The sequence below is a fragment of the Anaerovibrio lipolyticus LB2005 genome (assembly GCF_000621545.1).
Classification (GTDB): domain Bacteria; phylum Bacillota; class Negativicutes; order Selenomonadales; family Selenomonadaceae; genus Anaerovibrio; species Anaerovibrio lipolyticus_A.
The window spans coordinates 57,672-115,342 of record NZ_JHYA01000012.1 but is presented as its reverse complement, the minus strand read 5'-3'; the positions used below and the strand labels follow the sequence as shown (position 1 = coordinate 115,342).

50 protein-coding genes (1 of these 50 only partly in view) are annotated in these 57,671 nt (G+C 45.1%); 49 read left to right on the top strand and 1 reads right to left on the bottom strand.

Features of this window, described 5'->3' with window-relative positions; translation table 11 throughout:
* The first annotated feature begins 258 nt into the window (after positions 1 to 258).
* From rfbA to rfbC, 4 genes are all read left to right on the top strand, one after another.
* Positions 259 to 1,158 (top strand): glucose-1-phosphate thymidylyltransferase RfbA, encoded by a 900-nt coding sequence (gene rfbA, locus T355_RS0110275; RefSeq protein WP_027397685.1) that lies wholly within the window; start codon positions 259 to 261, stop codon positions 1,156 to 1,158.
* A gap of 2 nt (positions 1,159 to 1,160) precedes the next feature.
* Positions 1,161 to 2,141, top strand: a complete 981-nt coding sequence (rfbB, locus tag T355_RS14210) for a dTDP-glucose 4,6-dehydratase (protein WP_051555534.1) — start codon at positions 1,161 to 1,163, stop codon at positions 2,139 to 2,141.
* 97 nt (positions 2,142 to 2,238) lie between these two features.
* Entirely contained in the window at positions 2,239 to 3,114 is an 876-nt protein-coding gene (gene rfbD, locus T355_RS0110265) for a dTDP-4-dehydrorhamnose reductase (RefSeq protein WP_027397684.1), read from the top strand.
* A 204-nt stretch (positions 3,115 to 3,318) separates the two neighbouring features.
* On the top strand, positions 3,319 to 3,873 hold the full coding sequence (gene rfbC, locus T355_RS0110260; RefSeq protein ID WP_027397683.1) for a dTDP-4-dehydrorhamnose 3,5-epimerase: 555 nt from the start codon (positions 3,319 to 3,321) through the stop codon (positions 3,871 to 3,873).
* Positions 3,874 to 3,941: 68 nt separating this feature from the next.
* Here rfbC and T355_RS0110255 read toward each other — a convergent pair whose 3' ends face one another.
* Positions 3,942 to 4,733, bottom strand: coding sequence for a carbon-nitrogen family hydrolase (locus T355_RS0110255; protein ID WP_027397682.1), 792 nt, complete (start codon positions 4,731 to 4,733; stop codon positions 3,942 to 3,944).
* Positions 4,734 to 4,805: 72 nt separating this feature from the next.
* On the opposite strand from T355_RS0110255, the gene T355_RS0110250 reads away from it, so the two are divergent.
* The 45 genes from T355_RS0110250 to T355_RS0110025 form a co-directional block, all read left to right on the top strand.
* Positions 4,806 to 4,988 (top strand): DUF951 domain-containing protein, encoded by a 183-nt coding sequence (locus T355_RS0110250; protein WP_027397681.1) that lies wholly within the window; start codon positions 4,806 to 4,808, stop codon positions 4,986 to 4,988.
* Positions 4,989 to 5,066: 78 nt separating this feature from the next.
* On the top strand, positions 5,067 to 6,245 hold the full coding sequence (locus T355_RS0110245) for a hypothetical protein (protein WP_027397680.1): 1,179 nt from the start codon (positions 5,067 to 5,069) through the stop codon (positions 6,243 to 6,245).
* Positions 6,229 to 6,765 (top strand): hypothetical protein, encoded by a 537-nt coding sequence (locus T355_RS0110240; RefSeq protein ID WP_155851712.1) that lies wholly within the window; start codon positions 6,229 to 6,231, stop codon positions 6,763 to 6,765. The genes T355_RS0110245 and T355_RS0110240 overlap by 17 nt, the downstream gene beginning before the upstream one ends.
* Positions 6,766 to 6,988: 223 nt before the next feature.
* Positions 6,989 to 8,311 carry an S-layer homology domain-containing protein gene (locus T355_RS0110235; protein WP_027397678.1) on the top strand — a complete coding sequence of 441 codons (1,323 nt, stop codon included), beginning with the start codon at positions 6,989 to 6,991 and terminating at the stop codon, positions 8,309 to 8,311.
* 154 nt (positions 8,312 to 8,465) lie between these two features.
* Entirely contained in the window at positions 8,466 to 10,160 is a 1,695-nt protein-coding gene (locus tag T355_RS0110230; protein WP_027397677.1) for a putative bifunctional diguanylate cyclase/phosphodiesterase, read from the top strand.
* Between the two features lie 169 nt (positions 10,161 to 10,329).
* On the top strand, positions 10,330 to 11,529 hold the full coding sequence (gene sucC / locus T355_RS0110225; protein ID WP_027397676.1) for an ADP-forming succinate--CoA ligase subunit beta: 1,200 nt from the start codon (positions 10,330 to 10,332) through the stop codon (positions 11,527 to 11,529).
* Between the two features lie 14 nt (positions 11,530 to 11,543).
* The gene (gene sucD, locus T355_RS0110220) at positions 11,544 to 12,446 is read left to right on the top strand and encodes a succinate--CoA ligase subunit alpha (RefSeq protein ID WP_027397675.1); all 903 of its coding nucleotides are present in this window, start codon (positions 11,544 to 11,546) and stop codon (positions 12,444 to 12,446) included.
* A 103-nt stretch (positions 12,447 to 12,549) separates the two neighbouring features.
* Positions 12,550 to 13,761, top strand: a complete 1,212-nt coding sequence (locus tag T355_RS0110215) for an O-antigen ligase family protein (RefSeq protein ID WP_027397674.1) — start codon at positions 12,550 to 12,552, stop codon at positions 13,759 to 13,761.
* A 118-nt stretch (positions 13,762 to 13,879) separates the two neighbouring features.
* Entirely contained in the window at positions 13,880 to 14,902 is a 1,023-nt protein-coding gene (locus tag T355_RS0110210; protein WP_027397673.1) for a rod shape-determining protein, read from the top strand.
* 25 nt (positions 14,903 to 14,927) lie between these two features.
* The gene (flgF, locus tag T355_RS0110205) at positions 14,928 to 15,737 is read left to right on the top strand and encodes a flagellar basal-body rod protein FlgF (RefSeq protein WP_027397672.1); all 810 of its coding nucleotides are present in this window, start codon (positions 14,928 to 14,930) and stop codon (positions 15,735 to 15,737) included.
* A 118-nt stretch (positions 15,738 to 15,855) separates the two neighbouring features.
* Positions 15,856 to 16,647, top strand: coding sequence for a flagellar basal-body rod protein FlgG (gene flgG / locus T355_RS0110200; protein WP_027397671.1), 792 nt, complete (start codon positions 15,856 to 15,858; stop codon positions 16,645 to 16,647).
* Positions 16,647 to 17,393 (top strand): flagellar basal body P-ring formation chaperone FlgA, encoded by a 747-nt coding sequence (flgA, locus tag T355_RS0110195; RefSeq protein ID WP_027397670.1) that lies wholly within the window; start codon positions 16,647 to 16,649, stop codon positions 17,391 to 17,393. The genes flgG and flgA overlap by 1 nt, the downstream gene beginning before the upstream one ends.
* Before the next feature lie 39 nt (positions 17,394 to 17,432).
* On the top strand, positions 17,433 to 18,023 hold the full coding sequence (locus tag T355_RS0110190; RefSeq protein WP_051555533.1) for a flagellar basal body L-ring protein FlgH: 591 nt from the start codon (positions 17,433 to 17,435) through the stop codon (positions 18,021 to 18,023).
* Between the two features lie 26 nt (positions 18,024 to 18,049).
* Entirely contained in the window at positions 18,050 to 19,165 is a 1,116-nt protein-coding gene (locus tag T355_RS0110185) for a flagellar basal body P-ring protein FlgI (RefSeq protein ID WP_027397668.1), read from the top strand.
* A 12-nt stretch (positions 19,166 to 19,177) separates the two neighbouring features.
* Entirely contained in the window at positions 19,178 to 19,654 is a 477-nt protein-coding gene (locus tag T355_RS14205; RefSeq protein WP_051555532.1) for a rod-binding protein, read from the top strand.
* Positions 19,655 to 19,738: 84 nt separating this feature from the next.
* Complete coding sequence (locus tag T355_RS14200) at positions 19,739 to 21,244, top strand: phosphodiester glycosidase family protein (protein ID WP_051555531.1); 1,506 nt, start codon at positions 19,739 to 19,741, stop codon at positions 21,242 to 21,244.
* A gap of 116 nt (positions 21,245 to 21,360) precedes the next feature.
* The gene (locus T355_RS14195) at positions 21,361 to 23,367 is read left to right on the top strand and encodes a SpoIVB peptidase S55 domain-containing protein (RefSeq protein WP_051555530.1); all 2,007 of its coding nucleotides are present in this window, start codon (positions 21,361 to 21,363) and stop codon (positions 23,365 to 23,367) included.
* Positions 23,368 to 23,631: 264 nt separating this feature from the next.
* Positions 23,632 to 24,402, top strand: a complete 771-nt coding sequence (locus T355_RS0110165) for an MlaE family ABC transporter permease (RefSeq protein WP_027397667.1) — start codon at positions 23,632 to 23,634, stop codon at positions 24,400 to 24,402.
* Between the two features lie 19 nt (positions 24,403 to 24,421).
* Positions 24,422 to 25,162: an ABC transporter ATP-binding protein gene (locus tag T355_RS0110160; RefSeq protein ID WP_027397666.1), complete on the top strand. Its 741-nt coding sequence runs from the start codon at positions 24,422 to 24,424 to the stop codon at positions 25,160 to 25,162.
* 2 nt (positions 25,163 to 25,164) lie between these two features.
* Complete coding sequence (locus tag T355_RS0110155) at positions 25,165 to 26,442, top strand: MlaD family protein (protein ID WP_027397665.1); 1,278 nt, start codon at positions 25,165 to 25,167, stop codon at positions 26,440 to 26,442.
* A 79-nt stretch (positions 26,443 to 26,521) separates the two neighbouring features.
* Positions 26,522 to 27,877, top strand: coding sequence for a TolC family protein (locus tag T355_RS0110150; protein ID WP_027397664.1), 1,356 nt, complete (start codon positions 26,522 to 26,524; stop codon positions 27,875 to 27,877).
* Positions 27,878 to 28,009: 132 nt separating this feature from the next.
* Positions 28,010 to 32,458: a translocation/assembly module TamB domain-containing protein gene (locus tag T355_RS0110145; RefSeq protein ID WP_027397663.1), complete on the top strand. Its 4,449-nt coding sequence runs from the start codon at positions 28,010 to 28,012 to the stop codon at positions 32,456 to 32,458.
* Positions 32,459 to 32,478: 20 nt separating this feature from the next.
* A complete protein-coding gene (locus tag T355_RS0110140; protein ID WP_027397662.1) occupies positions 32,479 to 33,111 on the top strand; it encodes a sigma-70 family RNA polymerase sigma factor in 633 nt (210 codons plus the stop codon).
* Between the two features lie 136 nt (positions 33,112 to 33,247).
* Entirely contained in the window at positions 33,248 to 33,811 is a 564-nt protein-coding gene (locus T355_RS14840; protein WP_051555529.1) for a hypothetical protein, read from the top strand.
* Positions 33,812 to 33,846: 35 nt separating this feature from the next.
* On the top strand, positions 33,847 to 35,835 hold the full coding sequence (locus tag T355_RS0110125) for a BamA/OMP85 family outer membrane protein (RefSeq protein WP_027397661.1): 1,989 nt from the start codon (positions 33,847 to 33,849) through the stop codon (positions 35,833 to 35,835).
* Positions 35,835 to 37,163, top strand: a complete 1,329-nt coding sequence (locus T355_RS0110120; RefSeq protein ID WP_051555528.1) for a hypothetical protein — start codon at positions 35,835 to 35,837, stop codon at positions 37,161 to 37,163. The genes T355_RS0110125 and T355_RS0110120 overlap by 1 nt, the downstream gene beginning before the upstream one ends.
* 115 nt (positions 37,164 to 37,278) lie before the next feature.
* The gene (locus T355_RS0110115; protein WP_027397659.1) at positions 37,279 to 37,743 is read left to right on the top strand and encodes an OmpH family outer membrane protein; all 465 of its coding nucleotides are present in this window, start codon (positions 37,279 to 37,281) and stop codon (positions 37,741 to 37,743) included.
* Positions 37,744 to 37,822: 79 nt separating this feature from the next.
* Positions 37,823 to 38,887 (top strand): hypothetical protein, encoded by a 1,065-nt coding sequence (locus tag T355_RS0110110; RefSeq protein WP_027397658.1) that lies wholly within the window; start codon positions 37,823 to 37,825, stop codon positions 38,885 to 38,887.
* Positions 38,888 to 38,926: 39 nt separating this feature from the next.
* On the top strand, positions 38,927 to 39,376 hold the full coding sequence (locus tag T355_RS0110105) for an OmpH family outer membrane protein (protein WP_051555527.1): 450 nt from the start codon (positions 38,927 to 38,929) through the stop codon (positions 39,374 to 39,376).
* 28 nt (positions 39,377 to 39,404) lie between these two features.
* Positions 39,405 to 40,424, top strand: a complete 1,020-nt coding sequence (gene lpxD / locus T355_RS0110100) for a UDP-3-O-(3-hydroxymyristoyl)glucosamine N-acyltransferase (RefSeq protein ID WP_027397656.1) — start codon at positions 39,405 to 39,407, stop codon at positions 40,422 to 40,424.
* 418 nt (positions 40,425 to 40,842) lie between these two features.
* On the top strand, positions 40,843 to 41,985 hold the full coding sequence (locus tag T355_RS0110095) for a glycerophosphodiester phosphodiesterase (RefSeq protein ID WP_027397655.1): 1,143 nt from the start codon (positions 40,843 to 40,845) through the stop codon (positions 41,983 to 41,985).
* 163 nt (positions 41,986 to 42,148) lie between these two features.
* Positions 42,149 to 44,173, top strand: a complete 2,025-nt coding sequence (locus T355_RS0110090) for an LTA synthase family protein (RefSeq protein ID WP_331279592.1) — start codon at positions 42,149 to 42,151, stop codon at positions 44,171 to 44,173.
* Between the two features lie 24 nt (positions 44,174 to 44,197).
* Entirely contained in the window at positions 44,198 to 45,079 is an 882-nt protein-coding gene (locus tag T355_RS0110085) for a lysophospholipid acyltransferase family protein (RefSeq protein ID WP_027397653.1), read from the top strand.
* Between the two features lie 68 nt (positions 45,080 to 45,147).
* Complete coding sequence (gene lpxC, locus T355_RS0110080) at positions 45,148 to 45,975, top strand: UDP-3-O-acyl-N-acetylglucosamine deacetylase (RefSeq protein ID WP_027397652.1); 828 nt, start codon at positions 45,148 to 45,150, stop codon at positions 45,973 to 45,975.
* A 52-nt stretch (positions 45,976 to 46,027) separates the two neighbouring features.
* Complete coding sequence (fabZ, locus tag T355_RS0110075) at positions 46,028 to 46,468, top strand: 3-hydroxyacyl-ACP dehydratase FabZ (protein ID WP_027397651.1); 441 nt, start codon at positions 46,028 to 46,030, stop codon at positions 46,466 to 46,468.
* A 174-nt stretch (positions 46,469 to 46,642) separates the two neighbouring features.
* On the top strand, positions 46,643 to 47,482 hold the full coding sequence (lpxA, locus tag T355_RS0110070) for an acyl-ACP--UDP-N-acetylglucosamine O-acyltransferase (protein WP_027397650.1): 840 nt from the start codon (positions 46,643 to 46,645) through the stop codon (positions 47,480 to 47,482).
* A 15-nt stretch (positions 47,483 to 47,497) separates the two neighbouring features.
* The gene (locus T355_RS0110065; RefSeq protein WP_027397649.1) at positions 47,498 to 48,307 is read left to right on the top strand and encodes an LpxI family protein; all 810 of its coding nucleotides are present in this window, start codon (positions 47,498 to 47,500) and stop codon (positions 48,305 to 48,307) included.
* A gap of 213 nt (positions 48,308 to 48,520) precedes the next feature.
* Positions 48,521 to 49,678 (top strand): lipid-A-disaccharide synthase, encoded by a 1,158-nt coding sequence (lpxB, locus tag T355_RS0110060; protein WP_027397648.1) that lies wholly within the window; start codon positions 48,521 to 48,523, stop codon positions 49,676 to 49,678.
* Between the two features lie 3 nt (positions 49,679 to 49,681).
* Complete coding sequence (gene msbA / locus T355_RS0110055; RefSeq protein WP_027397647.1) at positions 49,682 to 51,412, top strand: lipid A export permease/ATP-binding protein MsbA; 1,731 nt, start codon at positions 49,682 to 49,684, stop codon at positions 51,410 to 51,412.
* A gap of 31 nt (positions 51,413 to 51,443) precedes the next feature.
* Positions 51,444 to 53,939, top strand: coding sequence for a tetraacyldisaccharide 4'-kinase (gene lpxK / locus T355_RS0110050; protein WP_027397646.1), 2,496 nt, complete (start codon positions 51,444 to 51,446; stop codon positions 53,937 to 53,939).
* A 21-nt stretch (positions 53,940 to 53,960) separates the two neighbouring features.
* On the top strand, positions 53,961 to 54,707 hold the full coding sequence (kdsB, locus tag T355_RS0110045) for a 3-deoxy-manno-octulosonate cytidylyltransferase (protein WP_027397645.1): 747 nt from the start codon (positions 53,961 to 53,963) through the stop codon (positions 54,705 to 54,707).
* 20 nt (positions 54,708 to 54,727) lie between these two features.
* The gene (gene kdsA / locus T355_RS0110040) at positions 54,728 to 55,552 is read left to right on the top strand and encodes a 3-deoxy-8-phosphooctulonate synthase (RefSeq protein ID WP_027397644.1); all 825 of its coding nucleotides are present in this window, start codon (positions 54,728 to 54,730) and stop codon (positions 55,550 to 55,552) included.
* A gap of 20 nt (positions 55,553 to 55,572) precedes the next feature.
* A complete protein-coding gene (locus tag T355_RS0110035) occupies positions 55,573 to 56,541 on the top strand; it encodes a KpsF/GutQ family sugar-phosphate isomerase (RefSeq protein ID WP_027397643.1) in 969 nt (322 codons plus the stop codon).
* 1 nt (position 56,542) lies between these two features.
* Positions 56,543 to 57,103, top strand: a complete 561-nt coding sequence (locus T355_RS0110030; RefSeq protein ID WP_027397642.1) for a KdsC family phosphatase — start codon at positions 56,543 to 56,545, stop codon at positions 57,101 to 57,103.
* 43 nt (positions 57,104 to 57,146) lie between these two features.
* A protein-coding gene (locus T355_RS0110025) for a lysophospholipid acyltransferase family protein (protein WP_027397641.1) crosses the window boundary here: on the top strand, positions 57,147 to 57,671 show its 5' portion. It continues 390 nt past the right edge of the window; 525 of the gene's 915 nt are visible here — the first part of the coding sequence; the start codon lies at positions 57,147 to 57,149; its stop codon lies off the right edge, out of view.

The window sequence follows — 57,671 nt, the reverse complement described above, 5'->3', positions numbered from 1 at the left end:
TACACTGTACGTGGCAGTACGAAAAGCGGGCAGGTGGTTACTGTGTGAAGCATTAGGGCGATGGACGTTAATAAACTGGCTTTTGCACTCCTGCATTAGCTGAAAAAATCAATTGTTTGAACGAGCCCTGAAAGGCGAAGTGAGTTTTGATTTTTTTTGCTATTTCAATAATGCAAAAACAGTTTTAGTCCTGAGACCCGAGCTGAATACAGTAGCTACTTGCCCGCTGGTGATAAATTGACATTTAAGGAGATTAATATGAAGGGTATAATACTTGCAGGAGGTTCTGGCACGCGCCTGTACCCACTTACAATGGTAACCTCCAAGCAGCTGTTACCAGTCTACGACAAACCAATGATTTACTACCCTATGTCCGTTCTCATGCGAGCTGGGATTCGTGATATTCTTATTATCTCCACCCCCCAGGACACCCCACGCTTCAAGGAACTTTTAGGTGATGGAAAACAGTTTGGCGTTCATCTTTCCTATGCCGTTCAGCCAAGTCCTGGCGGTTTGGCCCAGGCCTTTATTATTGGTGAGGAATTCATCGGCAAGGACAGCGTTGCCATGATTCTTGGCGATAATATTTTTGCAGGCCATGGCATGACCAAACGCCTGAAAGCTGCTGTAAAACACGCTGAAACAGGAAAAGGTGCCACCGTTTTCGGATATTATGTAGATGATCCGGAGAGATTTGGTATTGTTGAGTTCGATGATAATGGCAAGGCAATATCCATTGAGGAGAAGCCGGAAAAACCTAAGAGCAACTATTGTGTAACAGGCCTTTATTTCTACGATAATCGTGTAATAGAGTATGCCAAGGGCTTGAAACCAAGCGGCCGCGGGGAGCTGGAGATTACCGATTTAAACCGTATCTATCTGGAGCAGGGTGAGCTAAGTGTGGAGCTTCTGGGACAGGGCTTTACTTGGCTGGACACGGGAACCCATGAGTCTTTGGTGGATGCCACTAATTTTGTTAAGACCATTGAAACCCATCAGCACCGCAAGATTGCTTGCCTTGAGGAAATCGCCTATTTGAATGGCTGGATTTCCAAGGAGGATGTGCTGAAGGTTTACGAAGTACTGAAGAAAAACCAGTATGGCCAGTATTTGAAGGACGTATTGGACGGAAAATATATAGATGTTACGGGAGTATAAAGATGACTATTATTGTTACTGGCGGTGCCGGGTTTATTGGCAGTAATTTTATTTTTCATATGTTGAAGGCCCATCCGGACTATAGAATTATTTGTCTGGACAAGCTAACCTATGCGGGTAATCTTTCCACTTTGGAGCCGGCTATGGAAAACCAGAAGTTCTTGTTCGTAAAGGCTGATATTTGTGACCGCAAAGCTGTAAACGAACTGTTTGAACTTGAGAAGCCAGATATGGTGGTAAATTTCGCTGCTGAAAGTCATGTGGACCGCTCCATCGAAAATCCGGATATTTTTCTGGAAACCAATATCAAGGGCACTGCTGTGTTGATGGATGCTTGCCGCAAGTATGGAATTAAACGCTATCATCAAGTGTCTACTGATGAGGTTTATGGTGATTTGCCTTTGGATAGGCTGGATCTTTTCTTCACTGAGGAAACTCCACTACATACCAGCTCTCCATATAGCAGCTCCAAGGCTGGGGCGGATTTGCTGGTTATGGCTTATCATCGCACCTATGGGCTTCCTGTAACCATCAGCCGTTGCAGTAACAACTATGGTCCATATCATTTCCCTGAGAAGCTGATTCCTTTCATGATTACTAATGCCTTGGCAGACAAGCCTTTGCCAGTTTACGGTGAGGGTATCAATGTGCGGGACTGGCTCTATGTGGAGGATCATTGCAAGGCTATTGATTTGATTATCCACAAGGGTACCGTGGGGGAGGTTTACAATATCGGCGGCCATAATGAAATGCGCAACATTGATATTGTGAAGCTCATCTGCAAGGAACTGAACAAGCCGGAAAGTCTCATTACCTATGTAGCTGACCGCAAGGGCCATGATATGCGTTATGCCATTGATCCAACCAAGATTCATAACGAGCTTGGTTGGTTGCCGGAAACCAAGTTTGCAGATGGTATCAAGAAAACCATCAAGTGGTATCTGGAAAATGAAAAATGGTGGAAGCCACTTTTGAAAGAATAATATCATTTATAAGTGCGGGTGTTGTTGATTGAAGCATTAGTGCCGAGACCCGAGCTGAAAGCAACTGCACCCGCACGGATAAAAGAGGTCGATCATTATGAAGGTATTCGTTACTGGTGTGGCGGGGCAGCTGGGCCATGATGTTGTAAATGAACTGCGTAAGCGGGGGCACGAAGCTGTGGGCTCCGACCTTGCCTTATCCAATGAATATGTTCAACTGGATATCACGGAGAAGGAAGCAGTATCCAAGGTTATTAAAGATATTCGCCCTGATGCTGTGGTTCATTGTGCTGCCTGGACTGCTGTGGATGCCGCAGAAGATGAGGCCAACAAGGATAAAGTTTGGGCTGTTAATGTCACCGGAACAGAAAATATAGCTGAGGCCTGCAAAGACATTAACTGTAAAATGCTCTATCTCAGCACGGACTATGTTTTTGACGGCGAAGGTACTGAGCCGTGGCAGCCTGACTGTAAGGAATACAAGCCACTTAATGTATATGGTGAATCCAAGTTGGCTGGGGAGCAGGCAGTAAGCCGTATACTGGATAAGTTTTTTATTGTGCGTATAGCCTGGGTATTTGGCAAAAACGGCAATAATTTTATTAAAACTATGCTGAAGCTGGGACAGACTCATCCGGAACTGCGGGTGGTCAGGGACCAGATAGGGACTCCGACATATACCTATGATTTGGCAAGGCTGTTGGTGGATATGTGTGAAACTGAAAAGCATGGCTACTATCACGCCACCAATGAGGGGGGCTATATTAGCTGGTACGAGTTTGCTTGCGAGATTTTTAAGCAGGCCAAGATGGATGTAAAGGTTGCTCCAGTTACCACTGCAGAATACGGCCTCAGCAAGGCAAAGCGGCCTTTCAATAGCCGTCTGGACAAAAGCAAGCTCGCAGAAGTAGGCTTTAAGCCATTACCAACATGGCAGGATGCATTGAGTAGATACCTAAAAGAGCTTTTATAGGCGGTCAGGTACAGTGGCTTTCACACGGTCATATTGCTAAAACTTTTCCTTGCCATTAACAATAGCGAAAAAGGATATGGCAAGTAAAAGGTTTCTTAACGCAACATGACCTATTGTTCAAGCCACTTGTCCCTGCCCGCATTTAGCACTCGATTATGAAGTGCTGAATTCAACAGTATCAGTACACATATAGTAGGAGATAAAATGGGACAGATAAAAGTTACTAAGGCCCCTATTGATGGCCTCTACATAATTGAACCAACTGTTCATGGCGATAGCCGCGGTTATTTCATGGAAACCTATAATCAAAAGGATATGGAAGAAGCAGGCCTTACCATGACCTTTGTTCAGGACAACGAAAGCATGAGCAGTAAAGGTGTCCTTCGTGGCCTTCACTATCAGAAGCAGTACCCACAGGGAAAGCTTGTACGGGTTATTGAAGGTGAAGTATTTGATGTGGCTGTGGACCTGCGCAAGGACAGCCCTACCTTTGGCCAGTGGTATGGAGAAATTTTGAGTGCTGAAAATAAAAAACAGTTTTATATTTCTCCTGGCTTTGCCCATGGTTTTTTAGTGCTTTCTGATGTGGCCAGATTCTGCTATAAATGTACTGATTTTTACCACCCTGGCGATGAAGGCGGACTGGCTTGGAATGATCCGGAAATTGGCATTCAGTGGCCAAAGCTGGAAGGGGTTGAGCTTAATCTCAGTGACAAGGACAAAAACTGGTTGGGGTTAAAGGACGCGTTTATGTTTTAATTAAAAAATGGGGACTACTAGATTTAGCAGTGGGACGGTGCTAAATCTAGTAGTTCCCATTTATTTTTTTAATATAAATCCGATCTTCTGTCCTTAAAGACATCGATGGTTTCGTGTATTTTATACTGCATGGCAATGCGGAGGTTGGCCTGTATGGCCTCACCTTCCAGCTTATTTGTGGAGGCTTGGGCCAGAATTTCTCCCCACGGATCGATAATGGCGGAGCTGCCTCCAAGGTGGAAGTCATTGTCATCCGGGTCGGAAATGCCATTTACTGCCACCACAAACATCTGGTTTTCAATGGCACGAGCTCTTACCAAGGTATCCCAGTGAAGGATCCGTTCAATTGGCCAGGCGGCAGGAATAAATAACACACTGATTTCTTCCAGTGCAAGTTTTCTTATAAACTCCGGAAAACGCAAATCGTAACAGATAGCTAAACCGCATTTTATGCCATCCAGCATAAAGGTAACTGCCTTGTTTCCAGCCGTAAAGTCCTTTGCTTCTCCGGAGGGTGAGAAAAGATGCACCTTGTCGTAGGTGGTCACCAAGTTTCCCGAACGGTTAAACACATAAGATGTATTGTATATTTTACCTTCACGGTTCACTGGTACGGAGCCTGCAACAATATTTACCATGTATTTTTCCGCCAGTCGGGACATATTTTTTAAAATACTGTCTCCGTCCAGATCGGAAAATCGTTGGATAGGCCGGGGGTAAAATCCCGTAGACCAAAGCTCCGGCAGTACGATTACATCCGGCCGCATTGAGGCAACCTCGTTTACCATGCGTTCCATTACGGTCACATTATGCAGCCTGTTTCCTAAAAGAATTGGAAGCTGAATAGCAGATACCTTCATAAAATTATCTTACTCCTTTATGGGTTATTGCCATCAGATTAAAAAATCTGTAAAATGTTAATAGGTGATTTTATGGAAAAAATCCAAATTGAAATTGGCGATGTGGTTCGCATGAAGAAGCCTCATCCCTGCGGCAGCCACGAATGGGAAATAACCCGGGTGGGTATGGATATTGGCCTTATATGTAAAGGCTGTGGCCATTTCGTAATGATGCCCAGGGTGAAGTTCAACCGCATGGTCCGTGAAAAATTGTAATATCAGTATAACACAATTGTTCGTAAAATTCTATTATACTAGGACAAAGGTACCCGTATAAAAGGGGGGCCAAGGTTTATGATACAGGGAAAATCAATAAAAAATATATGGCTAAATAAATGGCTGGTTTCCTCCGTTGTATTTTTGTTGGTGGCGGTGGCTGTTTATATTGGCCTTATGGGGATGTACCAATACATTCACAAGACCAATATGGAGGATACTCAGAAGGTGGCAGACCAGTATGGTGCCAGCCTTCAGTACGTCACCAGGGATTTTGCCGCCAATACCATTTATTTGGCAGATGTGGCTCAAAAACAGCGGGCCAATGATGCCTGGTTTATTCCCGCTGCCCAGTCTGCCATACAGAGCGACACTCATGTGGCGGGAGTGCAGTATACCCCTGTGGGTCGTGCTCCAATGTCATATCCTGCGGGCTTTAGCTTTGCCGGTGACCAGAAGCTGGCGGCGGTCTTTGCCAAGATGCAGGATATGGTTATGTCTGGAGATGGGGAATCTCTGGCAGTGGGGCCGGTAACCAGACAGGATGGTGGCATGGTGGTTATTGCCATGTCTCCGGTATTGGCATATAACGCTCGTACTGCAAAATTTGATTACATCGGCAATGTGGCGGAAATTCTGAAAATGCCTGATGCTATTGAGGATGACTCCTATCACGCATTGATTAATTCCGGCTATGACTACGCCCTTTATGGCAACAACAAGGATATGGATCATGATGGTCTTATCGGCCGTTCCGAGGGAGATATTGGTGATAGCTTCGCCTCATCCTCAGCCAGAGTGCCGGGAGGCTATTGGCAGATCAAACTGGCACCACAGGATAGCTGGACCCAGCAGGGAAACCCTCTTAGCCTTGGAGTAGGAATTGTTATGGGACTCCTTCTTGGTGCCATTACCTTCTTGGTCTTGAAGTCAAGGGAGCCAAAGCAGCCACTGATGGCCCATGCCAATCGTGAGCTGGACGGTGATATTCTAAATGAGGAAATTCCTATTGATGATGTGCCGGAGGAGGAGCTGGATGATATGGAAAGGGCCTTGCTGAAGCGCCGTCGTTTCCATCAGCAGTTCAGACAATCCCAAGCAGAGGGCTCTGTGGTGGAGTACGAGCTGTCATCCTCAGTCGTGGAAAACAATGCTAATAGTACTGAAGAACAGGAAATTATTGCTGATAGCGAAGCTAAAACAGATAGTGAAGCTAAAACAGATACAGAAGGTAATGAAAGTGATGGAAAAAAATAGAACCATAAAACTTATTGAGAATGTAAAGAATATGATACATAAAAATATCATTAAAGGCGTTAAAGGAGCTGTGGCCCTAGTGGCCATAGCTCTCAGTTTCGTGGTGTGTCTTGGGGGTAGTGTCGACAATGCAGAGGCGGCTCAAAGGGTGGATCGCCATTTTGTGGACAGCCTTGATGGCACCGGCTACTATGTGGATGTTAAAACCATTAATGTTCAGGATAATGCCGTCACGGCAGATGTATATATGGTTAAATCTCTGTACAACACCATGTATTGTTACGGGGTGGTATATAATCTGGCGGAGCAGTCCTATCAGTACACATATACCAAAATATATCAGTATGACACCAGAAAACTCACCTCATATAGTGAGGTGCCTTCTATGGTGTATGGATATACTAACGTTGCCTTTGGAAATAATATGATTATGGAAGAGGTACTAAGGTTCTGTCAGGAGTATCGTCCAGATGGCATGAATATTAAAAATAATACAGATGTAGGGGAGTGGCTGGAGTAAACCTCATCCGCCATTAAATTAAAACAAGATTAAATTTGCCTAAGTAATAAATTAATTTATTGAAAATAGTTGCAATATTAAATTGATTATGTTACACTACCAGTGTATCAGGGTCGGAAGATGGCTCCAATCGCTGAGGGAACATGGATACTCGCGGAAGAGAGCTTCAGAGGACACTGATAGCCGAATAATAATTTATTTATTTCAAAGGAGGAGTTCTCAAATGAAGAAGACTCTCGTATCCGCATTGACTACCGCTTTGGTAGTAGGCGCTGCTTCCACTACTTTTGCAGCTGCTAATCCTTTCGCTGATGTTCCTGCTGACCACTGGGCTTATGATGCAGTTTCCGAGCTGCAGGCTAAGGGTGTAGTGAACGGCTATGCTGTTGACAACACTTTCCGTGGCAACCAGAACATGACCCGTTATGAGATGGCTCAGATCGTAGCTAAGGCTATGGCTAAGGTTGAGACTGGCGACGCTGCTACCAAGGCTATGGTAGACAAGCTTGCTGCTGAGTTCCGTGATGAGCTCGCTAACCTCGGCGTTCGCATGGACGACCTCGAGGCTCGTATGGACAATGTAAAGCACAGCGGTTTCATTCGTTATCGTTATGACAGAAAGACTGGCGATGATGGCTTCCATAATCCAAATCAGTTCGTTAAGTTCCGTCTGAATAGCGCAGTAAAGATCAACGATCATGTTGATGGTTATGCTCGTGTTGAGTGGTCTCATGATGTTAATACTGATGTTTCCAATAGAGATGGTGGTGAGGTTGCTCAGTTGTGGGTACATGGCAAGGTTGGTACCACTGACATCTATGCTGGTAGAATGAATCCTAACGACTATGCTTCCTTCCTTCATGGTCTCGTACTTGATACCGAGTACACCGGTGGTCAGGTAACCTTCAACAAGGCTGCTGGCAATGGTAACATTTCTTGGACCATCGATGCTGGTAAGACTTCTGGAAGCTCAGCTCTTGCCGAGGATGTTAATTGGGCAATTGTTGGTGGTGAGCTTAAGGCTGTAACTCGCTCTCAGGCTCGTGTAATCGGTACTCATGTAGATTATAACAACGGTAAGTTCGATGCTGGTCTTGGTTACTATAACTTCAGCAATGGCCTTAATCAAGTGAAGCTGACTAATAATAAGTCTAGCTTTGGCGTTTGGGGTATTGGCCTCGGCTACAACTTTGGTGATGTATATCTGACTGGTGACTACGCTCGTGCAAGCGAGACTGTTGCTGTTGCTGGTCGTGAGGGCGACAAGGATTCCTACAACATCCAGGTTAACTACAAGGGTGCTAAGGCTTCCCAGCCTAAGTCTTGGGGTGCTTATGTAGGTTATCAGAAGCTCAGCTACACTGCTTCTCCATTCCCTACCTATGATGTTAAGTATGAAGGCGCTAAGGGCTGGAAGGTAGGCGTTGACTATGCCTTCATGAAGAACATCGTTGGTACTCTCCAGTATTTCGATGGCAAGCTGATGAACAGAAATGGCAATGACAAGGTTCGTCGCATCTTCGGTCAGGTAACCTTCTCCTTCTAATCTAAATTAGAAAGAAATAGTTACTAACTAAACAAATAGACCTGCTGACAGGTAAAGCTGTCAGCAGGTTTTTTGTTTGTTGTTACTTTTTTTATTGGTTAAAAGGAATATGGAGGGATTTGTGGAATATCTACAGTGGAACGGGGTGGATATTATGAATGATAGATCCGTAATGCTTATAGTAGATGATGTGGAAATAAATAGGGCCATACTTTCCCAGTTTTTCCAAAACGAATATGAAATATTGGAGGCCCCCAATGGCAAAGAGGCACTGGATATTCTGGAGACCCGTAATGTGGATATTATACTCTTGGATTTAATCATGCCGGTAATGGGGGGGATGGAGCTTTTGGCTGTGCTTCATAAGCACCCAAGATTCCAGCATATTCCTGTGGTGGTGACTACCTCCCAAGGATTACTGAACAGCGAAATTCAGGCCTTGGAAAACGGGGCAGCTGATTTTATTACTAAACCATATAATCCTATTGTGGTGCAGTGCCGGGTACGGAATGTAATGGCACGGCAGGAAAACGAATGGCGCAAAGAACGCCAGCGCCTTCAGGCGGAAAAAATCAGTGCCATGCAGACCCTTATAGAAACAGACCAGCTCACTGGCCTTTACAACCACCATACCATGCTGGCAAAAACTGCGGAGATGATACAGGAAAACAGGGCAACCCAGTATTGCATAGTGTATCTTGATATCAGCTGCTTTAAGGTAATAAACGAGCTCTTTAATATGGAAACGGGAGATATGATATTAAAGACAGCAGCGGCCTACTTTAAGACTGTTGTGGGTAATCGTGGGTTGGCGGCTAGACTTTCTGCTGACCATTTTGCTATCTGTATGCCGGAAAATGCCTTGGATATGGAGCTGGTTATTCAGGGGCTGGATGCAGTTATGCGTTCCTTGGCTGTATATAGAAGCATTATGTTTTATGCCGGCGTATTCACCGTAGATAATGTTTATCTAACGGTAAACAAGATGCTGGACAGGGCCCACATGGCCATGAATACAGTAAAGGGAAATTACAACAGAAGGTTTGCCTATTACGACGAGCAGCTTAGAACCGCCCTTATGGAGGAGCAGATGCTGGTGCGGGATATGGAAGGTGCCCTGGATAACAATAACTTCTGTATTTTCCTTCAGCCTATTTATGATTCCGCTACGAATAAAATTAAATCAGCAGAGGCACTTATCCGTTGGAATCATCCCCAGCGTGGCATGATAAGCCCAGGAGTGTTTATTCCTGTCTTTGAGAAGAACGGCTTTGTAACCAGGCTGGATCGTTTTGCCTGGGAGTCGGCCTGTCGCTTCCTCAGCCGTCAGCGGGATAATGGCTTGGATGTGGTGCCAGTTTCGGTTAATGTGTCCAGAGTGAATATGTACGACCATAATTTTGTGGATTATATGACCTCCCTTTTGGGGAAATATGATTTGGAGCCGTGGATGCTGCGAATTGAAATGACAGAATCAGCTTATGTGGACAATCCAGGTCAGATGCTGAAGATTTTACGGCGACTAAAAAATGCGGGACTTACGGTGCTAATGGATGACTTCGGCAGTGGCTATTCATCCCTTAATATGCTGAAAAATATTACAGCGGATGTATTAAAGCTGGATATGAAGTTCGTGCAGGATATTGAAACCTCCCAACGGGCAGCTACCATTATGAAGAGCGTGGTGAACATGGCCCATGATTTGGGGATGCAGGTAATAGCCGAGGGAGTGGAAACTGAGCCTCAGGTGAGCTTTTTGAGGGACATTGGCTGTAGACTGATACAGGGCTATTACTACGCCAGACCTATGGCAGCAGATGAATTTATGGATAAGCTGATAGCAGAATAATATTGGAGAAGTTGGGTGAGAGTTTGTCAAACGAATTACCCAACTTTTTCCTATTTTTAGAAGAAAAACAGATAAAAGTAGACATTTTCCCCAAAAAGTTATATGATGTATTTGTTAGCAAGGGTATATTGTTATACATTACGGGGTAAAATAGAGGAGGACAGAAAAGATGAACATTCATGAGTATCAGAGCAAAGAGGTCCTGAGACAATTTGGTGTTAATGTGCCAAATGGCAAGCCAGCCTTCACTGTTGATGAGGCAGTAGCGGCTGCCAAGGAGCTGGGCTCTAAGGTAACTGTTGTTAAGGCACAGATTCATGCTGGTGGTCGTGGAAAGGCCGGTGGCGTTAAGATTGCCAAGAATCTGGATGAGGTTAAGGCTTATGCTACCGAGCTTTTGGGCAAGATTCTGGTTACCCACCAGACTGGTCCGGACGGTAAGAAGGTTAATCGTCTTCTCATTGAGGAAGGCTCCAATATAGCAAAAGAGTATTACCTAAGCTTTGTTAATGACCGTTCTACTGCCAAGATCGTTATGATCGGTTCCGAAGAGGGCGGTATGGAAATCGAGAAGGTGGCTGCTGAGTCCCCTGAAAAGATTATTAAGGAGTACATTGACCCAGCTATTGGTCTTGCTCCATTCCAGGCAACCCGCATGGCTTACAAGATGCACTTTAAGCCAGAGGCTATCAAAAAGGCTTCTGCTACCATGATTAAGCTGTACAACGCATTTATTGGCAAGGATTGCAGCCAGGTTGAGATTAACCCATTGGTTGTTACCGCTGAGGACGATGTTATTTGCCTTGATGCCAAGCTGAACTTTGATGACAGCGGACTTTTCCGTCATCCTGATATTGTGGAGCTTCGTGATGAGACCGAAGAGGATCCTAAGGAGCTGTGGGCTTCCAATGAGGGCCTGAACTATGTTAACCTTGGTGGCGACGTGGCCTGCATGGTTAACGGTGCTGGTCTTGCTATGGCAACTGTAGATATTTTGAAGTATTATGGCGGTGAGCCAGCAAACTTCCTGGATGTAGGAGGTAGCTCCACCCCAGAAAAGATTGCCACCGCATTTGAGATTATGCTTGATGGTGGCCAGGCCAAGGGTATTTTCGTAAATATCTTTGGTGGTATCAACAAGTGCGATGTTATCGCTGAAGGCATCCAGAAGGCTGCTCAGATTATTGCTGAGAAGACCGGTCAGGATGGCATCCCAGTTCCAGTAGTTGTTCGACTCGAAGGTACCAATGTTGAGCGCGGTCGTCAGATTCTCACCGAGAAGCCTGTTAAGAACGTATTCATGGCTCCTACCATGGAGGGCGGTGCTCAGGATATCGTTAAGCGCGTTGAAGAAGCTAAGAAGAACTAAGGAGGTCTGCTGAAATGGGTGTTTTGATTAATAAGGATACAAAGGTAATTGTACAGGGTATAACTGGTAAAACTGCAGCCTTCCATACCAAGCAGATGCTGGAATATGGTACCAACATTGTGGCTGGAGTTACTCCAGGCAAGGCTGGTCAGACTGTAGAGGGAGTTCCTGTATTTGATACAGTAGAGGATGCAGTAAAGGCAACTGGTGCCACTGCTTCTGTAATTTTCGTTCCTGCCCGCTTCGCTGCTGATTCCATTATGGAAGGTGTTGAGGCTGAGCTGGATTTGGTGGTATGTATCACCGAGCATGTTCCTGTTCAGGATATGATTAAGGTTCGTCGCTACATGGAGGGCAAGAAGACCCGTCTTATCGGTCCAAACTGTCCTGGTATTCTCACCGTTGATGAGGCCAAGATGGGTATTATCCCTGGCTACATCCATAAGAAGGGCCATGTAGGTGTTATCTCCCGCTCCGGTACCCTGACTTACGAGGCTACCTTCCAGCTTTCCAACGCTGGTATCGGCCAGACTACAGCCATCGGTATTGGTGGTGACCCTATTAAGGGTACTGACTTCATCGATGCTCTGAAGCTCTTTAATGAGGATGACGAAACCAAGGCTATTATGATGATTGGTGAAATCGGCGGTACTGCAGAGGAAGAGGCTGCCCAGTGGATCAAGGAGAACATGAAGAAGCCTGTTATTGCCTTCATCTCTGGTGTTCAGGCGCCTCCAGGAAAACGTATGGGCCATGCTGGTGCAATTATCGCTGGTGGCAAGGGTACTGCAGCTGACAAGATTAAGGCTTTGAATGCTGTTGGTATTCCAGTAGCTGAGACCGTAGCTACCATGGGTGAGACTGTGGTTAAGAAGCTGAAGGAAGCCGGCATCTATGATGAGTGCCACACTTGCTAATATCATCTAAATGATGTAGAATTTAATAGCAAATTCAAATTTAGGTCCGTTACCGGCCTTTGGGCTGGTAGCGGATTTTAATGTTAAACAATGAGGTGTATTAATGGACACAACAGCAAAAATAGAAAAATGGATATTCTATTTCTTGGGAGGGTATGCTTTGCTGTCCAATGTGACTATTGCTGGTAGTAATGTTTTTTTGGGATTGGCTGTGGCGGCAGCGGTGGTCCGTTTGGCGAAAAAACATGATGATTGGCGGGAACGGTTAAAGGTGGATAAGGATCTGGGAAAGCCATTTTTTCTTTTTGTTGGTGTAATGGTTATCACAAGCCTTTTCTCTTTAGATATACTAACGAGTTATGATGAGTTATTTAATCACTATGTAAATAGAATTGTCCCTTTTTTGTTAGTATTGATGTTTGTGCGGGACAAGACTAGATTGATAAAATTGGGCATGCTGGTTGGGGGATCTATAATTATTAATGCTATAATGTGTATTTTACAAACTTACGGGGTGGTTGATGATGAAGGATCTCGTGGACGGGCTCCCGGGCTAATTGGTATTATGATGACTGCTGGTATGATGTCTATGTGGATACCGGTACTGACTTTGCTGGTAATGGAGTGTAAGAAAAGATATAGATTGTGGTTGATAATAGCCTTGTTCATATCTGTTTTGGGAATGATTTATAATGGCACACGAGGTGCATGGCTGGCTGTGGTCATTACTGTTTGCGTAACATCGATAATATATGCAAAGAATAAACTTAAAGTATTGGTAGTATTCTTGTTGTTTGGAATAGCACTGGGGTGTATAGTAAATAATGTGCCTTGGATGCAGCAGCGAGTTGCAAGTATGACGCAAACATACGAAAACAGAAGTAATCGGGAACGACTGTATTTGTGGCAAAGTGCCCGAAATATGACGGCGGATTATCCGCTTACTGGTGTAGGCTATGGGTGCTTTAGAGAGCAGTATCAGACAAAATATATTCTTCCTGAGGCTGAAGAGCGTAGACTGACTCATGCCCATAGTAATTTTTTTCATGTGATGGCAGAAAGTGGCTATCCTGGAGCAGTAGCTGTATGTATTTGGTGGTTGGGGACCATCGTTTATTGTGCAAAGGGCTGGAAAAAATATAATAATATTGGATATTTAACATTTATGGCGATTTTTTTAGGCATAATGCTACAGGGGGCTACGGAATATACGATGGGAGATTCCATAGTTATGAAGTTGTTCTGGTTTGGACTGGGGCTAAGCTATCAATGGACTAAAATAAAAGATGATGAAATACAATCAGGTGCAGTTTGAAACTGCACCTGATTTTTATTGAAATCTTTTCGTGATTATATTATAGTAATTATATATCGATAAAAATAGGCGAGGTGTATTTAGTGCGCCTATATATAGATGGAAGGAAGATGTTTTAATGTTTGGCATGTCAATGGATATTGGCGTTGATTTAGGTACTGCAAATGTTTTGATATACATAAAGGGCAAGGGCGTAGTGCTGCGGGAGCCATCTGTGGTAGCAGTGGACCGTGATACCAACAGGGTCTTGGCCGTAGGTGAGGATGCCCGTCGCATGATTGGCCGTACCCCTGGAAATATTGTGGCCATTCGCCCATTGCGCGAAGGCGTTATCAGTGACTATGACATTACCGAGGCAATGCTTCGTTATTTTATTGAAAAGGTTACAGGCCGTAGCTTTGTATTTCGTCCCCGCATTATGATTTGCGTTCCATCAGGAGTTACCATGGTGGAGCAGCGTGCCGTGCAGGAGGCAGCAGAGCAGGCCGGGGCCAGAAAGACCTTCCTTATCGAGGAGCCTTTGGCAGCGGCCTTAGGTGCTGGCCTTGATATTTCCGAGGCCTATGGCTGTATGGTGGTGGATATTGGTGGTGGTACCACAGATGTGGCTGTCATCAGTCTGGGTGGTATTGTAGCCAGTGATAGTCTGAGAACTGCCGGTGACAGCTTCGATGAGGCCATCATTGACTACGTAAAACGTAACTTCAATCTGATGATTGGTGAGCGTACTGCTGAGGACATAAAGGTATCCATTGGCGCTGCCTTCCAGGGTTCCCGTAATGGGAAAATGGAGGTTAAGGGCCGTGATATGCTCAGTGGCTTGCCTAAGCTGGTGGAGGTTACCACTGATCAGGTGGCAGAAGCCCTAAAAGATCCTGTTACCAAAATTGTGGAATGCGTGAAGAAGGTGTTGGAGGAGTGCCCTCCTGAGCTGGCGGCGGATATTATGGACAGAGGCATTGTTCTGACCGGCGGCGGTGCCATGTTGTATGGCCTTGATGACCTGATTCACCGTGAGACCAGAATTCCTGTTGGGCTGGCTGACGATGCCCTGTCCTGTGTGGCATTAGGTACCGGCAAGGCCCTTGATAATATTGATAAATTGGACGACAAGAAGTCCATGTCTTTCTGGAGAAAATAAGGCGATTTAAAGAGGAGGACTTAGTATGTGGCGAGGACTTTATACCGCTGCTACGGGTATGATTACAGAGTCATATCGTACAGACACCATTGCCAATAATCTGGCAAATGCCAATACCACTGGCTTTAAGCGGGATGATGCAGTGAGCAAGGAATTTGAGCCAATGCTCATTCATAGAATAGATGATATGTCCAAGGTTCAGAGGGATGTTACTACTTTTAAAGGCTTTTCTCTCAATAACAATGCTCCTGTTATCGGCGAGTTGGGCCTGGGTTCTGAAATAGATGAAATCGTAACTGACCACTCCCAGGGCTCTTTCCAGACTACAGGCAATCCTTTCGATTTGGCTATTTCCGGCGAGGGCTATTTCATGGTGAATACCCCTCAGGGGCAGAGATATACCAGAGATGGTAATTTCTACCGCTCCTCCACGGGACGACTGGTAAACGTCAATGGCTACAATGTGTTGGATGACAGAGGACGTCCAATTGATATTCCGGATGAGGCTACTACCATTATCGTAGGCCCTAATGGAAATATCACCATGAACGATAATGTGCCTATAGCCCAGATCGGTCTGTTCCAGTTCCAGGGTGGGGACCAGGTGATGATGAAGCAGGGGGATAACCTCTATCGCACCAATGGCAATCCGCGTCGTATGAATGCCACTGGAGAAATTCAGCAGGGAATGCTGGAGCGTTCCAATACCAATGTGGTTTCCGAAATGGTAAATTTGATTACAAACTACCGTTCCTATGAGGCTAACTCCAGGGCTGTGGTTACCCAGGATACCATGCTGGAAAAATCCGTCAACGAAGTAGGACGCAATATGTAAGTGTGGTTTTAATGGTTTCCTAATGTAACCATTAAGTATATATAATGTTTTGACGATATACTAAGATAAGAGAAATTAGTGTTTTTTTGTCTGTTTGTAAAATGGAGGTTTTTGCCTTATGATGAGATCATTATGGTCCGCTGCTTCAGGAATGAAGGGCGAACAGAAACAGATGGATGTACTTTCCCATAACATCGCCAATGTTAATACCTATGGTGCCAAGCCACAGCGTGCTGAATTTCAGGATTTGATTTATCAGACACTGCGGGCTGGTGGTGCTGAAAGCGGTGATGGTACCATGTTCCCAACTCCTGTGCAGATTGGTCTTGGTTCCAAGTTTTCCGCTACTACCCGTGTTTTTACCCAGGGTAATATTCAGGTTACAGATAATGTTACTGATATAGCCATTGAGGGTGAGGGCTTCTTCCAGATTCTTCTCCCTGATGGGACCACTGCCTATACAAGAGATGGTTCCTTTAAGCTGGATGCGGACCGCAATCTGGTTACTACTGATGGTTATCAGCTGACAAACAATATTCAGTTTGATGCCAATGCACCATCTGACAGTATAACGATTTCTTCCACTGGTGCGGTTTCTGATACTCCGGCAGGTGGTGTTCCTACCGTTGTTGGTCAGATTACCTTGGCCAGATTTTTAAATCCTGCTGGTCTGACCGCCATTGGTAAAAATATGTTTATTGAATCTGCTGCATCTGGCGGGCCTCTTGAAAATAACCCTGGTACAGATGGTACTGGTACTCTTATTCAGAGTGCGCTGGAAATGTCTGCAGTTCAGATTGTAGACGAAATGGTTAATATGATTGTGGCTCAGCGTGCATATGAGTCCAACTCCAAGGCTATTACTACCTCCGACTCCATGCTGGAGATTGCCAACGGGTTAAAGCGCTGATGAATAAAATCCTTGGCTTATTATTGGCAGTTTGTTTGCTACTGCCTATGTCGGCTTCCGAAGGAGCCAAGGTGGTAGTTGCCCCAACAGCTCAATTACCTCAGGTGATAGTGAGGGAGACTCTGATTCAGCAGGCGACGATTGGTATTGAGGATTATATGCAAAATGGGGGAGAGACCCGGCGACATACCATCGAGCCCATTAATGTCCCAGCGGGACTTAGGCTCCCGGAGGGGCGTATATCCTACAGAGTTGTCCTTCCCAATGGGGTTCGTTTTAGTAAAGGAACCTTGGTAAATGTGGATGTGCTTTTAAATGGCAGTAAGTATACTACCATGAGGTGCCTCATGCGGGTGCGGGCCTACGATATGATGGTGGTGGCCAATAAGCAGCTGGTACAGGGCACGGAAATCACAGCACAGGACCTACGTATTGATGAGCGTGAGTACAAGGGGGAAAACTGGACCTATTTTACTGATGTAAAGCAGGTGCTTGGCAAGGTGGCCCGTCGTGGCATCGGCCAGGGGGAGATTGTTACCTCCAGAAATATTCAGAATGCGGTGATAATCCATTCTGGAGATTTGATAGATCTCACAGCAGTGGTTAATGGCATTCGGGTGACCACTCAGGGTAAGGCTATGGAAAATGGCCGTGAGGGTGACTATATAAACGTAAAAAACCTGGCTTCCAACAAGGTGGTCAGGGGAAAAGTTATTGATAAGAACAACGTGGAAATTTCCCGTTAGATTATGATTTGACGGTATTATCGGAGGCAGGTGAGCTTAATGAAATATGTTTTGTCCATTATCATGGGGGCAATGATGTTTTTCCAGGTGGGGATAATGGTTCCTGCCACCGCCGGAGCAGTGAGCTTGTGGAGCGAGGATTCACGAAATATTTTTTCTGACCGCAAGGCATCCCAGGTGGGAGATATAGTCACTGTTATTATCAGCGAAACGGCTAGTATGACTTCTACCAAGGATTCCAGTAATTCCAAGTCTGGCAAACAGAATCTTGATGCTGGTTTTGGGATTTTTGACTTCCTGGCAGCGGCCAATGCCAGCCAGAACGACAGCTTCTCTGCCAAGGGCAGTGCCACTAACAGTAATACGGCCAGAGGAACCATAACTGTAACCGTAACAGATGTGGCGCCAAACGGCAATCTTATTGTTGAAGGAACTCAGTCTATTTGGAATAACAAGAATGAGCATAAAATTACACTTCAGGGTATCATTCGTCCAGATGACATTACTTACCGCAATACCATTCCTTCCAACAAGGTGGCTGAGGCAACTGTGAAGTTTGATGGCAAGGGCCCATTGAATTCCAAGCAGAGACAGGGTATCATTACCCAGATTTTCAACTTCCTGTTCTAAGTATAGGGCATTTTGGAGGATTAAAGATGAAATCCATTGTGAGAATATTATCACTGGTGCTGTGCCTGTGTGTTATGGCCACCAGTGTGGTGTTTGCGGACAGCGCAAGTACAAGAATAAAGGATATTGCCAAGGTGCAGGGGGTTCGCTCCAACCAATTGGTGGGCTACGGTCTGGTGGTTGGTCTTAATGGTACCGGTGATTCCAACAAGATGACACCTACTATTCAGTCCATTGGCAATATGATGAGTGCCTTTGGCGTTGGCTTTGATGTAAATGGCCTAAAGCCAAAGAATGTGGCAGCGGTTATCGTAACAGCTACCCTGCCTCCTTTTGTAAGGGAAGGGGATAACATTGATATTACGGTTTCTTCCATTGGTGATGCCACCAGTATTCAGGGAGGAACCTTGGTACAGACCCCATTGAAGGCTGCCAACGGCAATGTTTACGCCGTGGCCCAGGGGGCTGTGTCCACTGGTGGATTCGTGGCAGGCCGTGGTGGCGGCAGTGCCCAGAAGAATTTCCCAACTGTAGGTACCACCCCAAATGGTGCGATTGTGGAGCGTACAGTGGAGGATGATTTGTCAGAGCTGGGAGGGAAGCTGTCCCTTTCCCTTAATAAGGCTGATTTTACCACTGCCAGTCGCGTGGCAGCAGCCATTAACAGCAACTATGGCGGTATCGCCAGAGCTACCAATCCTGGTCGAGTGGATGTAACTATTCCGGCATATTTCCGCAATTCCGTGGTGGATTTTGTGGCTTCCTTGGAGGATATAAATGTTACGCCTGATAATGTGGCCAAGGTGGTTGTAAATGAGCGCACTGGTACTATTGTTATGGGTGGCAACGTATCCGTTGACAGTATTGCTATTACCCAAGGGGGACTCAGTGTAAGAATAAAAAAGGAAACTGAAGTAGACCAGCCTGAACCATTCAGCATGGGACGCACTGTGGTGACCCAGGATGAAAGTGCTGAAGTGGAGGAGCAGACAGCTAATTCCATCGTGCTTCCGGCTACTGCCAATATTAATGATATTGTGGGTGCTCTCAACGCTGTGGGGGCTACTCCAAGGGATATTATTTCCATTTTGCAGGCAATTAAGGCTTCTGGGGCCTTGCACGCAGAGCTGGAGATTATCTAAGCAGGTGATGTTATGAATATTGACAATGTTAACAGCAACTGGATAATGGCACAGCAGGCTACCGACAAGGGAGCCAAGGCTGTGGAGGATGCCCAGAATTTCGCTGATGAGCTGAAACGGGCCAGCGAAAATGTGGCTAAGCCAAAGACAAAGGCGGCAAATGCTGCTGGGGAAATGACTCCCGAGCAAAAGGCCTACGACAAGAAGCTGAGGGAAGCCTGTCAGGGCTTTGAGGCCATGTTCCTTAATATTATGTATAAGGAAATGCGTAACACCGTTCCTGAAAATAGTCTTTTTGGTGATTCCAATGCGGATAAGATTTTACAGGATATGCGGGATACGGAAATGGTGAATCAGATGGCTAAGGCCGGGGGCGTAGGCTTGGCTGATGTGTTGTATAAGCAGCTGACCCTTGAAGACAAGGCCAAGGCAGATTGGACTCAGCGGGTGGAGAATATGAGTCCTAAGGATAAGGTTGTAAGAACCTGATTTTACGGGAGATGAATTAATGGGGGCTATTGCATTTGACGCGATAGCCCTCTTATCATTTTATATAACATAGGAGTTTTTTATATGTACTTGAATAAGAAAAAAATTGGGGCAGCTGTATTGGCTGCAGTTTTTACCATAAATGTGGCAGCGGTGGGAGACAGCATTTCCTACGCAGCAAAGAAAAATGATAAGAAATCGCCAGTTCAGACTACCCAGTCAGTAAATGCAAATAAGCCGGCGGCTTCTGCTCAGTCTGGAAAGTCAAGTGGTCAGACAGTGTTGAGCAATATTCGTCTGGGAGATAATGCCAAATATACCCGGGTTGTGCTGGATATGAGTAATGCCAAGAAATACTCTGCGGTATATGAAAATAATAATACCCGTCTGGTGATTACCATGGATGGTGTTACTTCACCTTTGGCTACTGCTCCCGCAGGCCGGGGGGCTGTAAAGGACCTTATTTTTGCAAAATATGGTGACACCCTGCAGGTTATAGTGGATATGAAGGCGGCTATGCCAAATAAAGTATATACTCTTCAAAATCCAAATAGAATCGTAATTGATGTAACCAAGGAATATGAGGAGGAATCCCTTAATCAGGTGGAGGATGGCCTTCTTAACGGCAAGTATGTGCGGGTGGATGGCCGTGGTATGCTGACTGCCTATATGCTGGATATTGATCCTGCCAAGTTTGATGTTACCTTGGCCCTTGGGGCTGGAAAGGTTTCCTCCGGCCTTAGAAAGCTCACCACTATTGCTAGCAGTAACGGAGCAGTGGCGGGAGTAAATGGCGGCTATTTCGACTGGAGCGGTGATTTTCTTATCGGCGACATACGCATAAATGGCAAGACCGCCGGCATCGGTACCCAGAACCGTACAGGACTTATTAAGCGTAAGGATGGTTCCTACGATATCGGTCGAGGCAATTATTCTGGGGCAGTAAAGGTTAATGGCCGCAGTATTTCCTTCTGGGGGGTAAATTGCCCAAGGGGAACAGACTCCATTGTTATGTATAATTCCCTTTACGGATATTCCACCGGCACCAATGAATTTGGTACTGAATACGTTATTGTGGATGGACGGGTACAGTCCATTGGTAAAGGCAACAGCGTGATTCCTGCCAATGGTGTGGTGGTTTCTGTTCATGGCCAGTCCCAGGCAAACTTCGCTGGTATTAAGGTGGGAGATAAGGCTGTTATAGAAGAAGGCTTTGGCCCGGAGGTAGGAGATGCCCCTGATTTTTATGGTGCAGGACCTCAGCTGGTGGCCAACGGCAGAGTAAGTGTGGCCTCTAATGCGGAGCAGTTTGGCAATGATGTGGCAGGAGGCAGGGCACCAAGAACTGCCGTGGGCTTGAAGGATAATGGGCATCTGCTGCTGATGGTGGTGGATGGCCGCCAGAGTCACAGTATTGGTGCTTCCCTTACGGAAATGGGCCAGCTGCTGGTAAAATACGGCGCAGTAAAGGGCTTTAATCTGGATGGTGGCGGTTCTTCTGAAATGATACTGAACAACCGTATTGTGAACAGCCCATCTGAAGGCGTAGAACGCCGTATCGGAAACGCAATGCTAGTTATGAGAAAGTGATTTTGTTACTGTTGTTTTTCAGATATATAAGCTATAATTAGCCTATGGGTTAAATGGCAAAATCATAAGAGGTGATTATTATAAATAGATTTTTAAATAGATTAAAGAAACGTGCTTTGGCTGCAGGAATTGCTCTCAGCCTTGCAATGGGCTCCATATCCTTCGCCATGCCGGAGATTATGCCCCTTACAGAGGTAACTCCTGGCATGACAGGCAAAGGCTATACCATCATTGATCAAAGCGGTGAAATTAAGTCCTTTGATGTGGAAGTGGTGGGAGTCAACGGCAGCAGCAGCAAGCTGGCCTCTCCACGTATTCTCATTGATTTGTCTGGAGAAATGATTAAGACTACTGGTGGTATTGTATCCGGCATGAGCGGCTCTCCTATTTATGTGGACGGCAAGCTCATTGGTGCCGCCTCAGCCTCCTTTAGCAACGTGTACCTCGATAAACGTGTCATGGTAACTCCTATTGAGTATATGTTGAAGCTGTGGGATTTGCCGGATAATAAAAATCAGACACAGCTCCCTCAGATTGATTTGAAGAAGATTCGTGAGGAAGCAGCCAAGAAGGCAGAGGAAGAGGCTAAAGCCAAGGAAGAACAAAAATCTGAAGACGAGTCTGATACTAAGAAGGCTTCTGTAGAGGATTCTGCCGCTAAAAGCGAGGATGCTGTAAAAGAAGAAAAGCTAGCTGGAAAAGAACAGGCGGATAATACTTATATAACCAAGGAAGAGCTGGAGGCCCAGAAGGATGCTAAAGAGCCTGAAAAGCAGGCGGAGGCTCCTAAAGAAAATGACGAGCAGGACAAGGAAAAGGCCTGGAAGATGGTGTCCGGCTTCTCTGGCAAGGGCGTGGATTTCCTTTCAGAGAAGATTCCTGGAATAAAGCTGCGGGATGCGGCTAATTGGAATTCCAATGCTGGGCCTGCTACCATTGATTACAACGCCACTTTGGAACCAGGTGGTGCCGTAGGTGTGGCCCAGATTGTGGGAGATTACTACATGGGAGCCATGGGTACAGTAACCGCTGTGGATGGCAAGAGAGTATTGGCCTTTGGTCATGGAAATACGGATCGGGGAAATGTGAATTACTTTATGACCGGAGCAGATGTGTTCTCCACTGCCCATGGCCCTTTGGATGGCATGAAGATTGGTCACATGACCTCTATCATCGGTCGTGTTAATCAGGACAGATATGATGGAATAGCAGGCATTTTAGGGGAATATCCTCAGAATGTTCCGGTGATTCTTACAGTAAATGATACCGATTTGGCCAATTCCCAGACCTATCATTCCTTTGTGGCTTATGATGAAGAGGTGGTGCCTCTGCTGACCACTGCCATGGTATACGATTCCATGTACAAGACCATAGACAGGGCCATTAATGGTACCGCCAAGGTTCATTTTCGCATTCGCACCGACATGGGGGAAGATGGCGTAATCGAGCGTACCAATATGTTCTATAATGGCAGTGATGTGGGCAAGCAGGCTGTTGGTGAGCTTAATGAGATTTTGAACACCATCTGTACCAATAAGGACAGGGAAGCCAACATTTATGATGTGAAGGTGGATGTGTTTATTGGCGGCCAGCGCATGACAGCGTCTATTTTATCAGCAACTCCTGATAAAACGGAGGTATGTGCCGGGGATAAGGTGATTTTCAAGACCACACTGAAGCCTTATCGTCAGGAGAAGGTAACGGTGGATGTGCCTTATACTGTGCCGAAGACCCAGCTGCCAGGAACATTGAATCTTGACCTTCACGGCGGTGGACTGATTAATGTGGCAAAGCTCTTGTTGGCTCAGCAGGCCGGGGATGCTTCCCTGGAGGAGGATCAGAATGTCAAGACTGAGGCCAAGATAAAGGAGATGCTGAAGACTGCCTGCAATAATGATATTGTGGTGGAGCCGGCAGCCGCCCCTATTTTGACTGATGAACAGCAGAAGGCAGCTATCAAGGAGGCTATAAAGCAATCCAAAAAGCTGGCAGAGAATGGGAATAAGTCCAAGGTGGACAATTCCAAGCCAGTAGAGGCTGTACAGCGTACCGCCACCGACTATGTAATAGAAAATGTAATTCACACAACATTAAAAATAGTAGAGAATAAAGCTAAAAAGTGATAGTATTATGGCAGGTACAGTTTTCTTTCACCCAGCTGTGGCACTAAAAATATTTTTTTCGACTATTTGAATAGCAAGAAAAATTACAACTCGCTTCGCTCAGACAAGTAATTTTTCTTACTAATGCAGGTACGAAAAAAATATTTTCTGACGTACCACAGCCTAATGTTCAAGAAAACTATACCTGCCATATTTATATACTTATACATATATATTCATAATCATTACGTTTTAATATTGATTTTTATGAGGGCTTAATAAAATATGTTTGTTAGGTTTCTTGAGATAATTGGTGCTTCAGTTTTGGAGCTGTTATATTTCATCGGTGACGTTATGCTGCTGTTTATAGGCGCATTAAAGCAGATGCCCGTCAAGATTCGGGTGCGTCACGTCATCCATCAGATGTCCCATTTGGGTGTGGATACCCTGCCTATAGTATCCCTTACCATGATGTTCACCGGTATGGTAATGACCCTGCAGGTAGCCAATGAATTTATTAAGATGGGGGCTGAGTCCACCGTAGGTGGTATTATAGCCATTGCCATTGGCCGTGAGCTGGGACCTGTTCTGGTGGGAGTAGTGGCAGCTGGCCGTGTTGGTTCTGCTATGACTGCGGAAATAAGTACCATGAAGGTAACGGAGCAGATTGATGCCCTGCGGGTTATGGGAACTAATCCTCTGGGATACCTGGTGGTGCCGAGGATGTTGGCCTGTATGATAATGGTGCCATTGCTTACGGTTTACGGTGACGTTATCGGCGTTGTCGGAGGCTGGGGCGTGGCCAAATATTATTCTGGCATTTCTTCCTACGTGTATGTGAATTCCATTCCCGAATATGCAGTGCTGAACGACCTTACAGGGGGACTTGTAAAGGCCGTAGTTTTTGGTGTGGTTATTGCAGTGCTGGGATGTTATTATGGCATGAAGGCCCCGGAGGGGGCCGAGGGCGTAGGTAAGGCCACCACCAAGTCGGTGGTAAGTGCCATCGTGGTTATTTTTATGTTAAATGTACTGCTTTCCATGGTATTGTATTAATTAATGGTGGAGAGGTTCCATGATAAAAATTGAAAATGTATCCATGTCCTTTGGGGACAAGAAGGTACTGGACAGCATAAATTTGGAAATTAAAGACGGGGAAACCTTGGCCATTATTGGTGGTTCCGGCTCCGGCAAGAGTACCTTGCTGAGGCTGATGATAGGACTGGATCACCCCACCGGGGGAAAGATTTGGCTGCGGGATAAGGATATTGCCCACATGCCGGAAAAAGAGCTGGATGAGCTTCGCCTTCATATGGGTATGGTATTTCAGTACTCTGCCCTCTTTGATTCCATGACTGTAGGGGATAATGTGGCCTTTGGTTTAAGAGAGCACACGGATTACAGCGAGAAAAAAATAGCAGAAATCGTTAAGGAAAAGCTGGAGGTTGTAGGACTTCCGGGAACTGAGGATATGATGCCGGGGGAGCTTTCCGGTGGTATGAAAAAGCGTGTAAGTCTGGCTAGAGCCATAGCTTTCGGGCCGGAGATTATATTTTACGATGAGCCCAGCTCTGGTCTTGATCCTATAATGACAGACAAGATTGACGAGCTGATTATTTCCACCCAGAAGCGACTGGGGGTAACCTCGGTGGTGGTAACCCATGATATGGACAGTGCGATTCATATTGCTGACAGAATCGCCATGATTTATGAGGGAAAGCTTATTGCAGTGGATACAGTAGATAATTTCCGCAGAATAGAGGATCCGCGGGTTAAGGCCTTCTTACGGGGCCTGTATATTGGCAAGGAGGCATAAGGGTGAGTACAGAGGTTAAGGTAGGTGCCTTTACGGTGGGGGGCTTGGCCCTGGTAATGGCAGTGTTTGTATTTCTTACAAATTTTAGTTTTGGGGGAGACAAAAGCTATAATCTTTATGTTAATTTTGGACAGGCTATCGGTCTGACTCCTGGTAATGCGGTGGCTTACGCTGGTGTAACCGTGGGCAGCGTTGAGGCTATCAGTCCAAATGGCCCAGGGGTTTTGGTGCGGGTAAAAATTCAGGATGATGTGAAGATTCCTAAAAAATCTGCTTTTACCATTACTTCCAATGGCGTAATGGGAGCCAAATTCGTCAATATTCAGCCATCAGTGGACAGTGATTTGAGTGATTGCTTCCAGCCGGATGATTATGTGGAAGGCCAAGGAGAAACGGGTATTGATAATGTAATGCAGGGAGTCAGTGCGGCCCTTGAACAGGTACATGAGCTATTGGTCAATATGAATGACATTATCGGCGATAACGATACCAAGGCGGCTTTGAAGGACATTTCCATGAATATGCGTCAGGTGACGGAAAATCTCAATGTGATGACGGCTACCCTTGCCAATGTGGCAGTAAGCTCCCAGGATGATATTCGCAATATGGCCCGTAATCTTAATATTATGACTGCCAGCTTGACCCGCAGTGCTAACAGTGTGGAGGCTATGATTAATACCTTCAGCGGCGATGGGGCGACGGCAGAAAATCTGAAGCTGGCAGTAAATAATCTGTCTGAGGCCAGCGTGCGCCTTAATAATATGGCTAAGTCCCTGGAAGGTGTGGTTACTGACCCTCAGGTGGCAGATGATTTGAAAACAACCATACATAACACCAGAAACCTTACGGAAAGAGCGGACAATATGATGTCAAAAATTTCCAGTATTAAAATGGGGGGCGGTCTGGAAACCATGTATAGCGGTGGCAAACACGACTGGTCCAGTAATTTTGATATTGGATTATATAGCGGAAATAGCTATGGCAAGATTGGTGTTTCTGATATTGGTCGGGAAAATTACTTCAATTTGCAGGGGGGCACCCGCTCCGGAGTGTTTGGGGCCCATGGAGGTATTATTGACAGCAAGGCTGGTTTGGGCATTGACCTTTTCGGAGGGGATAAAGTGCAGCTTTCTGTGGATGCTTATGACCCAAATGAGTTTAAGCTCCGTTCCCGCCTTTCCTTTGAGGTGGCACCTAACACCTATCTTTTTACACAAGTGAATGATATTAATCGTAGCAGAACCAGGGCAACCTACTTTGGCTTACGGAGAAGCTTTTAATATTAGGTTTTTAATCTGATTCTCATGTTTTTTTCAACAATTGGTAGTAATATATTACCCTAGAGGAGGTATCTATTGAATGAGAAATAATAGATTTAAAACGCTAACTGCCCTGGTGATCAGCGGTGTTATGACCATGTCTATGGCTGGTACAGCAATGGCTGAAACCATGGATGTAGATATTGAGGATTGTGTAAATATGGCTATGGCCAACAACCATACTGTTAAGAGTGCTATTGATGACTATGACTCTGCAGTGTGGGCCCGTCATGAGGCTCGTCGTATGCATGGCCCTACCTTGAACTGGACCAGTGCAGCCCAGCATATTGGTGGCAAGTTCTATGATGCGCACAATGTGAACTCCATGTATACAAATACAGTGGCTGTAAGTATGCCTATTTATACTGGTGGTCAGCTGGAGGGCTCCATTAAGGCGGCGGATTTGGCTTTGGATGCCAATGAATTGGCATTGGAGGCCACCAAGCAGGGAATTAAGGCCAAGACCCAGGCTGCTTATTATAGTGCTTTGAACTGCCGTAACCAGATAAAGGTGGCTCAAAATTCCGTAAAAACCTTGGAAGAGCATTTGCGGAATGTTAATGCCCAGTTCGGTGCAGGAACAGTGGCCAAGTCAGATTTGTTGGCTTCCCAGGTGCAGCTTTCCAATGCTCAGCTTAACTTGGTGTCTTCCCAGAATAATTACGATGTGGCCATTGCCACTTTGAATAATGTGGTGGGACTTCCTACTGGTACAGAGCTGAATTTGAAGGATGAGCTGGGATATGTGCCTTATGAAATATCCCTTGATCAGTGTTCTGAATACGCTCAGCTTAATCGCCCGGATATTTTGGCGGCTGAGTATAAGGTTAAGATTGCTGAGGCTCAGCTGGATGTGGCCTCCTCTGGTAATTTGCCAAAGGTTAATGCGACAGTGTCCAAGACTTTTGCCGGTGAAAAACCATTTAGTGCTGATGAGCGTCCTGTAGATAATTTCTATCAACAGAATACATGGTATGCAGGGATTGGCATCAGCTGGGATATTTTTGACAACAATGTTACCCAGGCTAAGGTGAAGCAGGCCAAGGCTGCCATTGAAAAGGCTAAGGAGGCTGCCCAGGAGGCAAGAGATACAGGTGATTTGGAGGTTCGTACAGCATATTTGAACCTCACTGCTGCGGAAAAGAGCATTTCCACCGCCAAGGTGGCCATGGAGAAGGCCCAGGAGGATTACACCATTGCCCAGGTGCGTTATGGTGCCGGTGTGGGAACCAATCTGGATGTAATGGATGCTGAGGAGAAGCTTACAACGGCCCAGAGTAATTATTACAATGCCCTTTACAAGTACAATTCCAGCAAGGCAGCCCTGGACAAGGCTATGGGCCTTATGGTGGATTTGGATGTTACCCAGCTTCAGGAAAAATTGGCAAAAAATTAATGTAATTTTCAAATAGTTTACAGTTTATTATGTTATACTTAAGTTGCAATATGTAGTGTTAAGTATATTCTAACTGCCACCTTATTGCGTGGCAGTTTTTCTTTTATAGGGGATTATCTAGGGGGATATTTAATGGACCGTAAGGTTATGGGGAAGGCCGCCGGCGGTGCCTTGGGAATAATATTTATTATAATGGCCTGCATTTACGGTTATATTACTTCATCTGCCTTTATGGAGAGGGCAGCGGAAAATGCAGCTTCCATTGCCAGCGAGGTGCTGGATACCAAGGTGGAAATCGGTCTTGTCAAGGTTGATTCCTTTCATTCTGTGAATATAAAGAATATTGCTGTTTATGACAAACAGGATAAGATAATTGCCAGGGTAGCTGATGCCAGGGTGGGCTTCAGCTACCTTGTTATGTTTAAAAACTCTGTTTCCGAGGGTATCAGGGATGTGTATCTTACTGATGTGGAGGCGGATATTCATCAGCGCAGTGACGGTAGCTGGAACTTTTCAGATTTGGTTTCTGAGGAGCCTAGCGATAATAAATTCACTGGCAGGGTGCATATTACAGATGGCATACTGAAAACTGCCTACAATGGCCAGGATATTTTGGTGGAGGATTTGCAGGCAGATTTGGATTTTGACAATTATCCCGCTGTACGCATAGAGGGTACCGGCAAAAATCAGGGGGCTGAGGTTAAGGTGGCTGCCAATTACGGTGGCTCCAAGGATACCTTTAATGTGGAAATTACTGATTTGGAGCTGGCCAACTATGTGGCCTTGATACCATCCGGCACTATCCCAGAGGATATGGTTAAGGCGGACAGCATAAGAGGAAAGATAACCAGAGCAGTGGCTGTAGGGGGAAGAACCGGTTCGGAGCTGTATTACAGCGGTGAGCTGGAGCTTCAGCAGGGCGAAGCAGTAATTCTGGATAAAAAAGTGGAAAATATTAATGGCCTTTTTACCTTTACAGAAAAGGCTATTCAAGTATTTATGAACGCGGAAACTGCCGGACAGAAGGCGACTGCCAAGGGTAAGGTAAAGCTGGTGGAGGGCCGTCCAATTCTTGATTTGACGGTGGCATCTGATGGCTTTGAACCGGGAGCTCTTATTGATGATATTCCATATAGTGGTCCTGTGGCCTTTAATGCCAGGGTTACTGGTGATGCCACCAATCCGGTGGTGGATGCTGATGTGAAAATTGCTGAGGGCAGTGTGAGCGGTTATGATTTTACCAACTGCACCGCCAGAGTCAGATATGCAGATGAGGCTGTTACTGTAACTGAACTTAGCGGAGATATTTTCGGAGGCCATGTAACGGGAGAAGGAGATTTTGATGCCAAAACCTTTGACTTCGTGGCCAAGGTGAAGGCAGAGGGAGTTAATCTTTCCCAAGCCTCAGTCCGTATTCCGGAGCTGAGTGAAGCAGGGGGAGCAGCGTCAGCTGACCTGTTTGTGACCGGTAATGTAAATGATATTGGCAATACCAGAGTTATGGGTACCCTGTCTTCTGATGGGGCCTCCTATATGGGGATTGGTGCCAATAGAATTGATGGTTCTTTTATTTATCAGAATAAAGACCTCCATGTGGATTATTTAAGTGCAATCCTTGAAAATGGGGGCGAAATAGGACTTCAGGGGGATGTACTTTTGGGTGAGAAACTTGATATAAGTTTCTATGGCCGTGATTTTGATTTATCCCTTATAAGAAATATTGCCCCTGAGGCGGAGGTTTCCGGTTTAAGTGATTTCCGGGGGAAATTAAAGGGAACTCTGGATGACCCTGTGCTGGGTGCCTCCTTTGCAGCCAGAGATGGTGTCCTCTTTGACCAGCCATATAGACGACTGCATGGCAAGGCCATTGGTGGTCTTCGTGGGGTTGGTGTAAAGGATCTTATAATCGAAGGTGATTACGACAATCGCTGGGAAGTAAATGGTATCGTTGGCTTCCTGGGTGAGAGGAGACTTCATCTCACCGTTTCCACCAGAAATGCCCGTATGGAAAACATGCTGAGGGCGGTGGATGTGGATTTACCACTGACGGGTAGTGTGGATAATGAGATTGAAGTAACTGGAACGCTGGATAATCCGCTGGTGAAGGGACATTTTAATTACAAGCTGGGAAAATTCAGGGATGAAATCGTTATTCAGAGTATTACCGGCAATTACACCTATGAAAATAATCTGCTGACCCTTACGGATATTAATATCCAGTCTCCTGGAATAAAGGCATACATTGGCAGTGGTACCATTACCTCCGGCGGTGATATGAATATTACGGTGGAGGCCAAGGATATTAATCTGGATGATTTTGACAATAAAGTACCTATTCCAATGGATGGTTATATTAACTTTACTGGTACTTTGACAGGCAATGTGGAGTCGCCGATTTTCCATGGTACAGTTTCCTCTAAGGGGGTTATTGTGCGGGGAGAGGAATTTGATGAGGTGGCGGGAGACATTGACTACCGAAATCACAGAATTTTCTTCAAGAATATGTATGTGAAGCAGGGAACTGGAAAATATACCCTTAATGCCAGCTATAACTTTGTTACTGAGGCCATTGGAGGCAATATAACCCTGGACAATGTGGATATCAAGTCTTTGGGAGTTGTTGCCGGCTGGAAAAATAACAATGTTACGGGCAAGCTGAATGGCAACTGTAATATCGGTGGTACGGCTGACAATCCAAGTCTTGTTGTGGGGGCCTATGTCACGGATGGTCATTTTGGCACATATCCAATCAACGATGTATATTGCAATGCCACACTTGATAATAGGGTAATAAAAATAAAGAACCTTACTGGAACTGAAGGGGAGCAGGGCAGATTTACAGCCCTTGGCACCATAGATTTGGACGGAGATATTTCTTTGACAGCTGATGCCACCAATATTGACGCGGGAGCGTTGGCTGGGGCAGCGGGCTACGATGGGGAGATCACCGGCAAGGTGAACTGTCATGTGGAGGCTGCAGGTGAAACAGCCAATCCTATTGCTGAAATAACCTTATATGGTGAGGATATTGGTGTTCGGGGAGCTGCTTTGGACAGTATTTCCGGCAAATTTATGTTGCGTGATAAGATTATTCATATAACGGAGCCATTGGTTGCCAAAAAAATGGTGGGGAATAATTCCAACAGAGTGGTGGTGACTGGCTATACTCCCTTGGGAGCTTTCCGAGCTGATGGCACTGATGGCAATGAACAAATGAATTTGACGGTTTCTTTGGAGGATGCAGATCTGAGTCTGTTGCCTACTATTTCCAAATATGTGGAGTGGTCAGTGGGGCAAACGGATGGTACGGTGCATATTACCGGTACTTTGGGACACCCTGCCTTTGAAGGCAATATAGCTGTTAATGAGGGCGCCTTCAAAATAAAGGGAGTGGCCAACCCTGTTACTAATATGGAACTGCGTTTGTCCATGCTGGGTAACACCTTCATGCTGGAGAACTTCAGTGGCAAGATGGGGAATGGTACTTATAAGATGACGGGTTATGCAGAAATGGATGGCCTGACACCTGTTAGTTATCATCTTGGTTTTGATGCAGACCAGCTGGATGTGCGTTGTAACTTCTTCAGAGGACCGCTGACTACCACCATTAATATTGACAGTCTGGAAAAGCCGGATGAATTTATTAAGGGGGAGCCAGTTGCAGCCAGAACTATTCCGAGAATTTCCGGACGGCTGTTTTTGGAAAATGTGGTTCTTTCCACACCACCAATTCCTACGGACAGCACAGAAATGCCGGAGGTGGGTCTTGATTTCGATGTGGAGCTGGGCAAGGGGGTACGCTTTGTCAGTGCTAACCTTGGTAATCTGCTGTTGGTGGGTGATGCCCATTTCCAGGGCACAACCCTTATGCCTCATACCAGTGGTGCCATTACAGTTAAGAAGGGAAATATCAGTTATCTGAAAACTAATTTCCAGATTTTTGAGGGAGCTGTAAAATTTAACAGAAGTGACAGCCTCTACCCTTCAATTACTTTGAAGGCTGGAACCAAGGTGGCCAGCACCAGAGTATTTGTAAGTCTGGACGGACCGGTGGAGCATATGAAGTTTAGATTGATGTCCTCACCGCCAATGTCTGAGGAGAATATAATTCAGCTTCTTACCCTGAGAAGTGATTTTAGTACCAATAGGAGCGATTCCGCAAAATTTGCTGCTATGTTCAATGTGGGCCTTTCCATGACAGTACTTTCCGAGGTGGAAAATGCTATAAGAAATGCCTTGGATTTGGATTTGTTCTCAGTGGAAAGGGATACTTCAGAATTCCTCAGTGAAAAAACAGGCGACAAAAACTATGAGGAAGTGTATAATATCAAATTGGGTAAGTATATATCTGACAGAACCATGGTGACCTTTGCCAAAAGTGTAAATAACAATGAGTATAAGGCCGGACTGGAATATGAACTGACAGATAATCTGAATCTTATGTATCTATTTGATGAGGATCATGCCCATACCTTTGGCTTGTCCCACCAGTTCAGGTTCTCCACGTCACCAGCCTATAGTGATGGGGAAAATGAAAAGCTGATATACAGTGATATGGGCTATGCCAGAGTAAGCCGCTAAATTTAGATAAGAAGGTTTTTATGAAGCTGTCTGAGTACTTGCAGGAACTGAATAAGGTAAAGATGCTGGAACCGGCTGAGGAAAAGGACTTGTGGTATGAATTTAAGCATAATCACAGCACCGATGCTCGCCGTCGCATTATTGAGGCTTATCAGCCCCTAGTTTTTAAGACAGCTATGCCCTTTAAAGATCTGGAAAACATTATGGATGTTATCCAGGAGGGTACTGTGGGGCTTATAGAATCAGTGGAAAGCTTCGACCCTGATAAGGGGGTAGCCTTCAGTCTTTTTGCGGTTTATCGCATAAGGGGAAGAATGTACCGCTATATGAAGGAGGAAGGCAATGCTGACATTGCCTGTCTGGAGGCGGAGATGGATTCCGGTATGTCCCGTTTGGATATGCTGGTGGACACAGGCACTCCTGTGACAGAGCTGGCTGAAATTCACATGGCTTCTAATGTGGTTATGGAGGCTATGGACAGATTACCTCAGAAGGAACAGCTGGTGCTGAATCAGGTGCTGGTAAACAGTCGGGAGGTAAAGGATGTAGCGAATATGCTTAATGTAAGTACAGCCCACATTTATCGCCTGCAAAAAAGCGGTGTTCGCCGGGTGAGGGGAATGCTGTCCCGATTTATGCATAACTGGAAGTAAGTGATATATGGCAGTAAAAGACTGTAAAATGGTATTTTTTGCCGAAAATGAGGTTTTTTCATTTAATTTGGCAAATTATATAAATATGTTATTTGGCGACTTTATTCCGTAGAAGTGTCTGCTTTTGGAGGCAATTATGGATAAAAATCGCAAAAATAAAGAAAATAAGGCAGTCAGAAAGCATATTTCCGCAGCCAGAGATTGGCTGGGCCGTGCCGAAAGCTCCATGGACAAAGAGAACAGTCTGCGGGGTGATTTGGATGTAATGCTGGCTCAGGCAGAGCTGCAGCGGGCTCAGGAGACAAAGTTTGGTCATGGCTGGCGAAAATGGTTGATAAGGCTGGCACCTCTTATTATTGCTCTTGTGGTGGGAGTTGGTTATTTGGCCCTTCTTCACACTAAGCAGGTGATAGAGGTTCCAACCAATATGACCACAGTTAAGGATAGTGATGATTCTTCCACAGGCCTGGAGAAAACCCAGGTGGTGAAGGTGCAACCATCCTTTGAGGACCATGAAGGGGCTGCCCCAAATGCTGCGGGCAACGGTGCTTCCGGCTTTGTGCGGCAGAATCCACCAACTGTTGAAGTGGTACCACAATTGCCACAGCAGGAGGTTTCTCCCGCCAGGACCGAGAGTCAGGTGCCTGATGCTGAAATGCAGCAGCTGATGCAGGCTGCGGGCAAAACATTAAGAGAGTAGTAAATAAAGAAATAATTATACAGGAGGTTTTTCCTTTGAGATTTTCTTCAAAGAATTCCAAAAAAAATTATAGAGCTTTGGCCTGTGCCATGGCTATGATGACTGGTTTATCTGCAGCACAGGTCGTCTCTGCAGCACCAACTGATTCTGGTGTGATAGTTAATATGAAGGATGGTAAGCTGGCAGCTGTGTCTGAAACTGGTGCTGAGGCGGATATTAACAGAAATAAGCCGGCAGCCCCTACTGGGGATGAAGTTGGTGAAGCTGTTGAACTTGCAGCCAATGCCCAGGATACTTCCAATGCAGCCAAGGAGGCAGTAGCCAAATGGAATGGGGAAAGACCTACTGATGCAGAGGTTACTAGTTCTGCACAGGCTTTGGTAGGGAAAACCATTATGGAGATTAGGATTGAGGGCGCTACTGAGGATGTTTATAATACTGCCCTGTTATCTCTTAGCTCCAAGGTGGGAGATCCTATGACTATTGATGGCCTTTCAAGAGATGCCAATAATATTTATGAAACTGGTTATTTCTACGATCTTTATCCGAGCTTTGAAGAAATCCCAGAGGGTGTAATCGTTACTTATCATGTATTTACTACCCCGATTATTTCTGACATTGAGATAACCGGCAACAGCAAGCGTGAGTCTACTGACAAGCTGATTAACGCTATGCAGCTGAAGCCGGGAGACCGCTTGAATCGTGTGTCCCTGCAGGAGGATTTGGCCAATATTAAGAAGGTCTATGTGAATGATGGATATATTATGGCCAAGGTTCACGACATGGGCATGGATGAGCAGGGCAAGATTTCCATTCAGGTCAATGAAGGTATTTTGGAGGGCTACAAGGTAAAGGGCTTGAAGAAGACCAAGGAAAAGGTTGTTATTCGTGAGCTTCGTACCAAGGTTGGTGAGCCACTTAATAAAAAAGATGTGGTTCGCAGCTACAATCGCCTTATGAATTTGAATTACTTTGAATCCATAGATATTAAGCCTATTCCAGGTGTGGAGCCAAATGCCTGCATGCTGGAAATAGATATAACTGAAAAGAATACTGGTGCCTTTGGTGTAGGCGCCGGCTATAGTACAGCTGATGGTTTTATAGGTATGATTAGTATAGGTGATTCCAACTTCCGTGGAATTGGTGATTCTATAGGTATTACCTATGCTATTAGCGGTTCCAGTACTGATGCACGAGGCTGGTCTTTCTCCTATCGTAAGCCTTGGCTTGACAGGAAGGAAACCTGTGGTACTCTTAAAGTCTATGACCGTACCTACAGATATAATGATTATGGCACTGATGGTAATTTGATAGAGGAAATGTTGCGCAAGGCCAAGGGCTTTGAAATTGGTTTTACTCGCCCTGTAAGTGAGTATTCCACCAATGGTATTTACTTTAAGAACAGCGAAGATGATTATGATACCCATAAGTCTGGTCCTGTTGATCGCAGTACTCCTGCGGCTGCTCCTTGGAGAGATAAGAATTTTGGTCTTACTCGTTCCATTACTCTGTCACATACCACTGATACCAGAGATAATATTATGTATCCAACTGGTGGTCATTATGTACAGCTGGCTGTAGAGTTTGCAGGTCTGGGGGGCGACTTCAATTATCAGAAGTACACCATTGATGATTCTGCCTATTGGAAGGTGGGCCGTAATCAGATTGTGGCTTTCAGAAATTGTTATGGTCATTCCGGAAGTGAATTGAGCTATTTTAACACATTTAACATAGGTGGTCAGGGAACCCTTCGCGGTTATAAGGATGATCAGTTCCGTGGTGACAGCATGTATATCGGTAGTTTGGAATTCCGTTTCCCTCTGTATAATAAAGTAAAAGGTGCTGTCTTCACTGACTGGGGTGGAGTTTGGGGAACTGATTGGTTGCCAAGGGACTTTGATGTGTTCCATGCCAGCATAGGTGTAGGCGTAATGGTAGATACACCTGTGGGCCCTATCCGTATCGATGTGGGTCACGGTTCACAGGGTAACAGAGTACACTTTAATGTAGGTGCATCCTTCTAATGAAGGGCTTGGTTTTTGTTAATGTTAACTTAATAAAGAGAAGTCTAAAAATATTGATGCTGGCCATGGCTTTCATGGCCGGTATCAGTTTTTACAGTGGTATTGCTTATGCCCAGTCAGTGGATAAGGTGACGGTTACAGTTTCCAGTGATGGCCATATTCCCCATGGGGTGTGCCAGCGGATGGAAAAAAGCGTTCAGGCCATTGGGGCCCAGCTTTTGGAGGGCAAGCCCCTTGAAAACGTCCAGTCCCAAAGGAACCATTATGAGGATATTATCCAGCAGGTATTTGACAAGGTGCTGGTGGGCTATACTGTAAAGTCTGTGAATATTCAGCCAGGGGAAGAGCTGAATATTTCTGTAAGGCTTTTGGGCTGGAATGATAAAATTGACGCCATAACCGTGGAAAAACGGGTGGTGGGTATGCCAGAGGTGGTGGAAAAGATCCTTCTGGATGATATATCTGATATGGATCAGCTCTTTGCGGATACGCTCCAAGGTTTGCCGGTAGCAGCGGTGGACTGGACCAACGGTGTTATGAAGCACAGAGTCAAGGACTTTATGAACGAAAGGTCTCCGGAATTTCGTGCCGACTTCGATGTGGAAGTAGGGGAAAATACTAAAGTCATTGTTGATGTTTACCCATTGCTTCCAGTGGTTCGCACCATTGACCTCAGTATGAGGTCGGATACCCTGCCAAATGCGGCTCTTCTCACAGAACGCCAGAATATGCAGGATGGAGCAGATATGTTTGTGGGGGTTCCTGTGGCCTTTGTAAAGCGTCATAAGGATACCATAGAGGAACTTCTGGCCAAGCGTATTGACGATTTGGAAGTGGCCAAATTCTGGGGAATCCATACAAAGGTGGATATTAAGCCAGCTGAGCGCATGGAGGTTATGAGCCGTTCTGATTCCCGTAATGTATATGTCCGTTTTGAAGGCTGGGGTGAGCTGGGACATCGTAAGGACAGTGGTGATAATGGCGAAATAATGTTACGGGGGATTTTTGCCAAGCAGTTTACAAGCCGCGATGGAGCCTTTGCTTTGGTGGATTTCTATCCTAAGAATACCCGTTGGGACTTTGATTTGGGCCTTTATCGTGAGCTCCTTCCGAAGGTTAAGGCCAATGTGCGTTATTCATTGCGGGATAGTTACTGGAAGGGTGGCGTTGAATACAATTTTGCCAAAAGACTTACCTTCCGCTATGAATACCGGGCTCAGGACCGCATCAGCGAGTTTGCTTTGAGATACAAGCTCCATGATTTTCTGGCCCTGGAAGCAGTCATGGATAATGATGATAAATGGTTGCGGTTCATAGGATATTTTTAATCTATATCTTATTGAATGGAGAATAATAGTTTGGTATAATATGTGCAGTCATAAGGCGAAAATATTGCCGTGACAGTGCAATAATATATTTTATTCACAAAAAGGAGATAAAATTATGGTACAGTTAAAGAAAACTCAGGTTAAGATTATTAGTGTTCTCATTGCTTTGGTATTTGTTGGTTCCGTTGTAGCCTTGGCATTGTCCCAGTCCAACAACAGCATCGCCAATGCAGCTGCATCCTCCAATGTAGGTGTAGTTGATTATGCACAGTTCGGTTCTATTAAGGATGTAACTGATATGCAGGCTCAGATGCAGCAGTTGGCTCAGGATGCTGAGAAGGAATTCAACGAGAAGGCTGCCAACATGAGCGATGAGCAGAAGCAGGAGTACTATCAGCAGACCATGCAGCGTCTCCAGCAGCAGCAGGCTGACATGATGGAGCCTGTACGCGCAAAGATTGAGGCAGCTGTTAAGGAAGTAGCTGATGCCAAGGGGATTACCGTGGTTATCAACAAGGAAGCTGTCGTATATGGCGGCACTGACCTGACTCAGGATGTTCTGAAGAAGCTGAACAAGTAATTTTAAATTAAAACGAGATAATGAGGGTGCCGAGCACGATGTGCTCGGTACTTTATTACCTCATAAAAGGGGGATTCTTATGGCTGTTAAGGGAAAGCAGGATAAAGCTGATGTTGAGGATAACAGCTTAAGAAACAGACGGATATTGATGGGAGCAGCGGCTATTACGGTTCTTGTTTTAGCGCTTTTTTTTCTGTTTAGCCGTCAGGATACCCCAGTATCATCCCAGGAGCCTGATGTCGGTGTTATGGACATGGGAGAAGTTATAAGGGCTCACAAGGATTATGGAAAGCTCCAGACATTGATGCGGGAGGTTGCTGCACTGGAAGCAGAATTAAAGCTTAAGGGCTTTGAAATGACAGCTCAGGCAGCTCAGGCCGATAAAAAGCTGTTTGATGATGCTGCCAGACAAAAGGCAAATTTGGAGATTATTACCAGACATTCAGAAACAATGGAAGAATTGAAGGTGCGGGCTGACAATATTTATCGGCGCATGAAGCCTCAGTTTGACAAGGAACGGGAAGCCATTGACCAAGAATATGGCAACCGTATTTTAAACATCCAGCTTAAGGCAGACAATGCAGTAACCTTGGAGCTGTCTGAGGCGGAAAGGGCCAGTCTTCAGGCGGAGTGGAATCGCCTGAAGGATGAGCGCAATGAAAAGCATAACAAGCTATTGGCAGATCAGCAGCGCCGTTATGAGGAAGCAGTGGAGGCAGAGACCTGGGAAATCAGACGGGCAATGTTGGCTGAACGGGACAGTATAGCAGGCAAATCCCAGGCTGATGAGTTGCAGCATTTCAAAGAGGTACAGGACAGAAATGCCCAGGCCATTGATGATGCCATGAAACCAATTCAGCTAAAGATGGACATGGCCAAGAAAAAGACTGCCCTGGAATTAAAGCTTACTGAGATGAAGCTGCTTGAGCAGAAAATCTTTGATGATATTTGCGGCAGAGCTGCCAAGCTGGCCATTATTCACCATCTTAATTTGATAATTGCAGATCCTATAGATAATATTTTTGGGGAGGAGTATAATAGCTTTGGCCTAGGTGATTGGCATGAGTTGAAGTCGCCAGTTATTGGTATTAATACACTGGATCTTACCCAGGAAATGCTACAGGAAATGAAAAATATTCAGTAATTATTTGTACGTATTTATAATGAAAAGAGGCAATATTCAATGAATTTCAAGAAAAAAACTTTGGTTTTGGCAATGTCCGCAGTTTGTGCCATGATGATAACAGCTGGCTGTGGTAAAGTTAACGTGGGCTATGTGGATTATGCCCGTGTTCAGACTGAGGCACCTCAGATAAAGAACTCTATGGATGAAATGCAGAAGCGTATGGAGGAATTCCAGAAGGATGCAGAGAAGCAGCTTCAGGAGCAGGGGGCCAATATTAAGTCTGAGGAGGATGCCCAGAAGTTCCAGGAGCTTCAGCAGCAGCTCAGAATGCAGGGGGCTGGAATTCAGCAGCAGTATGCAACCCAGGTTCAGTCCAAGATTTATGCCGCCATGGACGGTATTGCCAAGGAAAAGAAGCTGGACACTGTAGTGAGAAGCAACGGCAAGGATGGTATGGTTATTGGCGGTGTGGATGTTACTGATGATGTTATCGCCAAGCTGCAGTAACCTGTAATTTATAGGGAGATTTGGGAATATGAAAATGACATTACAGGAGATAGCAACACTGGTAGGGGGCCGTCTGGCAGGGGATCCTTCTATTGTCATTAATGGAGTAAACAATATTGAAGGTGCTACCAAGGAAACTATAACTTTTGCGGATGAGGCCCATGTGGAGGAGGCTGCAAAATGTAACGCAGGTGCAGTTCTGCTGCCTAATGCTGTGGAGGTGGATTTTCCGCTGCCTGCCATCTATGTGGAAAATACCAGAGCAGCCTTCGCAGTTCTGTTAACCACCTTTACACCTCCTATTCAGCATGAAAAGGGTGTAAGCCCTGATGCTCACATAGGTAAGGATGTTACTATAGGTAAGGATGTTACTATTCTGCCTTTTGCTTATGTGGATGACCATGTGGTAATCGGGGATCGTGTGGTTATATATCCTCATGTTTATGTAGGACAGTATGCCACAGTGGATGATGATGCTATCCTTTATTCCAGTGTTACTATTCGTGAGCACTGCAAGGTGGGCAAGCGGGTTATCGTTCATAGCTCAGCAGTTATTGGTGCTGATGGCTTTGGCTTCACCACCAAGGACGGAGTTCACACCAAGGTTCCTCAGGTGGGTAATGTTGTGCTGGAGGATGACACGGAAATCGGTGCTCATGCTGGAATTGACCGTGCCACTATCGGCTCAACGATTATTGGTAAGGGTACCAAGATAGATAATCTGGTACATATCGGTCATAATTGTCACATTGGCCCTGGTAACCTTATTGTGGCCCAGACAGGTATCTCTGGTTCCACAAACACTGGGGCAAATGTTACCTTTGGTGGACAGACCGGTACCGTTGGTCACATCAATATTGGTGGCAATTCTGTATTTGCGGCCAGAAGCGGTATTATTGGCAATACTCCTGAGGGAGTATTCTATGCGGGATTCCCTGCAAGACCACATCAGGAGTGGCTCCGTATGCAGGCCCACATGAAGAAGCTCAATGATATGAGTAAAAAAATAAAGGCTCTGGAAAAGAAAATAGAAGAACTGACAAAATAATAATACTAAAAATGTAATAACATATACGGGGACTGCTATCTTTAGCGCCGTTACACTTCTAAAATTTTTTCTTGCTTTTATATAGTGCAAAAAATCATAACTCGCTTCGGCCAATAGGCCTTGCTCAAACAGATGATTTTTTACACTATAGCATCGGTATAGCAACAAAAAATTTCTTAACGAAACGTAACTAAATGCTAAATCTAGCGGTCCCCGTATATTTTTGCATCTATTTAGATATTGCGCTAAAGATAGCAGTCCCCGTCCTTTTTTATAACTAATAATAATTAACTATATGACTTTATTATTTATTGATTTAAGACATTATTCCCATGCAAAAAGGACCAAAATTGTATAAACATTTTTTCATTTTTCTGTTATACTTATTACAGATTCATTATTTTAAGGGGGAAATAAAATGAAATTGAATCGTAAAAAAATCGCTATGGGTATTTTGGCAGCAGTAATGGCAACAGGGGTAGCCGGATTTACTGATGCACCACAGGCTGAGGCAAAAGTTGATTTCGAAGGGGTTTTCGATTTTGAGCCTCATCGTGGCGGCAGAGATGCCCGTCCTGAGAATACTTTGTATTCTTACGCTTATGCCATTGAAAATGGCGCAACCTGCATCGAGTGCGACATGCAGTTCACCGGGGATGGTGATATTGTAATGAGCCACAATCCTATTCTGAACCATGAAATCACCCGTGATGCAAATGGTAACTGGATTGAAGACGGCAAGTATGATATCCGCAAGATGACAGTTGCTGAAATTCAGAAGTTTAATGTTTCCAAGATTAATCCTGAGGTTGACTACTACAAGCTTCATGGCCAGACCAGAGTAGACCCTGAATTTGCTCAGATTCCTACTTTGGAGCAGCTTTTCCAGCTGGTTAAGAAGTCCGGTAACGAGAATGTTAAGTTCAACATTGAGACCAAGTCCTATCCTGATCCATTGATGGGTACTGCTTATAGCGGTAATGCTGACAAGAAGGCATTCCTCACCCGCTTCAATGAGCTGGTGGCTAAGTATGGCATGGAAGACAGAGTTGTTCTTCAGTCCTTCGACTGGGAAACTCTCATGATGGAAAAGCAGATGAATCCAAACATCACTCTTTCCGCTCTTATTGAGGAAGAGCCTTCTTGGGGCAAGTCTGCTGAGTCCCTGAGACCTTTTGACAAGGAAAAGTCTCCTTGGCTTGGTGGCTTGGATATTAAGGATTTCAAGGGTGACGCAGTAGCTGCTGCTCATTCCTTTGGTGCTGATATTGTATCTCCATACTATGGTGAAATCAGCAAGAACATGGTGGACGAGGCTCATGCGCTGGGCATGAAGGTTGTACCTTGGACCGTAAATGATGTTAAGGATATGGAAATGATGTATGATATGGGAGTTGATGGCCTTATCTCCGATAAGCCATGGATTCTCCGCTCCTTCCTGGAAAAGAAGGGTGCAAAGCTCTATCCTAAGCATCCATTCCAGTCTGAGTATCATCTGACTCCAGACCATGTAGAGGTTCAGACTGCCAAGGTTAGCGGCGGTGCTGACGCTTCCTACTAATAGCTTAGTGGCCATATAATTGTTATTTTGATTCTTGACTCACCTGATTACTTTTAGTAAGTAATTGGGTGAGTTTGTTTTATGTGAGGAAATAATATATTGTTACCTATATAGGGAGAAATGTGGTAGAATGTTCCTATGCTTAAAATTGGAGTGATTGAAGTTGACCTTGTTTGATGCCTTTTTTATGGGATGGCAGCAGGATATTAAGATAGCAATTTTGCCACCGTTGATGTGTGCAATCTTCAGATTGGTTTTTATTTTATATTTTGGACCCAAAAAATTAAGCGAATGGGGTGGAAAGAGACTGTACCATTGCTTTAGATATGGCTTTTGGTGGGGCATGGATTTTAATGCCTATGTTTATTTGATTTCCCTTATTGTGGTAAGTATTCCCGGGGTATTTTTAAGCTCGTATTTTGAACTAGGTGACACTGTAAGAGTGTGGCTCGCAGTGCTATATTTGGTAGCAATATATGTTTTGTTTTGGACAAAGATGATTTTTTATTACCACTATCAGGATATTATCAATAAGAATATTCTGTTTGGTAAGAATGCGGATAAAAAGAATTTGGCGGATATTTTCTTTAATCAGAATCATGGATTATGGATTTTGTTGAGCTTTATACCATATATTGCTCTATGTGTTGGATTGGGTAATATGGTACTCAGTATTCCAAAGTTTGGATTTGTTGTATTGGAAAATGAGTATTGGCAGTATGCCTGCAATACTTTTATGTTCTTAGCTACAGTTGCAATTTTTTATTGGTTCCGTTTTGGCGGCACATTCCGTCATAGACTTAAGCCGGAGTGGGATGAGGTTCCCCCAATTGTAAAAGAAGATGTATTCTTGGGCAAAGCCACCATTGACGATTTGATTGCTTTGGAACTGGTTCTTAAGCATCCTGTTCCTGAATTTGTAAAAAAAGATGATGAGGACGCCAAGATTAGCATAAATAAAATTTGTCCTGATTTTTTAGGCAACGATGATAATCCTTTGATGCATTTCAGGCATTTTGCCAAGGGACCGAAGATTAAGAAGCCAAAGCATATTTTTTATCTTTTGGGAGAAAGCCAGTGCCAGACACCATTTGACAGCATTTATGACAAGCTGCATCTTATGGACGCCAGCAAGAAATTCCAGCAGGAAAAGGGCACGGTTACATTATCTAATTTTTTGCCGTCTGGAATGATTTCCCAGACAGCTCTCGGAAGTATTTTGCTGGGATTGTATGATTGCGATTTGGAACTCAACGAAAATAAGGTGTTGTGGGATTGTGATATTAACAAGATACCAACCTCTTTGGCTGCCCAGATGAAAAAGCTTGGATACCATACAAGCTTTTGGTATGGTGGCAGTCTTAATTGGGGAAGTCTGATGCATTTTGTTCCCGGGGCAGGCTTTGATGAGGCTCATGGTGGTCCTGATTTTTGCCCGCCTGGTTCTCCTTCTACTTGGCTCGGAATATATGATCATATTTACTTAAATTCAGTTGCGGATATTATCAAGAAAAACGAGGATGATACACCACAATTTCATTTTATCTATACAACATCCAATCATGGCCCGTATAATCTTCCTTATGGTGAGTATGGACTGAATATTGATGCGCTTATGCCGGAAATGCCGGACAAGCTGCGCCACGATGATATACAGGCCAGAAGGTTTATGGGTGTGTGTTATGCTGACCGCTGCCTGATGAATTTTGTTGAGGATATGAGAAAACAGTATCCGGACAGTTTATTTATTGTCACTGGTGATCATTCTGCGGCTGTGCTTCCATTTGATAAAGGTATATTGCCACGGAACTATCAGACTATTAGGGAGAGAATGCTGACATCCTTCTATATTCACCACCCGGATTTGACACAGGATATGTTGGCAAATAATGTTTTAGGTGAGCACCAGAATATCTTGCCGACCATAATGGAGCTTATTGCTCCTGCGGGATTTGAGTATTACAGTATTAAGCCTTCTCTTACGGAGAAAATAGATCATGTGGTTACTCCATATAGCTGGATGGATACAGAAAATATAGGGTCCTATTTGGATAAAACTCGTCAGCAGCTGGCAGAGTCCAGGGATTCTGTTGAAACTGAAATCGATGTGGAAGAATATGTGGAGGAACGCGAATCCTTACAGGATATTACCGGTTGGTTGGTGCGACATCCAGAGATGGTACAGTAGGATCGGCGTTAAGGAGTATTAGAAATAATGGCATACTATATTATGAAATTTTTCAGCTGGTTAGCTTGTCTTTTTTCCATGGAAAACTGCAATAGTTTTGGCAAGGTACTGGGAAAGCTGACCTGGGCAGTGTTGCCCAAAAAGAGAAAATTCATGGCTTATGATAATATCATTCGCTGTTTGGGAGTGGATGCCGGAGAGGCGGAGAGAATTGCCAAGGCTTCCTGGGTGCAGTTTGGTCCCATGCTGATGGAGGTACTTCGCTATCCTGAGCTTATCAAAGAAGATTACATAAAGAAATATGTTACCATTGATGGCTTGGAGTATTTGCAGGAGGCCATTGATAATAAGCAGGGGGCTGTAATTGCTACTTCCCATAGTGACAGCTGGGAGCTCATGGGAGCTGCTTTGGCCCAGTATGGGGTACCACTTGTAGGTGTTGCCAGGAAACAGAAGGACAGTGCCATGGACCGCTTTATCAATGAGTACCGTACTATGGTGGGAATGCATATTACCTATACCAGCGGTGTAAGGGAAATGTTCAAGATGATAAAGGAGGGCTGGATGATCGGCCTTATAACAGATCAGGATCCAAGCCTGCGGGATGGCATTATACTTGATTTCTTTAACAGAAAGACAAATTGCTTTACTGGTCCTGCTACCATTGCCCGTTCCCAGAAAGCCCCTATTTTCCACGGACAAATAACCCATCGCCATGATGGTGGACATCATATAACTATTTATCCACCAATTTATGTGGATCAGACAAAGGATAAAAAAGCAGATATAGAAAAAGCAACACAGCAGGTGATGAACCTATTGGAAGATCATATTCGGGAATATCCTGAGGATTGGTTCTGGCTCCATGACCGTTGGAAATCTGTACGGAATATAGGACTGGACTAGGATTTTTGCACTATACCTAATAATTTTGTATAATTAAAGTTGAGATATTATGTCAAGGAGGGCTGAATTTGAGTAATCAGACTACCCTTAACTCCGAAATAAGTTATGTTGGAGTAGGGTTGCACTCTGGCGTAGATGTACATATGACTCTTCAGCCGGCTGAGGCGGATACCGGCATCGTTTTTGTAAGAAACGATTTGGAAGGTTCACCTCAGGTGGAAGCCAAGGCGGCAAATGTTACTTCTACTCTTAGAGCTACTACAATTGAAGATAATGGCATTAAGATGTTCACCATTGAGCATATGATGTCTGCTTTTAATGCAATGAAAATAGATAACTGTCGTGTGCTTATTGACTCCGAGGAGCCACCGGTGGCTGATGGCAGTTCCAAGGTTTTTTGTGACCTTATTATCCAGGCAGGTATTAAAGAGCTGGAGGCTCCCCGCCGGGAAATTGTTATCGACAAGCTGTATCGGGTGGATGACGGGGATAAGTTTATTTTGGCAGTGCCATATGATGGCTTTAGGGTGAGCTTTACTTCCATTAACCCACATCCTCTTATTGGAATTCAGTATGGTGATTATGAGATTACCCCTGATGAGTACAATAAAGAGGTGGGGGCTGCCAGAACCATTGCCTATGAGGCAGAGGTGGAGGCCCTGCGAAAGATGGGACTGGGTTTAGGCGGTACCATGGAAAATGTAATTGTCTACAATGATCAGGGGTGGATGAATGAGCTGAGATATCCTGATGAGCTGGTGCGCCACAAGATTTTGGATATTGTGGGAGACCTTAGATTGGCGGGATTTATAAAGGGACATATTATTGCCGTTAAATCCGGTCACGCCCTGAATACCACCATGGCCAAGCATTTGGCTGAGGAATTTTGCAAGTAAGAGATTTTAGTCATAAAGTTATTTACGTTGAAAAAGGAAGAAGGTATTAAATATGGTATTGGAAATTGATGAAATCAAGAAAATTTTGCCACATCGCGCACCATTTTTACTTGTTGATCGTATTATTGAAATTGATCCGTTTAAGTCTGCCACCGGTATTAAAAATGTAACCTATAATGAGCCACAGTTCCGTGGTCATTTCCCACATCAGGCTATTATGCCAGGGGTACTTATTTTGGAGGCTATGGCCCAGGTGGGGGGCATTGCTATGCTTTATCCTGAGGAAAACCGTGGTAAGATTGCCCTTTTTGGTGGAATGGACAACATTAAGTTCAAGAAGCCTGTTGTTCCTGGGGATCAGCTTGTAATGAAGGCTGAGCTGGTGAAGGTTCATGGGGATTATGGCAGACTTCATGCGGAATCCTTTGTGGATGGTGTGTTTGCCGCTCAGGGTGACTTCACCTTTGCGCTACAGCAGCCAGCAAATAAGTAAAAAAGATGAAAAGAGAAGAAATACAGAGAAAGATTTAGTATTTGCCCGAAAAAGCGTTTAAAATAAGCGAAAATGGAGTGTAGTCAAATAGGGCTGTTCCATGACTTATACATTATGACAGTAAGTATGGACTGTTTTAGGCCCTACGGGCATACTAAAGGAGTGTAATTTTATATGACAGATACAAATAATTCTGTTGCTGATATACATAAGTTTTCCGTGGTTCATCCCAATGCCAAGTTGGGAAAAAATGTAAAAATCGGGCCATTTACGGTTATTGGAGAAAATGTAGAGATTGGTGACGGTACAGAGATTGGTCCTAATGTGGTAATTACTGGTTGGACAAAGATTGGTCAGGATTGTCATATTTTCCAGGGAGCTTCTATTGGAGAGGAGCCTCAGGACCTTAAGTTTAAGGGAGAGCGCAGCTTTGTGGAAATTGGTGATCGTACCAAAATCCATGAGTTCTGCACTATTCATCGTGCCTGTGGTGAAGATGAGGTTACCCGTATTGGTGATGATTGTCTGTTGATGGCCTATGTTCATGTGGCTCACAACTGTATTTTAGGCAACAATATTGTCATGGCCAATGCCGCTATGGTGGCTGGCCATGTAATCGTGGAGGACAGGGCTGTTATTGGTGGTATGGCAGGAGTGCATCAGTTTGTGCGCATTGGCCGTAATGCCATGGTCAGCGGTATGTCCCGTAATATTCATGACATTGTTCCGTTCACTATTGTGGATGGTTCCCCTGCAAGGGCTTGTGGTCTTAACAGTGTTGGCATGTCCAGAGCGGGCATCAGTGCTGAGAACCGCAGCAAGATCAAGCAGGCGTATAAATTCCTGTATCGTTCAGGACTCCGTTTGCCGGAGGCTATTGAGGCCATTGAGGAACAGGTGGATTCCTGTGAAGAAATTGAGCATTTGTTAAACTTCCTCAGAAATGCGGATCGTGGTATTTGCCGTCCGAATGTCAAGCACAGTTCCAAGGCTGGGGACGACTCTGAGGGATAATATCGGAGGATGAGTATGGAAAAGATTGGTCTTTTGGCCGGTGTGGGCAGATTGCCGGTGGAATGTGCAATGGCTGCCAAGGCTATGGGCTATGAGGTATATTGTGTGGGTCTGGTTCCCGGGGTTGATGAGGAGCTTAAAAGCTGTACTGCAGGCTATAAGGATATAAATGTGGCTCAGCTGCAGGCTATCATTGACTATCTGAAGGAAAATGGAGTCCAGAAGGTAACCATGATTGGTAAGGTTACCAAGGAAATCCTATACAGTGGACAGCACGTTCAGCCTGATTTGAGAATGCTCTCTTTGATATTTACTTTGCCCGACCGCAAGGACGATACTTTGATGCTGGCCTTTATTAAGGAATTGGCTAAGGATAACCTTGAAGCCTTTGATCAGACAGCTCTTATTAAATCCTTAATGCCGGAGGTGGGAGTCCTTACTAAGAGAAAGCCTACGGATGAGGAAATTAAGGATATGAAGTTTGGCATGGAGATGGCCCGGGAAATCGGTCGTCTGGATGTGGGGCAGACTGCTGTGGTAAAACAGCTGGGTGTTATGGCTTTGGAGGCAATTGAAGGTACTGATGCCTGCATACGCCGTGGTGGCGAGTTGGCCCGTGGTGGCGCTGTGGTAGCCAAGGTGGCAAAGCCAAATCAGGATTTGCGCTTTGATGTTCCTGCTGTAGGAACTACCACTCTTGAAAGCATGATTTCTGTGGGAGCCAAGGCTTTGGTTATTGAAGCTGGCAGAACCCTGCTGGTGGATAGGGCAAAGGTTATTGAAATGGCAGATGCCAATGACATTGCCATCGCTGTTATGGAATAAAATATTGTGCAGAATATTTTAGGGACTGGAAGATTTCGGTCCCTTTTGTGTTGTATGTAAGAATAAAATATGCGATATCGTGTTTGAAAAATGGCACGATGAAACGCTAAGCGGAATATTTTGCCGGTGGCAAAATCTGAACAATTGCGTTATAATATATTGTAATGCTTTTTTAATGGATTTTTATGCGCAAATTTAGGGAGGGGGTCTACAATGAAAATAATGTTTTCTGCGGGAGAACCCTCTGGGGATGTGCATGGGGAGAGTCTTGCCAGGGCTGTTTTGGAAAAATGTCCTGAGGCGGAGCTTATTGGTTTCGGTGGTCCTAAGATGGCGGCGGCAGGTGTTCGCCTATGCTCTGATATGCGTGAATACAGCATTATGGGGGTCTGGGAGGTCATAAAAAACCTTCGCAGGATATTCGCTCTTTTGGATAAGCTGGAGGCTTTCATGAAGAAGGAGAGGCCAGACATTCTTGTGCTGATAGATTATCCTGATTTTAACTGGCGTTTGGCAAAAAAAGCCAAGGCTATGGGAATACCGGTATTTTCCTACATCCCACCGTCGGCTTGGGCATGGCGTAAGGGTCGTGCCAAGAAATGTGCCGCCATTGCCGATGAATTTGCGGCTATATTCCCCTTTGAATTGCCTGTATATGAGGCGGCAGGAGCCAATATTTCCTTCAATGGCAATCCACTGGTGGATACGGTTAAGCCGAGTATGACCAAGGCGGAGGCCAGAGAATACTTTGGAGTAGCCGAAGGAAGAAATCCCGTAATTCTGTTGCCGGGATCCCGTAAGCAGGAGATTAATATGCTGTTGCCGGCTATGCTTAGTGCAGCAGAGCTTTTAAAGCAGGATAATGACAGTCTGGAGTTTTATTTGCCGGTGGCACCGGGGATAGACAAGAGACTGATTACAGATATTGTCTCCCAACATAAGGTGAATATTCATTATACTGATGATAAGAATTATGATCTGATGAGTATAGGGGCGTTTGCCATTGCCACTTCTGGTACTGTAGTTATGGAGGCGGCTCTTTTAGGGCTTCCATGCGTATGCCTTTATAAAATGGCAGCCTTGAACTATGCCATTGGCAAGCTGTTGGTGGATATTAAATTCTTTACTTTGCCCAATATTTTAGTGGGGCGTCAGGTGCAAAGAGAGCTTTTGCAGGACGAGGTCACCGGGGAGAGAATTTTTGATGAAGCAAGGAAGTATTATGCCGAAGAAGGCTTCCGTGACAAGGTCATTGATGGGCTAAAGGAGGCTGTGTCCAAGCTGGGTAAGCCCGGGGCGGCAGTTAGAGTGGCAGAGAAAATTTTAGCGGCGGCAGAGAGATATGGTAAAAGCCGCCTGGAGGTTAGTTAGTAAATGAAGAATTATAAGCGTTTGCTTATGTATATAAAGCCATATACCAGAAGACTGGTGGCGGCAGTATTTTGTATTATTATGGCGGCAGGAGCCAATCTTTATCTTCCATGGATTATCAAGGATATGATTGATAAGGTACTCATGGAAAGGGATATGTACATGCTGAACCTTATTGCCCTTGGTATCCTGGTGGTAATGTTCATTAGAGGTGTGTTTTACTACGGACAAAGCTATTTGGTTTCTTATGTGGGTGAGAAGGTTATTATCGATGTGCGCAGCATCTTGTTCCGCAAGTTCCAGAAAATGCCTCTTTCCTACTATGATAAGCAGCAGACTGGTACTGTAATGAGCTATATTACCAACGATGTATCGGCTATGCAGAGTGCCATTGTAAATAACCTGATTGAGATGGTTACAGAGGCCTCCATACTGGTGGGTTCTTTGGTAATGATGGTTTATTTGGATTGGCGCCTCAGCTTGTTGACTTTGATGACAATTCCTTTGGTCGGTTATGCTATGAAGATCTTTGGTCGGAAGCTGAAATCCTCCGGGTCTCTTATTCAGGAGCGTATGGCGGATATCACTTCCATGCTTCAGGAAAGTATAGCGGCCATCAGGGTGGTAAAATCCTTTGTTCGTGAAGCCTATGAGATTAAGCGCTTTGATCATCAGAATGTGCTGAATTTCCAGGCGGCCATGAAAAATGTTAAGCTTATGAGCTTGCTTACCCCGACTGTGGAGTTTTTGGCCGCTGTGGCTGTAACCTTTATCGTGTGGTTCGGTGGCTATGAGGTTGTTAATGAAACCATTACCGCCGGTGAGCTGGTGGCATTCCTTACCTATGCCGTTAATTTGGCAAATCCTGTAAAGCGTCTTAGCCGTGTTTATGGTGCAATTCAGAAGGCTATGGCGGCAGCAGAGCGCGTATTTGATGTTATGGATATGGACGAGCAGATTAAGGATGGTCCAGATTCCAAGGTTCTTCCTAAGATAGAGGGCAAGGTGGTATTTGATAATGTTACCTTCTCCTATAAGGAAGGGCAGGAGGCTCTTTCCAATGTGAGTCTTACTGCAGAGCCTGGTCAGATGATTGCCTTGGTGGGACCAAGCGGCAGCGGTAAATCCACTATTGCTAATTTGATACCTAGATTTTATGATATAGATTCCGGCTCTATTTCCATTGATGGTTATGATGTTCGTGAGGTTACCACAGATTCTCTTCGTGAGCAGATTGGTCTGGTACCCCAGGAAACCATGCTTTTTAGTACCACGGTAATGGAAAATATCCGTTATGGACGATTGGATGCCACCGACGAGGAAATCATCGAGGCTTCCAAGGCTGCCAATGCTGACGAGTTTATTCGGGAGCTGCCTGAGGGTTATAATACCAAAATTGGCGAGCGTGGATTGAATTTGTCAGGCGGTCAGCGCCAGCGTCTGGCCATTGCCAGAGCCATTTTGAAAAATCCACGGGTTCTTATTTTGGACGAGGCCACCTCTGCCCTTGATACAGAAAGTGAGAAAATCGTACAGGACGCTTTGGACAAGCTGATGGTGGGGAGAACCTCCTTCGTTATTGCCCATCGCCTGTCTACTATATTTAATGCAGACCAGATTTTTGTTGTGGAAAATGGCCATGTTATTGAGCATGGTACCCATGAGGAGCTGCTGGCCAAGGATGGTCTTTACAGTAATCTTTACAATATTCAGTTCCGCAACAGTAATGCATAACTATTGGTATTTTTGAGGAGAAAACTATTCTATGCTCCATTTAGTGTACAATATTGTAGGTGTACTGGTGGTCATTCTAATGATACCGGTATTCTGCATACGGGGCGTCCGGGAAAAGGGATTCGTGGAACGAATCAAACAACAGCTGGGATTTTTGCCCAAGCATGCCCTTGATAAGGTTGCCCGCAAAAATTGTATATGGGTTCATGCCGCCTCCGTTGGTGAGATTGTGGCGGCCAGCCCACTTATAAAGGAATTTCACAAGGAATTTCCTCAGAGTCCTATACTTGTATCTGTATTTACAAACAGTGGCTATGAAATGGCTAACCGAATCATTAAGGATGCGGACAGCATAATTCACTTTCCTTTTGATTTACCATGGCTCTCGGCCAATCTTTTGTATAGAGTTCGTCCGCGGGTTTTTATGCCGGTGGAAACGGAGCTGTGGCCAAATTTTCTTAGGGCCTGCAAAAAGCTGGATATCCCGGTGCTCATGGTAAATGGCCGTATCAGTGACAAGAGTGCCAAAAGCTATCGCTATATGATGGGTCTTTGGGATGAAATCCTCAGCTCCATTAAGGTGTTTGCCATGCAGTCCAATGTGGACGCAGAAAATATTCTAAAACTGGGGGCTGACCCGGATTTGGTAACCGTTACCGGAAATACCAAGTTTGATCAGACCTACACTGATGTCAGTCCAGAGGAAAAGCGTAATTTGCTGCTAGAGCTGGGGCTTAAGGATAATCAGGGGGTATTTTTAGCCGGCTCCACCCATAAAGGGGAAGAGGAGCATGTGTTAAAGGCCTTTAATGAAATACGTCGCATTTATCCTAAGGCAAAGCTGGTAATAGCTCCCCGGGCCATTCTTCGTACAAACGCCATATTGGCCCTTTGTGATGAGTATTGCTTTAAGGCTGTAACCAGAACCCAGCTGCAGGAGAATTTTACCACTGATCATGATGTGGTTATTCTTAACACCATTGGTGAGCTGGGAAAGATGTACAGCGTAGGTGATGTTATTTTTGTTGGTGGTACCTTGATTCCTCACGGTGGTCATAACATACTGGAGCCTGCGGCCCACGGAAAGGCTATTATTGTGGGAGAAAATATGCAGAATTTCAAGGATACTCATCTACTTTTTAAGAACCGCAATGCTGTAATTACTGTTAAGTCCGGAGATGATTTGGCGGTGGAGGCCCTGCACCTCTTTAGGGATGATGAGGAGCGCCATCGCATGGAAGCAGAAACCTTGGCCATTTGTAAGGAAAACAAGGGTGCAGCCCATAGAACGGCTGTGATTCTTAACGATCTCCTTACCAAGGTGGAAATGAACAAGGTCAAGGCCACTGATAAATTGGAAAACTTCCAGACTTATTTCATGCAGATTATCCATAATAAGGAGCCACAGGGCTTTTTTACCCGTTGTGTAATGGCAATTCTGTTTATCCTTTCCAAGGTTTACAGTATGCTTGTAAACTTAAAGCTGGACAGCTATAAGTTTGGAATTTTAAAGACAAACAAGCTGGGCTGCTTTGTAATCAGCTTGGGTAATATTACTGTAGGTGGTACTGGTAAGACCCCTACGGCCCAGCGCTTGGCCAAATATATCCGTGATATGGGCTATAAGGTAGTTATTCTTAACCGGGGCTATCGTGCCAAGTGGCAGGGAGAGGTTGGTCTGGTATCTGATGGCAACCATATTTATATGGAGGCTGATCAGGCCGGTGATGAGGCCTATATGTTGGCCAAGCATTTGCCGGAGGTTCCAGTGCTGATTGGTCGTGATCGTTATAAAACAGGTCAGTACGCAATTGAGCACTTTGGTGCTGAGGTGGCAATTCTTGATGATGGCTTCCAGCATTGGAAGCTGGCCCGTGACCTTGATGTGGTGCTTATTGACTCCGTAAATCTTTTTGGTAATGGGCATGTACTGCCAAGGGGCACTTTGCGTGAGCCTATTACTCATTTGGAGCGTGCAGATGTATGTCTTATGACCAAGGTGGACCAAGGTCTGCCAGGGTTCAAGAAATATATTAGGGACCAAATTGCCAAGTATGGAAGCAATCCTACTGTAGTGGAAAGTATTCATCATCCTCAGTCCTGCATTGAGCTGTGTGATTGGAAGCGCAATGTGGCCAGTGAGGGAATGTCCATTTCTGCCATTAAGGATAAGAAGGTGGTGGCCCTTTCGGCAATTGGTAATCCTGCTTCCTTTGAGCAGACTGTGGCCAGTGCTGGTGCGGAAATCATTGAGAGCTTCCGTTTCCCAGACCATCATGAATACACCCAGGAGGAAATGGTGGATGCCATGGAGCAGGCTGTCCGTCAGGGGGCTGAGGCTATTGTAACCACTGAAAAGGATGCTGTTAAGCTGCCAATGGAATTTTTGGCGGCGGTGCCTGATGAAAAGCAGATTCCTGTACTTATTCTCACTGTTGAGGTTGTACTTCAGAATGGCAAGGATGAATTTGAAGAGATGCTGCGGAGAAAAATTGCTGAAAAGCTGGGGCAGCATAAGTCTAATTGATAAAGAGAGGCTGATATGTCAATGAATACACTTTGTGTTATTCCGGCTCGTTTTGCATCTACCCGTCTTCCAGGGAAACCTTTGGCGGATATATGTGGAAAGCCTATGATTTCCAGAGTTTATGAGCAGGCAGCCAAGGCAAAGCGCCTTACAGGTGTTATTGCGGCTGTAGATGATGAGCGGGTATATGATGCTGTGGTAAAAAATGGTGGTAAGGCCATGATGACAGCCAAGGACCATCCAACGGGCACCGACCGTTTGGCAGAGGTGGCAGCAGCCCACCCCGAGGCAGAGCTTATTATCAATGTTCAGGGTGATGAGCCGATGATAGAGCCTGCCCTTATTGACGAATTGGCAGCAGCCTTTGATGACGATCCGGATTTGCAGATGGCCACAGTAAAGTCGCCAATGACAAATCCAGATGATATAAAAAATCCTAACAACGTAAAGGTTGTTACTGATAAAAATGGTTATGCACTGTATTTTTCCAGAAGTGTTCTGCCTTATCCAAGGGAGAATACGGGTGTAACTGTGTATAAGCACATTGGTATATATGCCTATAAGCGGGATTTCCTGCTGAATTATGCCAAGATGGAGCCAACTTCTCTGGAAACTACTGAATCTCTGGAGCAGCTTCGGGCTTTGGAAAATGGTTATAAAATTAAGGTTATCAAAACTGACTTCCATTTCGTTGGAGTGGATACAAGGGAAGATCTGGAAGCAGTAAATAAAGCATATAAACAGCGTTTAAATGGGCAAAATGCCTGAGGAAGAAGGGTGGTAGCATTATGAATACTGTTCAGGTGGGTAATTTTGAAATTGGTAATGGCAAACCGCTGGCTCTGTTGGCTGGCCCATGTGTTTTGGAGGAGATGGACCGTTGCCTGCTGATTGGCCGCACAATCAAGGAAATCTGTGGTAAGCTGGGGATTCCGTATGTTTTCAAGGCTTCCTTTGACAAGGCCAACCGTTCTTCCTTTAACGGTTTCAGAGGCCCTGGTTTGAAGAAGGGACTGGAAATGCTGCAGCACATTAAGGATGAACTGCAGGTGCCTATCGTTACGGATATTCACACCGAGGAGCAGGTGAAGCCTGTGGCCAAGGTGGCAGATATAATCCAGATTCCGGCATTCCTCTGTCGTCAGACTGACTTGCTTTATGCTGCAGCCAAAAGCGGTGCTGTTGTTAATGTAAAGAAGGGGCAGTTTATGGCCCCAGCAGATATGCGCAATGTGGTGGACAAGCTTCATGAGGGTGGCTGCTCTCAGATTATGCTGACAGAGCGCGGTGCTACCTTTGGTTACAACAATTTGGTTGTGGATATGCGAGCTTTCCCAATTATGCGGTCCTTTGGTTACCCTGTAGTTTTTGATGGTACCCATAGCGTTCAGCTGCCAGGTGGTGCTGGCACTTGCTCAGCAGGAAACCGTGAATATGTGCCAAATCTGGTGCGGGCTGCTGTCGGTGCAGGTGTGGATGCTCTTTTCATGGAAGTACATGATAATCCGGAGGAGGCTCTCTGCGATGGTCCTAATATGATTTATCTGGACAAGCTGGAGGAGCTCTTGAAGGATGCTATTGCGATTCATGATATTGTAAGAAAACAGTTGTAATTTTGTGAGGCTTTTATTAAATGATTAAGGATTCTGCAATTGAGACACTTCGTATTGAGGCGGACTCAGTATTGAAGCTGATTGATCATGTTGATGAAGAATTTGTCCAGGCAGTTCAGTGTATACTGGAGTGCAAGGCAAGGGTTATTATTACGGGTATGGGTAAGTCCGGCCATGTGGGCAGAAAGATTGCTGCCAGTTTGGCCAGCACAGGAACACCATCCTTTTTCATGCATCCGGCTGAGGCATTTCATGGCGATTTGGGCATGGTTACAGCTGATGATGTGGTTATAGCTATTTCCAACAGCGGTGAAAGCACTGAGGTGGTAAATATTCTGCCGGTGGTAAAGCGCATTGGTGCTAAAATTATCGCCATGTCAGGCCGTAGGGAATCTGCTTTGGGGCGAAATGCTGATTTCTTTATTGATGTCAGTGTGGAAAAGGAGGCCTGTCCTTTGGGGCTGGCTCCTACTGCCAGCACCACGGCTACCTTGGCCATGGGGGATGCCATTACGGTGGCGCTGCTTGAGGCCAGAAACTTCACCAAACAGGACTTTGCCCTGTTTCATCCGGGTGGTTCCTTGGGACGCCGTTTGCTTTTAACTGTGGAAAATGTTATGCATAGTGGTGAGGACAATCCTATTATTCACTACAGTGCCACAGCCAAGGAAGCCCTCTTTATGATGACTGACAAGGGACTTGGTGCAACATCTGTGGTGGATGATGATGGTAATTTTATTGGATTGGTAACAGATGGTGATATTCGTCGCTGTCTGGCCAAGGGCAGTCAGTTTTTAGATGAGCCGGTGGAGGAGCTTATGACCAAGAATCCTCATACCATTACTCAAGAGAAGCTGGCGGCATCTGCCTTAAGCATTATGGAAAAGCATAAGCCACGGCCAATTACGGTTTTGCCGGTGGTGAGTGCTGATAATAAACCAGTTGGTATTGTGCATTTGACAGACCTTTTGCGTCAGGGAGTTGTATAATATGAAAACTAAAAAAGGTGCTTCTGAAATTGCCAAGAAAATTAAGCTGATTATTTTCGATGTGGATGGAACCCTTACGGATGGGTGTATCTATATGGGGCCTGAAGGAGAAGCCATGAAGGCTTTTTCTGCCCGGGATGGTATGGGTATTGCCATGGCTCATAAGGGAGATATCAAAAGTGCAATAATTACCGGCCGTAGCTCCAGAATTATGACCAGGCGTGCCAATGAGCTGAAGATTGATGCTCTTTATCAGGGGTGTGTCGATAAGCGTGGTGCTTATGAAGAGCTTAAGTTGAAATTCTCCCTCAAGGATGATGAGATTGCCTATGTGGGAGACGATATCAATGATATTCCTCTTATTCAGCAGGCAGGCCTTGGCTGTTGCGTAGGAGATGCTGTGGCAGAGGTTAAGGATTTGGCCATAGTGGTGGCTGAATGTCCCGGTGGTAAGGGGGCAGTTCGGGAAATCCTTGAGTTTATCTTAAAGGAGCAGGGGAAATGGGATTCCCTTGTGGGCACTTTTACTGGGAAAAAAGCAGTTGACGGTGTAAGACAGTAAATAAAAGTATTCTTTGTAATAGGGATAGGAGATTTGGATTTTTATGGTATACAAGCTTCTTATGTTTCTGAGCTGGGTGTCCTGCAGAACTCCTTATAGCTGGTTGTTGGCAGCGGGCAAGGGATTGGGCATTCTGTATTACAAGTTAATAAAGAAACAGAGAAATCTGGCGATAAAGCAGATGCGGGAGTCTTTAAAAATATCTCAGGAAGAGGCTGAAAGGCTGGTTCGTGAGTCCTTCATCAATATGGGCCGTAATTTCTTTGAAGTGCTGTATATGCCCGCCCTTAACAAGGATAATTTTAAAAAGCATATTGAAATTGATCATCTGGAAAGGATGGAGGCGGCCTTGGCAGAAAAGCACGGTGTTGTGGTGCTTACAGGCCATGTGGGCAATTGGGAGTGGCTGTCCGCTGCTTTTACCATGAATGATATGCCTGTAAGTGCAATTGCCAAGCAGCAGCCTAACATGGATTATACAAACGCCCTAAATGATTTGCGGGCAACTATTAACGTAGAGATATTTTCCCGTGGTACCAGTGAGCTTTTAGCAGCAGCCAAGGCACTG

Coding starts and splice junctions, on each gene's coding strand:
- T355_RS0110105 (WP_051555527.1), top strand. CDS start 38,927: ATGAATTTCAAGAAAAAAACTTTGGTTTTGGCAATGTCCGCAGTTTGT.
- T355_RS0110185 (WP_027397668.1), top strand. CDS start 18,050: ATGAAATCCATTGTGAGAATATTATCACTGGTGCTGTGCCTGTGTGTT.
- T355_RS0110210 (WP_027397673.1), top strand. CDS start 13,880: ATGTTTGGCATGTCAATGGATATTGGCGTTGATTTAGGTACTGCAAAT.
- flgF (WP_027397672.1), top strand. CDS start 14,928: ATGTGGCGAGGACTTTATACCGCTGCTACGGGTATGATTACAGAGTCA.
- T355_RS0110235 (WP_027397678.1), top strand. CDS start 6,989: ATGAAGAAGACTCTCGTATCCGCATTGACTACCGCTTTGGTAGTAGGC.
- flgA (WP_027397670.1), top strand. CDS start 16,647: ATGAATAAAATCCTTGGCTTATTATTGGCAGTTTGTTTGCTACTGCCT.
- T355_RS0110215 (WP_027397674.1), top strand. CDS start 12,550: ATGGACACAACAGCAAAAATAGAAAAATGGATATTCTATTTCTTGGGA.
- lpxD (WP_027397656.1), top strand. CDS start 39,405: ATGAAAATGACATTACAGGAGATAGCAACACTGGTAGGGGGCCGTCTG.
- sucD (WP_027397675.1), top strand. CDS start 11,544: ATGGGTGTTTTGATTAATAAGGATACAAAGGTAATTGTACAGGGTATA.
- T355_RS0110165 (WP_027397667.1), top strand. CDS start 23,632: ATGTTTGTTAGGTTTCTTGAGATAATTGGTGCTTCAGTTTTGGAGCTG.
- sucC (WP_027397676.1), top strand. CDS start 10,330: ATGAACATTCATGAGTATCAGAGCAAAGAGGTCCTGAGACAATTTGGT.
- lpxB (WP_027397648.1), top strand. CDS start 48,521: ATGAAAATAATGTTTTCTGCGGGAGAACCCTCTGGGGATGTGCATGGG.
- kdsA (WP_027397644.1), top strand. CDS start 54,728: ATGAATACTGTTCAGGTGGGTAATTTTGAAATTGGTAATGGCAAACCG.
- T355_RS0110030 (WP_027397642.1), top strand. CDS start 56,543: ATGAAAACTAAAAAAGGTGCTTCTGAAATTGCCAAGAAAATTAAGCTG.
- lpxA (WP_027397650.1), top strand. CDS start 46,643: ATGACAGATACAAATAATTCTGTTGCTGATATACATAAGTTTTCCGTG.
- T355_RS0110115 (WP_027397659.1), top strand. CDS start 37,279: ATGGTACAGTTAAAGAAAACTCAGGTTAAGATTATTAGTGTTCTCATT.
- T355_RS0110255 (WP_027397682.1), bottom strand. CDS start 4,733: ATGAAGGTATCTGCTATTCAGCTTCCAATTCTTTTAGGAAACAGGCTG.
- T355_RS0110110 (WP_027397658.1), top strand. CDS start 37,823: ATGGCTGTTAAGGGAAAGCAGGATAAAGCTGATGTTGAGGATAACAGC.
- flgG (WP_027397671.1), top strand. CDS start 15,856: ATGATGAGATCATTATGGTCCGCTGCTTCAGGAATGAAGGGCGAACAG.
- T355_RS0110250 (WP_027397681.1), top strand. CDS start 4,806: ATGGAAAAAATCCAAATTGAAATTGGCGATGTGGTTCGCATGAAGAAG.
- T355_RS0110230 (WP_027397677.1), top strand. CDS start 8,466: ATGAATGATAGATCCGTAATGCTTATAGTAGATGATGTGGAAATAAAT.
- T355_RS0110160 (WP_027397666.1), top strand. CDS start 24,422: ATGATAAAAATTGAAAATGTATCCATGTCCTTTGGGGACAAGAAGGTA.
- T355_RS0110140 (WP_027397662.1), top strand. CDS start 32,479: ATGAAGCTGTCTGAGTACTTGCAGGAACTGAATAAGGTAAAGATGCTG.
- rfbC (WP_027397683.1), top strand. CDS start 3,319: ATGGGACAGATAAAAGTTACTAAGGCCCCTATTGATGGCCTCTACATA.
- T355_RS0110035 (WP_027397643.1), top strand. CDS start 55,573: ATGATTAAGGATTCTGCAATTGAGACACTTCGTATTGAGGCGGACTCA.
- T355_RS14840 (WP_051555529.1), top strand. CDS start 33,248: ATGGATAAAAATCGCAAAAATAAAGAAAATAAGGCAGTCAGAAAGCAT.
- T355_RS0110095 (WP_027397655.1), top strand. CDS start 40,843: ATGAAATTGAATCGTAAAAAAATCGCTATGGGTATTTTGGCAGCAGTA.
- T355_RS0110065 (WP_027397649.1), top strand. CDS start 47,498: ATGGAAAAGATTGGTCTTTTGGCCGGTGTGGGCAGATTGCCGGTGGAA.
- msbA (WP_027397647.1), top strand. CDS start 49,682: ATGAAGAATTATAAGCGTTTGCTTATGTATATAAAGCCATATACCAGA.
- T355_RS14200 (WP_051555531.1), top strand. CDS start 19,739: ATGTACTTGAATAAGAAAAAAATTGGGGCAGCTGTATTGGCTGCAGTT.
- T355_RS0110245 (WP_027397680.1), top strand. CDS start 5,067: ATGATACAGGGAAAATCAATAAAAAATATATGGCTAAATAAATGGCTG.
- T355_RS0110150 (WP_027397664.1), top strand. CDS start 26,522: ATGAGAAATAATAGATTTAAAACGCTAACTGCCCTGGTGATCAGCGGT.
- rfbD (WP_027397684.1), top strand. CDS start 2,239: ATGAAGGTATTCGTTACTGGTGTGGCGGGGCAGCTGGGCCATGATGTT.
- fabZ (WP_027397651.1), top strand. CDS start 46,028: ATGGTATTGGAAATTGATGAAATCAAGAAAATTTTGCCACATCGCGCA.
- rfbB (WP_051555534.1), top strand. CDS start 1,161: ATGACTATTATTGTTACTGGCGGTGCCGGGTTTATTGGCAGTAATTTT.
- lpxK (WP_027397646.1), top strand. CDS start 51,444: ATGCTCCATTTAGTGTACAATATTGTAGGTGTACTGGTGGTCATTCTA.
- kdsB (WP_027397645.1), top strand. CDS start 53,961: ATGAATACACTTTGTGTTATTCCGGCTCGTTTTGCATCTACCCGTCTT.
- T355_RS0110120 (WP_051555528.1), top strand. CDS start 35,835: ATGAAGGGCTTGGTTTTTGTTAATGTTAACTTAATAAAGAGAAGTCTA.
- T355_RS14205 (WP_051555532.1), top strand. CDS start 19,178: ATGAATATTGACAATGTTAACAGCAACTGGATAATGGCACAGCAGGCT.
- T355_RS0110145 (WP_027397663.1), top strand. CDS start 28,010: ATGGACCGTAAGGTTATGGGGAAGGCCGCCGGCGGTGCCTTGGGAATA.
- rfbA (WP_027397685.1), top strand. CDS start 259: ATGAAGGGTATAATACTTGCAGGAGGTTCTGGCACGCGCCTGTACCCA.
- T355_RS0110190 (WP_051555533.1), top strand. CDS start 17,433: ATGAAATATGTTTTGTCCATTATCATGGGGGCAATGATGTTTTTCCAG.